The sequence below is a fragment of the Paraburkholderia solisilvae genome (assembly GCF_902859875.1).
Lineage (GTDB): Bacteria > Pseudomonadota > Gammaproteobacteria > Burkholderiales > Burkholderiaceae > Paraburkholderia > Paraburkholderia solisilvae.
In genome coordinates, this window is record NZ_CADIKF010000004.1 from 1 (window position 1) to 57,671 (window position 57,671).

A 57,671-nucleotide genomic window follows, 5' to 3' on the forward strand; every position below is an offset into this window, starting at 1 on the left:
CGCCGGTGCGCCCGCAGCCAGCGGCGCGAGCGACAGGCGCAGGCCGACCAGCGCGTGCACCGCATCGCGCAGACGGATTTCCGTCGAAAACGTCGGGCGCGGCGCAGGTGGCGCAGCGCTGACGCCCGGCTGCGCGATGCGCGCGAGCGCCGCGTCGATCGCTTCGATCAGCCCGCGCGGCACCGGCTGGCGTCGGCGCCGCGCGACGCATAGCTCGTAATAGGTGCGCACGTTCGTCAGCACGCGGTCGATCTGTGCGCTCATGTCGGCGGCGACGCCGTCGCGGTAATGCCGCAAGTCGAGCGAGTTCGAGGCGACGCGCAGGTCGCGAAAGGTTTCGACCGACGGGTGATGATGCGGGCCCGAGGTCGCGAGACGCGGCAGGATTTGCATCAGCCGGTCGAGCATGCGCGAAAAGAACGTGCGCTCATCGGAGATCGGCTGCAGCGACGCGGAACGCGCGACATCGGCCCACGTTGCGCGAATCAGCCGCTGCGCGAAGTACTCGGCGCCGAACGGGCGCGTGACGCGCGTCCACACGAACGCGAACACGAGACCCGCCAGCACCGCGGAGCTCGTGTTCATGTAATCGAGAAAATTCGCGTCGTACGAATTCGCGAGACTGAGGAATGTCGCGGTGAAGAGCGCGATCACCGACGCGACAAGGCTGTAGCGCTGATCCGCGATCAGCGTGCCGATGCAGAGGAAAGGCAACGCGAAGACCACCACCAGCGTTTCGAAGTTGTGCACTTCGGGCAACACGACGAACAGGTAGAGGCCCGACGCGATGACCGCGACGAACCCCGACAGGAAGAACCGGAAGATCGCCGGTGCGGGTTCGTCGAGACCCGCGAAGAAGCAGCACGCGACGGTCGCGATAAACACCGCGTTCGCGCCGTCGTGCCATCCGGATGCGATCCACAGGCTGCACGAGACGATCACGAAACACATCGTCGATACCGACGAAAACAGCATGAAGCCGTGGTCGACATACACTTCCCCGGCATTCACCCGCCAATGGTGATAGCGCGGGCGCCAGCTGCCCTCCTGTGCGTCGATCAGCACGCGCAGCACGCGGCAGTCCTCCCAGATGTCGATCGCCTGCAGCACGCGCCACAGCGCATTCGAGAGCAGCGCGCCGTCCCACGGCGCAAGCCCGCGCGGCGCATTGACCCGCAGCACGGCGATGCGCGCGCGCAAGCTGGTCGCTTCAGGGTCGCCGTGGGCCGCTGCGCCTCGCTCGCGGCGCAGCGGCGCGTCGATCCACTTGCAGATGTCCGCGATCAGCGGTTCGAACTGCGGCACATGCGCGATCGCCGCCGAGCGTCTGAATGCCGCGAGCGGATCGTTCAGCGCCGCGAGCACCGGCAGGAACAACTGCATGCGTTCGCGCAACGAGTAGGCGCGCGCGACGACGTCGGGGCTCGTGTGATCGTAAGTGAGTTGCGAGAGCTGCACGTCGAGCGCCTTGACGACAGCCGCGAGCCGTTGCTGACGCGGCAGTTGCACGACATCGCCGCTGCGCGCGGCGAGCGCTTCGCGCGCGAACTGCGCGGCGTCCTGGAACCACGCGTCGGTGCGGTGAATCAGCGTCGGCCCGAGCCGGCTCGGAAACGCGATCGAGCCGACCACGCTCGCGCAGATGATGCCGAGCAGGATTTCCTCGGTACGCGCGATCGCGACGTTGAAGATCGTCGTCGGCTCGGTGACCGTCGGCAGCGCGATGAGCGGCAGCGTATAGCCCGCGAGCAGGAATACGTACGAACGCGCGGTGCGATCGGACAGCCCCAGGTAGAGCATCGCGCCGACCCACAGCGCGACCATCACGCTGAACAGATAAGGCGACTCGACGAAAGGCGGTACGAGCAGCACGGCCATCGCCGCGGCGATCGCCGTGCCGATCGCGCGATACAGCGCCTTCGAACGCGTTGCGCCGACAAACGGGTTCGACACGATGTACACCGACGCCATCGCCCACGACGGACGCTCCAGCGGCACGGCCAGCGCGATATAGAGCGCGAGCATCGCGGCCACGAAGGTCTTGGCCGAAAACAGCCAGTCGCGCACGGACGGGTTCATGAGGTCGGCGAGTCGTTTTTGGTTGTCAGGTCGCCGTCAGGTGTCGAGCCCGACGGGTCACGCAAGTCTGTCCTGTCCCGAATCACCGTGCTTCCCGACGCGCACTGCAATTTCAAATTCGCACGGTTTCTGTTTTAAGTGATGCGTCGATTGCGAACGCCTTTCAGTGCGCGGAACATCCGGCCACGCGACCTTCGGCGCGGCACTGCGCGACGGCTGCGGGTTGCCGTCCGGCTCGGTGCGTCTCCGTCCGGCTCCGTGCGAATTCGTCAATGGCAGTTTATCGGGCGCGGAATCAACAATAAACGCGCAATAAATGCGCGCAATAAAAAACGGCACGCGCTGGCGTGCCGTTCTTCGCTCCATGCGCGAGGCGCCGATGGCGCCCGTCAATGCGCTCAGACTACCACCGTCTGCGCCTCGCCCGCCTCGCTTTGCCGTACCGTGCCGATCTGCCACACCTGTTCGCCCGCCGCGGACAGCAGACCGATGGCCTGCGGCGCGTCCTGCGCCGCGACGATCACCGCCATGCCGATCCCGCAGTTGAACACGCGATGCATCTCGGCATCCGCGACCCCGCCGTGCTTCTGCAGCCACGCGAAGAGCGGCGGCAGCGGCCATGCGCGATGATCGAGTTCCGCGGTCAAGCCCTCTTTCAGCACGCGCGGAATGTTCTCGACCAGCCCGCCGCCGGTGATGTGCGCCATGCCCTTCACCGCGATCTTTTCCATCAGCGCGAGCAGCGGCTTCACATAGATACGGGTGGGCGCCATCAGCGCCTGCGCGAGTGGACGGCCGTCGAAGTCGGCGTCGAGGTCCGGCTGCGCGCGCTCGATGATCTTGCGCACCAGCGAGTAGCCGTTCGAATGGATGCCGCTCGAGGCGAGGCCGAGCACGACGTCGCCCGGGGCGATCGTGCTGCCGTCGATGATCTTGCTCTTTTCGACCGCGCCGACCGCGAAGCCCGCGAGATCGTATTCACCGTCCGGATACATGCCGGGCATTTCGGCGGTTTCGCCGCCGATCAGCGCGCAGCCCGCCAGTTCGCAGCCGTATGCGATGCCTTTGACAACCGTTGCGGCCGTGCCGACTTCAAGTTTGCCGCACGCGAAATAGTCGAGGAAAAAAAGCGGCTCCGCGCCCTGCACGAGGATGTCGTTGACGCTCATCGCGACGAGATCCTGGCCGACGGTGTCGTGCGCGTTCAGGTGGAACGCGAGCTTCAGCTTCGTGCCGACGCCGTCCGTACCCGACACGAGCACCGGCTCGCGATACTTCTTCGGCACCTCGAAGAGCGCACCGAATCCGCCGATGCCGGCCAGCACGCCATCTCGCAGCGTCTTTTTGGCAAAGGGCTTGATCGCATCGACGAGCGCGTCGCCCGCTTCGATGTCCACGCCGGCGTCACGATACGACAAACCTTGAGCGTCAGGAGCGGATTTCGGTTGATTCATAAGGAAAGCGCGAGAAGGTCGGTAAAATGCGATTTTACCTGATGCCGGCTTGCGCACTGGAATTCGCCCCAGGCATCGGCAGGGAAACTCCGTGGGGGGCCGGCGCACAACGCGGCGCCGCAAGAACGCCGCGAACGACGAGGAAAAGTTTATCTTGCAGCAGAACGCTCCGATTTTTACGCCCTACCAGCGCCGCGCGATGATCTGGTTCGCCATTGCGCTCGCGGTCGGCATTCTCTTGTGGCTGTTGAGCCCGGTGCTCACGCCGTTTCTGCTCGGCGCGATCCTCGCTTACATTCTTCATCCCGGCGTCGCGTGGCTGACGCGCCGGCGCGTGCCGAAAACCCTCGCCGCGCTGCTGATGATGCTGTTCTTCACGTTGATGATCACCGGCCTCGTACTGCTCGTGCTGGTCGTCGTGCAGAAGGAAGTGCCGCAGTTGCGCCAGCAGGTGCCGGTGATGTTCTCGCATCTGCATGCGTGGCTGCAGCCGAAGCTCGACGTGCTCGGCCTTGCCGAATCGCTCGACTTCGCAAGCATTCGCGATCTGGTCACGAACCAGCTCGAGGGCAGCGCGCAAACGGTCGTCATCTATGCGTGGACCTCGATCCGCACGAGCAGCAACCTGATGCTCGACCTGATCGGCAATCTGGTGATGGTGCCGCTCGTGCTGTTCTACCTGCTGTACGACTGGAACGCGATGGTCCGCCGCATCAAGCACTTCATTCCGCGCCGCTGGCTCGTGAAAACCATTCAGCTGGCAAGCGACATGGACCAGATGCTGTCGCAGTACCTGCGCGGCCAGTTGCTCGTGATGGGCGTGCTCGCGGTTTACTACTCGATCGCGCTGTGGGCCGCGGGCTTCGAGATCGCGCTGCCGGTGGGCATCTTCACCGGGCTCGCGGTCTTTATTCCGTATATCGGTTTTGCGACCGGCCTCGTGCTCGCGCTCGTCGCCGCGCTGTTGCAGTTCGGCAGCTGGTATGGCGTCGGTGCGGTGGCGGTGGTCTATGGCGTCGGTCAGATTCTCGAAAGCTTCATTCTGACGCCGCGCCTCGTCGGCGAACGCATCGGCCTGCATCCGCTCGCGGTCATCTTCGCGCTGCTCGCGTTCGGCCAGCTGTTCGGCTTCTTCGGCGTGCTGCTCGCGCTGCCGGTGAGCGCGGTTCTGTCCGTCGCGTGGCGCGAATTGCGGCAAAGCTATCTGTCGAGCACGCTTTACAGGAACTGATGCGCGTTTCCGATGCGCGCAAGATGGCGCGCATCGTCATATACACGGCGGGCCGCGATTGATCGGCCAGCCTCTCAATTTCAACTATCGTGCTGCGTCAACTCACGCTCGATCTCGGCACGCCGCCGCCTTCGACCTTCGACAACTTCTTCTCCGGCGCGAATGCCGAGCTGGTGACACGCCTGCGCGGGCTCGATGCCGCGCTCGCGGCCGGCCCCGTCGCGGACCGCACGTTCTACGTGTGGGGCGAGGCCGGCAGCGGCCGCACGCACCTGTTGCAGGCGCTCGCGCACGAAGCGGCGCCCGGCCACGTGCGCTACGCGGGGCCGCATAGCGGCCTCGACGCATTCGCATTCGACCCGCGCGTCACGCTCTATGCGATCGACGATTGCGACGCGCTGTCCGCCGCGCAGCAGATCGCGCTCTTCAATCTGTTCAACGAAGTGCGCGCGCATCCGGCGAGCGCGCTCGTCGCGACCGGCAACGCCGCGCCGCTCGGGCTCGCGGTGCGTGAAGACCTGCGCACGCGGCTCGGCTGGGGTCTCGTGTTCCATCTCGCGCCGCTTGCCGACGAAGGCAAGGCGGCGGCGCTCAAGCAGGCCGCGCACGAGCGCGGCATCGCGCTCGCCGACGACGTGCCCGCCTATCTGCTCACCCACTTTCGCCGCGACATGCCGAGCCTGATGGCGCTGCTCGACGCGCTCGACCGCTTCTCGCTCGAGCAGAAGCGTGCGGTGACGCTGCCGCTGTTGCGCGCGATGCTCGCGTCGCCCGGCACGATGCCCGCGCCGCCGTCCGGTGGAAACAACGGCGATGGCGGCGCGGACGCCCCGCTTGAGCGATCCGATCAGGCCGCTTCAAGTAAAATAGGCCCCCATGACTAATCTTGCACTTTTCGATCTCGATCACACGCTCATTCCGACCGACAGCGACCATGAATGGGGCCGCTTCATGGTGAAACTCGGCATTGTCGATGCTGAAAACTTCACGCGTGAAAACGACCGCTTCTATGCCGACTACAAGGCGGGCAAGCTCGACATTCACGCATACCTGGTGGCCATGCTGACGCCGCTCGCAAGGTACTCGCGCGAGCAGTTGAACGCGTGGCACGACCAGTACATGCACGAAGTGATCAAGCCAGCCATCGTGCCGGCCGCGATGGAGCTGGTGCGCGAGCATCGCGAGGCGGGCGACCTGTGCTGCATGGTCACCGCGACCAACGAGTTCATCACCGCGCCGATCGCCGAGGTGTTCGGCATCGACAAGCTGATCGCATGCGAAGTCGAAACCGTCGACGGCCATCCGGCATCGGCGTTCACCGGCCGGCCCACCGGCACGCCGAGCTACCGCGAAGGCAAGATCGTGCGCACCGAAGCCTGGCTCGCTTCGCTCGGCAAGACGTGGTCGGATTTTGAGCGCAGCTACTTCTACAGCGATTCGCATAACGACATTCCGCTACTCGAGAAAGTCACCGACCCGATCGCGACCAACCCGGACGACACGCTGCGCGCGTACGCGCAGACGCACGGCTGGCGAATCCTCGAACTATTCCAGACCACGTGATCAAAAAACTCATTCGCAAGCTGTTCGGGCAGGAGCGGGAGGCCGACGACGACCTCGCCGCGCACGCGCAGGACGACACCGCACCGGCCGCACGCGAGAAAGAAGCGCCGCGCGGCACGCCCGGCGCCGCTCCGTCCTCCGCCACCCGCTCGCGCCGCAAGCCCGCGCGCGCCGCTGCGCAAGGCGCGCCTGAACCCGACGTGCCGGTCATCATCCCGTCCGACATCCACGGCATCGACGCTTCGCTTATTTCGCGCAATGCGATTCGCGTGACCGAAGGCCTGCAGCAAGCGGGCTTTCGCGCTTTCATCGTCGGCGGTGCGGTGCGCGACCTGCTGCTCGGCATCGCGCCGAAAGACTTCGATGTCGCGACCGACGCCACGCCCGATCAGGTGCAGCGGCTGTTTCGCCGCGCGCGCATCATCGGCCGGCGCTTTCAGATCGTGCATGTGCAGTTCGGTCAGGAAATCATCGAAACCTCGACGTTTCGCGCGTTGGTGGATCCGCCGCCAGCCGGCGCCGCGGCAGCCGACTCCGCGCCGGCAGGCGCCGCGCCCGCCGATGGCGCGCCGCCGCGGCGGCTCAAGCGCGACGAACTCGATCGCCGCACGCACGCGGTCGATGCAAGCGGACGCGTGCTGCGCGACAATGTCTGGGGTGAGCAGCATGAAGACGCGACGCGGCGTGACTTCACGATCAACGCGATGTATTACGACCCCGCGACGCAAACCGTGCTCGATTACCACAACGGCATGGCCGACGTGCGCGCGCGTTTGCTGCGGATGATCGGAGACCCTGCCACGCGTTATCGCGAAGACCCGGTGCGGATGCTGCGCGTCGTGCGCTTCGCGGCAAAGCTCGGCTTCGAAATCGACGAGGCCACGCGCGCGCCGGTCACCGCGCTCGCGGACCTGGTCAACAACGTGCCGGCGGCGCGTCTGTTCGACGAGATGCTGAAGCTGCTGCTGTCGGGCCATGCGCTCGCGTGCCTGCAGCGGTTGCGCCAGGAAGGGCTGCATCATGGCCTGCTGCCGCTGCTCGATGTCGTGCTCGAACAGCCGCACGGCGAACGCTTCATCACGCTTGCGCTGAACAAGACCGATGCGCGCGTGGTGGCCGGCAAGCCGGTGTCGCCGGGCTTCCTGTTCGCGACGCTGCTGTGGCATGACGTGCAGCAGCGCTGGCAGCAATACGAAGCGAAGGGTGAATTTCCGGTGCCCGCGCTGCATCGCGCGATGGATGACGTGCTCGACATGCAGACCGAAAAGCTCGCCATCCACAAGCGCTTTTCGGCCGATATGCGCGAGATCTGGGGGCTGCAGCTGCGGCTCGAGCGTCGTTCCGGCCGCAGCGCGCTGAAGCTGATCGAACACCAAAGATTTAGAGCGGGGTATGATTTCCTCCTGCTGCGTTGCGAATCCGGTGAACTGGACGAATCGGTCGCGGCGTGGTGGACAGAATTCATAAACGGAGACACTACCGCGCGTGAGACATTGCTCACGCAAGGCGGGAAGGACCGGACGCCCAAAAAACGACGGCGGCGCGGTGGCGCCAGAAACCGCAAGACGGGCGACGGAGTGGAGGGCGGCACGCCCGCAGGAAACCGCGAAGTCAAGGATGCGAGCCCGAACGGCACATCCGAAGACTGACAAGGTTCCGGCGGAAGCCGTCGAACGTATGTCGTAGGAAGTGATGCCATGACGGTTGCCTATCTGGGCCTCGGCGCGAATCTCGGGGATGCGCGCCAGACCCTGAAAGACGCGGTGGTGTGCCTCGCACAGCAGCACGCGATCACCGTGCTCGCGAAGTCCAGCCTGTATCGCACTGCCCCCATCGACGCGGGCGGCGATGATTTTTTCAACCTCGTCGTGAAGCTCGAGACGGCGTTGCCGGTACGGCATCTGCTCGCGCTTTGCCACAAGATCGAACATCACTTCGGGCGTGAGCGGCCGTTTCGCAATGCGCCGCGCACGCTCGACATCGATATCCTGCTGTTCGGCGAGCATTGCATCGACGAACCGGACCTGACCGTCCCGCATCCGCGGCTCACCGGGCGCGCGTTCGCGCTCGCGCCGCTCGTCGAAATCGAGCCGTCGCTGATCATTCCGCAGCACGGCCGCGCGCAGGATTTTCTCGACGCGGTCGCGTCGCAGCGTATCGAGAAAATGAAGGCGGCATGCGTGTGTCCGGTGCTCAGCGCACTGAGCGGCAACCCGGGCGGGAGCCAAAGCGGCGAAAAAGACGCCGGCGCGAGCGGTAAGCCCGCCGGCAAGGGCGGCTGTTCATGACCCTGTCGTCGCTGATGCCGCTCACCGTGACCGCGCCGGCCATGCACGCGCCCTATGCGTATCTGGCCATCGAAGGGCCGATCGGCGTCGGCAAGACCTCGCTTGCGACACGGCTCGCCGAGCGCTGGTCGATGCAGATGCTGTTCGAACGCCCGCAAGACAATCCGTTTCTCGAGCGCTTCTATCGCGACACCGCGCGCTATGCGTTATCGACGCAGTTGAGCTTTGCGCTGCAACGCACGCAGCAGGTGCAGGACATCGCCGCGCTGCACGCAGCCGGCACGCCGCTCATCACCGATTTCATCACGCAGAAGAACGACATCTTCGCGCGCCTCACGCTGAAGGACGACGAGTGGCAGCTGTATCGCGCGCTTGCGACGCGGCTCGAAGCGAATGGCCCCGCGCCGGATCTCGTCGTGTACCTGCAGGCAAGCCCCGAAGTGCTGTTCTCGCGCATCCAGAAACGCGCGGTGCCGATGGAACTGCAAATTTCGGATGCCTATCTGCGTGCGCTGTGCGACGCGTATAACCAGTTCTTCTATCACTACGACCGCACACCGGTGCTGACGGTCAACGCCGAGCATCTGAACCCGCTCGACTCCGATGCCGATCTCGCGTTACTCGCCGAACGCATCGGGACGATGCGCGGCCGCAAGGAATTCTTCGTCAAGGGCACCTCGCTGTAGCGCGCGACGGCCTTTGCCTGTGTCTTGCCCCTTTCAACGGATTGCCCATGACCTACTTGCAGGAAACGAGCCGTAGCGCGATCACGGTCCCGAAACTCCAGGCGATGCGCGAAGCCGGCGAAAAGATTGCGATGCTGACCTGCTACGACGCGAGCTTCGCATCGCTGCTCGATCGCGCGGGCGTCGATTCGCTGCTGATCGGCGATTCGCTCGGCAATGTGCTGCAGGGCCAGACGACCACGCTGCCTGTCGCACTCGAGGATATCGCGTACCACACCGCGTGCGTCGCGCGTGCCCGGCCGTCCGCGCTGATCGTGTCGGACCTGCCGTTCGGCACCTATGGCACGCCCGCCGACGCCTTTGCGAGCGCGGTCAAGCTGATGCGCGCCGGCGCGCAGATGGTGAAGCTCGAAGGCGGTGAATGGGCCGCGGAGACGGTGAAGTTTCTGGTCGATCGCGCGGTGCCGGTGTGCGCGCATGTCGGACTCACGCCGCAGTCGGTGCATGCGTTCGGCGGCTTCAAGGTGCAGGGCAAGACCGAAGCGGGCGCGAGCCAGCTGCTGCGCGATTCGCGTGCGCTGCAGGACGCCGGCGCGCAGCTGATCGTCATGGAGGCGATTCCATCGCGGCTCGCCGCCGAAGTGACGAAGCAGTTGAAGATTCCGACGATCGGTATCGGCGCGGGCATCGACTGCTCGGGACAAGTGCTCGTGCTGCATGACATGCTTGGCATCTTCCCCGGCAAGCGGCCGCGCTTCGTGAAGGATTTCATGCAGGGTCAGTCGAGCATCCTCGCCGCGGTGGAAGCCTATGTGCGCGAGGTGAAGGACCGGTCGTTCCCGGCCGCCGAGCACACGTTCTGAGCGTGACATTGGTCTTGGGCGAGCGGCGCTGCGCTTGCCCGGTCACTTCCAATCGCTTTCGCAGATTAGGACCGCTCCCATTTCCGCTGAAAATCCGGTCGTTTAACTTCGTTCTCTTTTTGTCGCGGCCTCGCCGCGAGCCGCGAGGAGACGACTGTGAGCCCCTTCTGCCTGATCGACGTCGCGAGCATTCGCGATCACGACACCGCGCCGCATGACGCACACGATGCGGTGTGGCACGCGCGCTTTGCCGCGTGGATTGTGCGCGTCATGCATGTGCGCCTGCATTGACGGCGTGCCGCGCGGCGCGTGAGCAAACGGGTTCGGCGCGTGGGTTCCGGCTGTGGGGCTTCCGGCTGTGCGATTTCAGCCGCGGGGTTTCAGCCGTGATTTTGCTGGCCTCGGACTCAGCCGATGATGTGCGCCGGCATCGCGCCGCGCAGCGCATTGCAGATCAGTAGCGCGTCCGCGTTGAGCACGTCGTCGCGTGTCAGGATGCGCTCGGCGGCGGCCATGTCCGCGTCGTCGAGCAGCACCGCGCGCATCACGCCGGGCAGCACGCCGCACGCGAGCGACGGTGTCCACCACTGGCCGTCGAGTTTGACGAAGACGTTGGTCCGGCCGCCTTCAGTCAATTCGCCGCGCTCGTTGAAAAAGAGCGTGTCGAATGCATCCCTCGCTTCCGCTTCGCGCCAGCCGCGGTCGTATTCGGCGCGGCGCGTGGTCTTGTGATGCAGCAACGGGTCGTGCGACTGCACGCTCGCAAAGCCATGGTCAGGTCCGAGCAGCACGCCGATGCTTTCGTCGGCCAGCGGCACGAGCGGCGCCATCGTCAGTTCTGTCGCGCCGGCCTTGTCGAGCACGAGCCGCATCCGATGCGGCTGGCCGGCCTGCAGCGCCGCGCATTGGCTGGCAAGGCGCGCGCGGAGATCGACGTCATCGAACCGGAAGCCAAGCCAGGCGGCGCTCGCAGCTAGACGCGCAAGATGTCGGTCGAGATGCCGCACGCCCGCTTCGCGGGTCGCGAACATCGTCTCGAACAGCTGGAAGCCCGGATCGGCTTCAGTCAGGAAACGTGCTTTCAATTGACACTCCGCATATTCGTCGGCTGCGACGCTATCGAGCACGATACCCGCACCGATACCTAACGTGCCACGGTGGGTCTCGGTGAGCATGGGCGCGTTGGATCGTGGATCGGATCGCGGGGGTAATGGGTTGGGGGCCGCGGGGTGGGGTGTCGGGGCGTGGGGTGTTGGGGCGTTGGACGCCGAAGCGTTAGGCGTCGGAGCGTCGGGCGTTGAAGTGTTGATTGCCGACGCGTTGGGAGTCGCAGCGTTGGGCGTCGACGCGTTGACTGCCGAAGCGTTGGGTGCCGGAGCGACGGGCGTCGACACGTTGATGTCGATTGCTGAAGCGTTGGTTGCCGAAGTATCCGGCGCCGAAGCGCCGGGCGCGCCCACGGGCAGAGCCAACGGCATGGCAGGGTTCGGATCGAGCGTCAGGGTGCGGATCGCGACCGACAGGCAAAAATCGCCGCAACGCTGCGTGCCCGGCGCCATCGGCTGCGCAGGCGCGTCCAGCCAGCCGATCGCGCCGGTGTACAGGCCGCGCGGCGTGCTCTCGAGCACATCGATCAGTTGCATCGTCCGGTGCTTCGGCGCACCCGTGATCGAGCCGCATGGAAAAAGCGCGCGCAGGATATCGGCAAACGACGTGCGCGGCCGCAACAGCGCAGTGACCGTCGACGTCATCTGCCAGACCGACTCATACGGTTCGACCGAAAACAGCGCCGGTACCTTGACCGAACCCGTTTCCGCAACGCGCGACAGATCGTTGCGCAGCAGATCGACGATCATCACATTCTCGGCGCGGTTCTTCAGATCGTGTGCGAGGAAGTCCGCGGCCGCGCGGTCGGCGTCCGCGTCGCGCGAGCGCGGCGCCGTGCCCTTCATCGGCCGGGCGCGCAACGCGCCGCTCTTCTTTTCGATAAAGAGCTCCGGCGAACACGACAACACCCAGCGGCCGTGCGGCAATGCGATCAGCGCGCCGTACTGGACCGTCTGCCGCGCGCGCAGCCGCCGGTACAGCGCGGCCGGCGGCCCGAACACATCGAACGTCAGCCGGTAGGTGTAGTTGACCTGATAAGAGTCGCCAGCACGCAGCGCATCGTGAATCGCGTCAATGGCGCGCTCGAACTCCGGGAAATCGACGCTTGCCCGCGCGCCGCCGATGCCGGCGATGGACGGCTCGACCGCGCCGCTGTCGCGTTGCACGAGCCACGCGTCGACTTCGTCACGCGACAGTTTTGCGCACTGCTCGAACAACAGAAAGCGCAGCGCAGGTATAGCGGCCGCGGCAGCCGACGAGGATTTGACGCGCTGCGCCGTTTTGGCAAGCGCCAGATTGCGGCCGAACTCGTAGTCCGCCAGCACGACCGCGTGGAGGCCGCGCCGCGCATCGTCGGCGACGGCCTCGCATACGGCATCGAGCTGCGTGCCGTCACTACACACGCGCTCATGACGAAAGCCCGTGAACAACCGGCTCGAACGGCGAGCAGCGGTCGAGTTGCAGTCGTCGAGCAACGCGAATACGGCACGTGGGTCATCAACCGCCATGGGCACCGCCGACATCAAGTTGCACTAGTTCGAAATTTAATCGAAAAAGCTCTTGACCCGGTCAAACCAGCTCTTGCTTTGCGGGCTATGACGCGCGCCGCCTTCGACCAGCGACTTCTCGAACTGCTGCAACAGATCCCGTTGCCCGTCGGTGAGCTTGACCGGCGTCTCGACCTGAACGTGTACGTAGAGATCGCCGGCAATGCTCGAGCGCAGCCCCTTGATGCCCTTGCCACGCAGCCGGAACGTCTTGCCCGACTGCGTGCCTTCCGGCACCGTGAAGCTCGCGCGGCCGGCGAGTGTCGGCACTTCGATCTCTCCGCCCAAGGCGGCCGTCGTGAACGGAATCGGCATCTGGCAATGCAGGTCGTCGCCGTCGCGCTCGAAGACCGAGTGCGGCTTGATATGAATCTCGACGTACAGATCGCCCGACGGGCCGCCGTTGATGCCCGGCTCACCGTTGCCGGCCGACCGGATGCGCATGCCGTCGTCGATCCCGGCCGGAATCTTCACTTCGAGTGTCTTGGTTTCCTTGGTCTTGCCGGCGCCGTGGCAGTTCGTGCAAGGTTCAGGAATATAGGTGCCGCTGCCGTGGCACTTCGGACAGGTCTGCTGAATACTGAAGAAACCCTGCGACATCCGCACGGTACCCGCACCGCCGCAGGTCGGGCAGGTTTCGGGCTTCGTGCCGGGCTTTGCGCCCGAGCCGTGGCAGACCTCGCACGACACCCAGCTCGGCACGCGGATTTGCGTGTCGTAGCCGTGCGCGGCCTGTTCGAGCGTGATTTCCATGCTGTAGCGCAGGTCCGCGCCGCGGTACACCTGCGGACCCGGCCGCCCGCCGCGCGCAGCGCCCCCGGCCGCCTGGCCGAAGATGTCGCCGAAAATATCGCCGAACGCGTCGGCAAAACCGCCGAAGCCCTGAGCGCCCGCCGCCCCCATGTTCGGATCCACGCCCGCGTGACCGTACTGGTCGTACGCGGCACGCTTTTGCGAATCCGACAGCATTTCATACGCTTCTTTGACTTCCTTGAAATGCTCTTCCGCATCCTTGTTGCCCGGATTGCGGTCGGGGTGAAACTTCATCGCGAGCTTGCGATAAGACTTCTTGATCTCGTCGTCGCTCGCATTCTTCGCGACGCCCAGAACCTCGTAGTAATCCCGTTTCGCCATATCGGTTCAACGCCATCCGCGCACTGCCACGCGGCGGCTCCTCATGAATGCTGGAGTCTAGCGACTCGTCCGGCGCTGGCCTTGCGCGGCTATCTGCCCGCGCAACGCCATGCCCGCCTTAAAACAAATGTGCCCGGAGAGCCGTGAAGGCTCACCAGGCGCGTTTTCCGTGCGGCTTCCGACAAGGTCGACCGCAGGGTCTTGCAGCCGGACCACGCGCACCGGCGTGCGCGCGGCCTTGGTCAAACAGCACCGCGGCTTAGTCCTTCTTCACTTCCTTGAAGTCCGCGTCGACCACGTCGTCGGCCTTCTCGTTCGCCGCTGCATGGTCGGCGCCCGCGGCACCCGCCGCCGCGCCGGCCGCACCCTGCGCGGCCTGCATGTCGGCGTACATCTTCTCGCCGAGCTTCTGCGACGCGGTCGCAACCGTCTCGATCTTCGCTTCGATCGCCGCCTTGTCAGCGGAGCCGCTCTTCAGCGTGTCTTCGAGATCCTTCAACGCCGTTTCGATCTTTTCCTTCTCACCGGCGTCCAGCTTGTCGCCGTACTCGGTGAGCGCCTTCTTCGTGCTGTGCACCAGCGCGTCGCCCTGGTTGCGGGCATCGGCCAGCTCACGCAGCTTGTGATCTTCTTCGGCGTTCGCTTCCGCGTCCTTCACCATCTTCTCGATCTCGGCTTCGGACAAGCCCGAGTTCGCCTTGATCGTGATCCGGTTTTCCTTGCCGGTCGCCTTGTCCTTCGCGCCGACGTGCAGGATGCCGTTCGCGTCGATATCGAAGCTCACTTCGATTTGCGGCACGCCGCGCGGAGCCGGCGGAATGCCTTCGAGGTTGAACTCGCCCAGCAGCTTGTTGCCCGCCGCCATTTCGCGTTCGCCCTGGAACACCTTGATCGTCACTGCCGACTGGCTGTCATCGGCCGTCGAATACACTTGCGCGTGCTTGGTCGGGATCGTGGTGTTCTTGTTGATCATCTTCGTCATCACGCCGCCGAGCGTCTCGATACCGAGCGACAGCGGGGTCACGTCGAGCAGCAACACGTCCTTGCGGTCGCCCGAGAGCACCTGGCCCTGGATCGCGGCGCCGACGGCCACCGCTTCGTCCGGGTTCACGTCGCGACGCGGTTCCTTGCCGAAGAACTCCTTCACCTTGTCCTGGACCTTCGGCATACGCGTCTGGCCGCCGACGAGAATCACGTCGTCGATTTCACCGACCTTCACGCCCGCGTCCTTGATCGCGGTACGGCACGGCTCCATCGTGCGCTCGATGAGTTCTTCAACCAGCGCTTCGAGCTTCGCACGCGTGATCTTCAGGTTCAGGTGCTTCGGACCCGACGCATCCGCCGTGATGTACGGCAGGTTGATTTCGGTCTGCTGCGACGACGACAGTTCGATCTTGGCCTTTTCAGCCGCTTCCTTCAGGCGCTGTAGCGCGAGCACGTCTTTCGACAGGTCGACGCCCTGCTCCTTCCTGAACTCGCCGATGATGTAGTCGATGATGCGCTGGTCGAAGTCCTCACCGCCGAGGAACGTATCGCCGTTCGTCGACAGCACTTCGAACTGCATTTCGCCGTCCACATCCGCGATCTCGATGATCGAGATATCGAACGTGCCGCCGCCCAGGTCGAACACCGCAATCTTGCGGTCGCCCTTTTCAGCCTTGTCCAGACCGAACGCGAGCGCGGCCGCGGTCGGCTCGTTGATGATCCGCTTCACTTCGAGACCGGCGATGCGGCCTGCGTCCTTGGTCGCCTGGCGCTGGCTGTCGTTGAAGTACGCCGGAACGGTGATCACCGCCTCGGTAACCGGCTCGCCGAGGTAATCCTCAGCGGTCTTCTTCATCTTGCGCAGCACTTCCGCAGAGATTTGCGGCGGCGCGAGCTTCTGGCCGTGCGCTTCCACCCATGCATCGCCGTTCTCGGCCTTGACGATCTTGTACGGCATCAGGCCGATGTCTTTCTGGACTTCTTTCTCTTCGAAACGACGACCGATCAGGCGCTTCACCGCGAACAACGTGTTCTTCGGGTTGGTAACCGATTGGCGTTTGGCAGGCGCGCCGACGAGCACTTCGTTGTCGTCCATGTACGCGATGATCGACGGCGTGGTGCGCGCGCCTTCCGAGTTTTCGATCACTTTGACCTGATTGCCTTCCATCAGCGCCACACACGAGTTCGTGGTGCCGAGGTCGATACCGATAATCTTGCCCATTTTTACTAATCTCCTGACTTTGATCGCTGCGGAAAACGCCGCTCATCTGTCGGTCGCCCCGCCCCTCAATTCATACCTGCACACAAAATGAGTGCGCCGGTAGCGTTTTCAAGACCTTGAACACGATGCGGTCTTTAATTTTTTTCAATCGCTGGCGCCGTCGGGACGGCCCGGATCGCGTCTCCGGCAGCGCCCTGGGTGAAACCCGCAGCCGGGTCGGCGCCGTGCGCGGCCGCGCGGATTTTCTCGCGTGCCGCCGCCACCGCAGCCTCGAACTGAGCGAGCCCGTGCCAGCCGGTCGCGCGGCCAAGGCGCTTGCCGCGATGGAAGAAAAACCACGTCGGCACGCCGTGCAGCACGAAGCGACGGCCAAGCTCGCGGTGCTCATAGACGTTGCTGTGAAACCATTTCAGGCCGAGCGCGCGGATCGCATCGGGTTTCGCGAGCATCGCCTTCTTCGCGATCTCGCAGTTGAAACAGTCGACACCCCAGAAAAACACGACCGCCAGTTCGTCGCCCGCCGACTGCAAGCCGGCGTCGAACGAATCAGCGCTCAGCTCCTGCATATCGAAAGCGGCAAAGGCGGATGCGTCAACAGGGATGCTGGCCATAAAGCTCGAATACGAAAAACCTGAATTGCATGGAACGCCGGACGGCAGAGCGCCGTCGGCCTGGGCGTCGCTTACTTCGGCTGCGCAACCGTGACCAGCGCCGGCCGCAGCACCCGGTCGTTGATCACGTAGCCCTTTTGCAGCACGCTGACGACGGTGTTCGCCTCCTGCTCGGCCGGCACCATCGAAATCGCCTGATGGCGATGCGGATCGAACTTCTCGCCGATCGGATTCAGCGCAACCACGCGCCCCTTCTCGAGCGCGCCGGCCAACTGGCGCAACGTCAGCTCGACGCCCTCGCGAACCTTCGCAAGGTCATCCGACGAGTGCGCGACAGCGGCTTCCAGACTGTCGACCACCGGCAGCAAGTACTCGGCGAAATTCTCGATCGCGAATTTGTGCGCCTTCGCGACGTCTTCCTGCGCACGGCGGCGCACGTTTTCGGTTTCGGCCTTTGCGCGCAGGAAGCTCTCCTGCAACTCGGCGACCTTCGCCTGAGCTTCGGCGAGTGCGGCGTCAGCGCTCGACGGCGCGTTCGCGGCCGACGCATCGGCTGCGCCTGCTGCCTGCTGCGCCGCATCGGCGGCCTGGCGCGCGGCGGCGTCGGTAGGCGAGGGATTCTGGCTCGTCGGGTTCTCTTGCGTGTTTTCCATGTCGCTGAAAGTCGATAATGAATAAAAACCACCAAGCGGCCGGTGCGGTGCCCGATGCTTCCGGCATCGCCGACCGATTTGACCGGACGGTTCAACCACACACCGCTCGTTGTAAATTCACAACGCGCCAACCGCTCAACAGCGCTGCAGATAAGGGCACGGCCTCCAGCTTTCAAGCGGCAGGCCAACTCTTATTGCACCGCAACGGGGCAAAAAACGATGTAGGAAACTCGCCGTTACAATCATTTCTTGCCCGCCATCATATTGAGATTGAGCGCGATTCGCGAGTGGCCTAAACTCGTTGGGAACGTCGGAAAAGACATGTTTACCCTAATCTGACGTATCGCTTACCACCGTGAACCGCCCGTTTCCATTGCGCATCTCCAAGGGGAGTACCGTGAAACTGACCTTCGCTATCTCGGTGGTCGCCTTGGTGCTCATTGCGGGAACCACGACCATCTGCATGTCCGGTGCAGTCAACGATCACACCACCGAGTATGGCGGTGTGCACGCAACCATGGAACAGCTGTTCAATCCCCACCTGAAAGTTTGTCGATAATGCGCCGGTCGCGTTTCGTCGGGCGGCCATGCAGCGAGGCCGTCGGCTCCCGGAAGTGCTTGCGCCGATCCAGCTCAGCCTGCCGCTTCACCCCGCCCTCGTCCGTTTCCGCGTAAAGCGTCTGTGCGACCGCAGCCGGCCCTCGCACATCGCACACCCCCAACACCCGCACTTGCCAGACGACGCGTTCGATCTCGATTTCGACGAGGTCGCCGACACGCACGTCCTTCGAGGGCTTGACGGACGCGCCGCCGATACGCACACGCCCTTTGTCGACTGCGTCTGCCGCCAGCGACCGCGTCTTGAAAAAGCGTGCGGCCCATAGCCATTTGTCGATGCGCAACCGTGCGCCCGGTTCGGTCGAAATCCTGTAGTTCATCTGTCAGTCATTCAAGCGCCTGGAACGCCGCCCCAATACAGCGATACACGAAATGGGTTAGCGGATAACCGGCGCAGATACCATGCCCGCCGCCGCTGGCGAGCCGATGTGGCGTCCGTGAGCGGTCGAGAGCAGCGCCGCTGCCGCGCTCGTAACACCGCGCGCTCATGACGCGGCCACAGCCGGCTGCGGCACGCTCTTCTGAACCGGCCAACCCTGCAGATGCTGCGCGACGATTTCGCCCAGCGCGGCGATCCAGGCGGGCGATGCATTCAGGCAGGCGATCGCATGAAACTCCTTGCCGCCCGCGTGGATGAATTCGTCGCGGACTTCCATGCCGATTTCCTCGATTGTCTCAAGGCAATCGGCGGTGAAGCCGGGACAAAATACATCGACGCGCCGCACGCCCGCGGCACCCAGTTCCTTCACCGTAGGCGCGGTATAGGGCTGAAGCCATTCGGCCTTGCCAAAGCGCGACTGAAATGTAACGCGACACTCCACCGCCGTCAGCCCGAGCGCATGCATCAGCAGCGCGGCGGTTTGCTGGCATTGCTCATGGTACGGATCGCCGAGGTCCAGCGTACGTTTGGGCACGCCGTGAAAACTCAGCATGAGCTTGTCCCCGGCGGCAAAATCCGGACGGCCGTGCAGATGCCAATAGTGATTTACCTGCGCCGCAAGCGCGGCGATATACGCAGGGTGATCCGCATACTGTCGCACCGTACGGATTTCGGGCTGATTGCGCATTCGCTTGAGCGCGCCGAACGCGGCGTCGAACGCGGTAGCGGTAGTCGATGACGAATACTGCGGGTACATCGGCATCAGCAACACCCGCTCCGCCCCCGCGAGTTTCAACTGATTCAGCATCGCCGGGATGTCAGGCGTGCCGTAGCGCATCGCGTAGTCGACAATCACCGCGTATTCGTTCGCGTGCAGCAGTTGCCGCAGACCTTCCACCTGCTTTTCCGTATAGACCCTGAGCGGCGACCCTTCGGGCATCCACACCGCCGCATACTTCTTCGCTGACGCCGGACTGCGAAACGGCAGGACTGCCGTGCGCAGGATGATCTGCCACAGCAACGCCGGAATTTCGACCACGCGCGGATCGGACAGGAACTGCGCGAGATAGCGCCGCACCGCACCCGGCGTAGGGGCATCGGGCGTGCCGAGATTGATCAGCAAAACCGCGACGCGGTGCGCGACTGCAGGCTGCGAAGGCCGCTCGAGATCAAAATGCATAGGTTACGGGCTACATCAAAAGGACGAACGTCCAACGGATAAACGACAAAAGTCGCGAAGGACGTCAATCGTCCAGGTGAAGGCCATTATAGCGGCGCGGTTGGTGGCCGAAAGCTGGCCATTCGGCAGATTGGCAAGCAACGCGCGGTAACGCATGATGAAGGCCGGTTTGCGCACCAGCATGCAGCTGGGCATAGCAGCAAAGACAGCGTACCGGTTCACACAAACCGGCCGCCAAACCCGGTTACTGCTGGCTGAGCGTCAACGAAAGAAGGCGCGCGGTGATGTCGACAATCGGAATCACGCGGTTGTAGGCCATGCGTGTCGGCCCGATCACGCCGAGCGTACCGACAATCTTGCCGTTCACCTCGTACGGTGCAGTCACGACGCTCATTTCCTCGATCGGTACGAGATTCGACTCGCCGCCAATGAAAATCTGCACGCCTTGCGCGTGGCTCGACACGTCGAGCAACTGAAGGAGGCTGGTCTTTTGATCGAACACATCGAAAAGCTTGCGCAACCGCGCCATGTCCGACGACAGGTCGGCCACTTCGAGCAGCTTGCGTTCGCCCGAAATCAGCACGGTTTCGCCGGTATCGGTTTCATCGGTGCTCGCCGTCACCGCGGCGTGCATCAGCGTCGTCATGTCGCCGCGCAGCTGGTCGATTTCTTCGCGCAGCCGGCGCCGCACTTCGTCGAACGACAGCCCCGCGAAATGTGCATTGATGTAGTTCGACGCTTCGGTGAGTTCGCCCAGCGTAAAGTCGCGCTGCGTCGCCATCATGCGGTTCTGCACGTCGCCTTCGGGCGTGACGATGATGAGCAGAATGCGCTTGTCGGACAGGCGCATGAATTCGATCTGTTTGAAAACGTGGCTGCGGCGCGGCGTCGACACCACACCCGCGAACTGCGACAGGTTGGACAGCACGCTCGCCGCCGCCGCGACGATCTTTTGCGGCTCGCCCGCCTGCAGCGTGTCGGCCTGCAACGTCTTTTTGACAGCCCGCGTGACCGCGTCTTCGTCGGCGACCGATTCGACGGTCAACATCGTATCGACAAAAAGCCGGTACCCGCGCGGCGTCGGTATGCGCCCAGCCGATGTATGCGGACTGATCACCAGACCGAGATCCTCGAGGTCGGACATGACGTTGCGGATGGTCGCCGGGCTCAGTTCGAGCCCGGAGAACCGCGACAACGTACGCGATCCGACCGGCTGACCTTCGGCGATATACCGCTCGATCAGCGTTTTGAGGAGGGTTTGTGCGCGAGGATCTAACATGACGGAAAAGTTTAGCTCAATGACGACGCTGCCGCGAGCTTTAACCGCACCGGCGAAGCCCGCCCGCCGACCCTTCGCGCCGCCCGATGCGAAGCACAGCGCCGCTGCGAAGCGCGCCGGTCGTCTCGCGCGCGGCGCGGCACCCGACGCGCTCGCGCAGCCGCCCGCGAGCCCGGCCGCCAGCCGCTGTCATCAGCGCTTCACCATTCTAGCGATAATCGGCGACACGCCGGACGCCGTCGCCCGCTCGCGACGACGCCCGCCGGCGCGCGGTGCCGCGCGCGGCGGCGGTTCTTTTCGGCACGCAGCTATGGTGTAATGCCGGCATGCAAGCAACCAGCCTCTTCAAAACCGTTGCGCTCGTCGGGCGCACCCAGACGCCCGGCATCGGCGAGCCGCTGATGCAACTCGCCTCGTGCATCGCGAGGCGCGGGTTCGAGGTCGTGTTCGAAACGCAGATTGCCGCGGAGATTGGCGCAACCGGCTATCCGGCGCTGCGGCCCGCCGAAATCGGCGCGCGCGCCGACGTCGCGGTCGTGCTCGGCGGCGACGGCACGATGCTCGGCATCGGCCGCCAGCTCGCGCCATACAAGACGCCGCTTATCGGCATCAACCATGGCCGGCTGGGCTTCATCACCGACATCCCGATTTCGGACATGCAGAACATCGTCCCGCAAATGCTCAGCGGCAGCTTCGAGCGCGAGGACCGCATGCTGCTCGAGGCGCGCATCATGCGCGCGGGCGAGCCGATCTACCAGGCGCTCGCATTCAACGACGTGGTGGTGAACCGCAGCGGCGTATCGGGCATGGCGGAACTGCGTGTGTCGGTGGATGGCCGCTTCATGTACAACCAGCGCTCGGACGGCCTGATCGTCGCGACGCCCACCGGCTCGACCGCTTATGCGCTGTCGTCGAACGGGCCCATCCTGCATCCGCAACTCGAGGGCATCGTGCTCGTGCCGATTGCGCCGCACGCGCTATCGAACCGGCCGATCGTGCTGCCGGACCAGTCGAACGTCGGCATCCAGATCGTGTCCGGGCGCGACGTCAACGTGAACTTCGACATGCAGTCGTTCACGTCGCTGGAACTGAACGACACGATCGAGGTGCGCCGCTCGCGCCATATGGTGCCGTTCCTGCATCCGGTCGGATATAGCTACTACGCGACGCTGCGCAAGAAGTTGCACTGGAATGAATATCCGTCGCATGACAGCGACGAAGACGAAGACTGATCCGATCGAACGCACTGGAGCGCCGTCCGATCGAACCGACCGGACCGCCCACCGCCCAGACCATCGCACGCCCGTCCACTGAACCGAACCGCACGCCGCCGGACACCACCGACCAGCCGACCTCATGCTTCGTCACCTCTCGATTCGCGATTTCGTCATCGTCGCCGCACTCGACCTCGAATTCGACAGCGGCTTTTCGGTTTTCTCCGGTGAAACCGGCGCCGGCAAGTCCATCCTGATCGACGCGCTGGCGCTCGCGCTCGGCGCACGCGCCGATGCGAGCGTCGTGCGCACCGGCGAAACGCGCGCCGACATCACCGCGGAATTCGATACGCATGCGCTAGTCGACCAATGGCTCGACGCGCAGGCGCTCGCGTCGTCGCAAGCCGAAGACGGCGATGCGCACGACGGCACGGTGCTGCTGCGTCGCGTAATCGATACGAACGGCCGCTCGCGGGCATTCATCAACGGCACCGTCGCGACGCTTGCGCAGTTGCGCGAAGTCGGCGAAATGCTGGTCGACATTCACGGCCAGCATGCGCATCAACTGTTGATGCGCCCGGACGCGCAGCGCGAGCTGTTCGATACGCATGCGGGACTCACCGACGTCGCCGCCGCCGTGTCGCGCGCGTGGCGCGGCTGGCGTGACGCGGCACAAGCGGTCGAGCATGCGCAGACGCGCGACCGCGAGTTGCAACTCGAGCGCGAACGGCTGGCGTGGCAGCTTGCCGAACTCGACAAGCTCGCGCCGCAGCCGGGCGAATGGGAAGAGGTGAATAGCGAGCACCGCCGTCTGTCGCATTCGGCCAATCTGATTGATGGCGTGCAAGGCGCGCTTGGCGCGCTGTCCGAATCGGACGACGCGATGATCGCGCATCTCGGCACGATCATCTCGAAACTGCGCGACCTCGCGGAAATCGACTCCGCGCTGAACGATGCGCTGGCCGCCCTCGAACCCGCCGAAATCCAGTTGCAGGAAGCGGCCTACTCGCTGTCGCACTATGCGCAGCGCCTCGAACTCGATCCCGATCGCCTCGCCGAAGTCGAGAAAAGGCTCGACGCGCTGCACTCGGCCGCGCGTAAATTCCGGTTGCGGCCGGAGGCCCTGCCCGAAGAACATCAGGCGCGCCGCGCGCAACTGGACGCGCTCGACGCCGCAGCCGACCTCGACAGCCTGCGTGCCGCCGAGAGCAAGGCGAAGGATGCTTACCTGGCCGAGGCCAGAAAGCTGTCGAAAGCGCGCACGAAAGCGGCCAAGGCGCTCGGCGCGGCGGTGACCACCGGCATGCAGGAACTCTCGATGGCCGGCGGCAGCTTCGACGTGGCGCTGGTCGCGTTGCCGGAAGGCGGCGCACATGGGCTCGAGCAGATCGAGTTTCGCGTCGCCGGTCACGCGGGCGTGCCGTTGCGGCCGCTTGCGAAAGTCGCGTCGGGCGGCGAACTCGCGCGCATCAGCCTCGCGCTCGCGGTAATCGCCAGCACCGCGAGTCCAACCCCGACGCTGATCTTCGACGAGGTCGACACCGGCATTGGCGGCGGCGTCGCGGAAGTCGTCGGGCGCCTGTTGCATCAACTCGGCCGCGACCGGCAGGTCTTGTGCGTCACGCACTTGCCGCAAGTCGCGGCGCGCGGCGATCATCACTTCCAGGTCGCGAAGAGCACGAACGGCAAGAGCGGCACGGTCAGCACCGTGACGCCGCTCGACAGGACGAGCCGGATCGAGGAAGTCGCGCGGATGCTGGGCGGTCTCGAGATCACCGCGACCACGCGCAAGCACGCGAAGGAAATGCTGACTGCATGACACGAACGAAGCCGCCCGCGCGAATGCCGGCGGCTTCATCAGCTACCCGCGAGGCGATCGCTCTATCAATTCATCAATCGCCTGTCGGCTGCGCTACCCGAACACCCGTTTCCAGAGCCGCAACACCGCGTCACGCTCCGCCACAATCGCTTCCGGTTCGACGCGCGCCTTCTCCATCCCGTCGAGGCGCAACTTGTGCTGCAGCTTGCGATACCGCCGGTAGGCCGCGCCGACCGTCTCCGCTTCGTCGCCGCTCATCATGCCGAAACGCGACACCTCGCGCAGCAGCGCAATATTGCCGGTGTTGCGAATCAACTCCGGATCGCGCGCCGCATGCAGCAGCACCCAATACTGAACGGTGAACTCGATATCGACCATGCCGCCGCGGTCGTGCTTCAGATCGAAAAGCGGCGTGCGATTCGGGTGACCGGTCTCGACCCGCTCGCGCATCTCGACGATTTCCTTCGCAAGCGGCGCGGCGTCGCGCGGCATCGTCAACACCTGCTCGCGGATCGCCTCGAACTGCGCGCCGATCTGCGTATCGCCGGCGCAGTACCGCGCGCGCGTCAGCGCCTGATGCTCCCAGACCCACGCGGTATTCGCCGCATCCCCTTCGCGCAGCTGATAACGGCGAAACGCGTCGAGATCCGTGACGAGCAGCCCGGATTCGCCGTTCGGCCGCAGGCGCAAATCGATATCGAACAGCGTGCCCGCGCCGGTCGACGTGGTAAACCACGAGATCAGGCGGCGCGTGAATGTCGCATACACATCAGGCGCGACGTCGGCCGGATCGTCGTACAAAAAGATCAGATCGAGGTCCGACGCATAGCCGAGTTCCTTCCCGCCCAGCTTGCCGTACGCGATGATCGCAAAGCGCGGCACGTCGCGGTGGCGCTTTGCGAGCTGATTCCAGACCGCTTCGATGGTCACGTCGAGCACCGCATCGGCCAGTTCGGACAAGCGATCGCTGACGTGCTCGACACTCAGCTTGCCCGCCAGATCGATCAGCAGAATCCGGAACACCTCGGCCTGGTGCGCATGACGCAGCAGGTCCATCTGCTGCTCGACGCCGTCGGCCGCGGCAAGCCGCAGGCGCAGCGTGCGCTTGAACTCGGGCCAGTCGAACGGGCTTGCCATGGCTTCGTCGTCGAGCAGCTCGTCGAGCAACTGCGGATGCCGGATCAGATACCCGGCCGCCCAGCGCGACGCGCCGAGCACCGCCAGCACGCGGCGCAGCGCATGCGGATATTCGGTCAATAGCGCCAGATACGCGCCGCGCCGGCTCACCGCTTCGAGCAGATCGAACAGGCGTGCGACCGTATCGCCGCGCCGCTCTGGCGGCTCGAGCGTGCGCGCGGCTTCGAGCGTACGCTGCGCGACGATGTCAAAACGTTGCCGGCTGCGCTCGGGCAACCCCAAATAACGCGCCGACTGCCACACCGCGCGCAGCCGGTCCAGCAATCCGGCGGGCTCGGCAATACCGAGTTCGACGAGCCGCGCGGCGAGCGCGTCGCCGGCGCTATCGTCCGCAAGTGCGCTGCTCCACACCCATGCGGCCGCGCCGTCTTCAGGCGCCGCGCAGCCGCCGTCGCCATTCACCTTGTCGGCGAAAATCTGGTCGAACTGCTGCTCGACGCGCTCACGATGCCAATCGAGCGTCGTCATCAACGCGCCGTAGCTGGCAAAGCCCATCGACTGCGCGAGGCTCGCGCGCTCGTCCTCGTCGACCGGCATCGCGTGCGTCTGCGCGTCGTTGCGGTATTGCAGCCGGTGCTCGAGTTGACGCAGAAAACGGTACGCATCGGTGAGCGCCGTGCATACCGGCGCGGCGATCAGGCCGCGCGCCGCCGCATGTCGCAGAACGGCCAGCGTCGGGCGGATCCGGAAACCGGCGTCCTGACCGCCGCGGATCAGCTGGAACACCTGCGCGCTGAACTCGATTTCGCGAATGCCGCCGCGCCCGAGCTTGATATCGTCGGCCTTGTCCGGACGCATCGACGCACGGCGCTGCGCCTCCTGACGAATCTGCAGATGCAGCGCGCGAATCGCGCCGATCACGCCGAAGTCCAGATAGCGGCGATAGATGAACGGCTGAACGATCGCCGCGAGCAGCTTCGCGAGGCGCCGCGCCGCGGGGCTGCCGTGCTCCGACACGAGCCGCCCTTTGATCCACGCATAGCGCTCCCACTCGCGCCCCTGCACATAGAAATACTCTTCGAGCATGCCGAGGCTGCATACGAGCGGTCCCGAATCGCCATTCGGGCGCAGCCGCATGTCGACGCGAAACACATAGCCGTCGCTGGTCGCTTCGGCGAGCGCGCCGATCAGCCGTTTGCCGAGCCGCGTGAAGTACTCCTGGGTGGCAATCGCCGCGCGCTGGCCGCCAGCCGTTTCGCCATCGTCTTCGTAGACAAAGATCAGATCGATATCCGACGAGACGTTCAGCTCACGCCCGCCGAGCTTGCCCATGCCCACCACGCCAAGCGTGAGCCGCTCGCCGTCCGGGCCGCGCGGTTCGCCATACAGCGTGTCGAATTCCGCGGACAGCACGGCCAGCGCGCGCTGGATCGTCGCTTCCGCAAGATCGGTCATCGCGCCGGTGACTTCCGCAACATCCGCGAGGCCGGCGAGGTCGCGCTCCATCGTGGCGCAAAACACCTCCGTGCGCAGTTGCCGCAGCGCCTGTTTCAGTGCGTCGTCGGTGAGCGACGCATCCGCGCTTGCGCACAACGCGGCACACAATTCATCGAGGCGCGCATCGATCCGCTCGCGCGTGACGGGCGCCGATGCAAGCAAGGCGACCCGCTCCGCAAGCCCGGGGCGAGCCGCAAACGCGCGAGACGCGTAGTGCGAATAGCTGGAACTCAACAACGTCATATCGGTCATGGGAAAACGGGCTCGCTCGTTGCTACGCTCATTTCTAGGATTTGGCACAGGGGCTCGCCGGTGAACCAGTCCGTGCACACACCTGCGCAACGCGTTGCAAAAGTCCGGCAGCCTCACCGCCAGGCCGCGCCGGCACAGGGTTTGCCGGAAGTACGAGCCGGCGACTCGTTGTGATACATTTCATCGTTAGACCGCAAAACTACCATACGCCCAACTTGCCTCAGCATGTCCGAGCGAAACCTACCCGCCGACCGGCATGACGCAGGGCGCGTCCGGCAAGACAGCGGAGGCGACCATGTAGTGCTGCGGCATACGTTGCACGTGGTATTGGGCGTCGCGCTGGTCGCGTACTTCCTCACGTTGTTGCTCGTGCTCGGTCTGCGCTATGTGGTGCTGCCGCAGATCGAATCTTTCCGGCCGCGCATCGAAGCGGCGATTTCCGAGAAAATCCACGCGCAGCTGTCGATCGGTCGGCTCACGCCGCACTGGATCAGCTTCCAGCCCGGCGTCGAAGTCACCGATCTGACCATCCGCGATCGCGACGGCCACGTCGCGCTATCCCTGCCGCATGCGACCGCGACCGTGTCGTGGAGCTCGCTGTGGAAACTGAAGCCGATCCTCTCGAGCCTCGTCGTCGATCAGCCCGATCTGCTCGTCGAGCGCAACGGCGACGGCACGCTATCGGTTGCCGGCGTGCAGCTGCCGTCCGGCCACAGCGGCAACGACACGTTCTCGACGTGGCTTTTGCGTCAGCAGGCCATGGTGCTGCGCGGCGGCACGCTGCGCTGGCGTGACGCGACGCACGACGTGCCGGAAATTGCACTGCAGAACATCCGGCTCGCGATCCTGAACGATGGCGACGAGCACCGCTTCGCGCTGCAGGCGCCCGCGGACGGCAAGGTCCTGATGGGCCCGCTCGATTTTCGCGCGCATTTCAGAAATGCACGCAGCGGCGCGATGGGCAAGCCGATCAACTGGAGCGGCAGCGCTTACGTATCGACGGGGCCGGTCGATCTGCCGATGCTCGCGCGCTACATCGACTTCCCGATCGCCACCTACGCCGGCCGCATCGACAACGCGATCTGGGTCGAGTTCGCGCAAGGGCGGATCCTGTCGGCCACCGGCGAACTGTCCGGCAGCGACATCGCGCTGCGCGTCAGGCCCGCGCAGCCGAAGCTCGATCTGCCGGTCGCGCGCTTTTCGTGGACCTTCGCGCACGAAGCCGACGAGTACACGTTGCAATTGCACAATCTGCGCGCGGAACTCGGCCAGCCGCCGCTGCCGGACGGCACCCCCGTCACGCGCACGCTCGCGCTGTCCACGCTGAACAGCCGCTTTCGCAAACAGAGCGTGCAGCACGGACAACTCTTCAGCGTGTCGGGCGATCGCGTCGATCTCGGCATCCTCGCGGAATTCAGCCGTGCGCTGCCGCTGCCGCGCCGGTTGCTGAACAATTTCGTGCGGTTCAATCCGCGCGGCATCGTGTCGAACTACACGATCGAAGTCGAGCGTGAAAAGCCGGAGTCAGGACAGGCGGCAGTCGAACGCGAAGAGGCCAGCGCCGGGCCGATCGCGCGCTACACATTCAAGGCCGATCTGCAAGGCATCAGCGTCGCCGCCCAGGAACCGCCGCCGGGACTGACCGCGCGCGGCCACCCGCGCGCGGGCATTCCGGGCGTCGAGAATCTGTGGGGCAAGATCGACGCGAATGAAAGGCAAGGCTCGATCACGCTCGATACGACGCATGCGGCCATCACGCTGCCGGGCGTCTTCGACGACCCGCGCCTCACCTTCGACCGGCTGCAGGGCAAAGGTAGCTGGACGGTCGCACCGGCCATCGCGCCCGGCAACAAGCACAAGGCGTTCAAGGTGGACATCGCGGAGCTCACGGTCGCCAACGACGACACCGTCGCACGCGCCAGCGCCAGTTACTCGAACGCCGGGCAGGGACGCGGCTCGCTCGATCTGAACGCGAAATTCGAGCACGCAAAGGTATCGCGCATCGTCCGCTATCTGCCGACCAGCATCAGCGAGAAGCTGCGCCTCTATCTCGGGCACGGCCTGCAGGCCGGCGTATCGCGCGGCGCGACGATCGAGATACATGGCAACCTCGACAAATTCCCGTACTCGCGCGACCCGAACGCCGGCGTGTTCCGGATCGTCGCGCCGTTCACCGGTGGCCGCTTCGATCCGACGCCGTATCCGCCGCGCACGATGAAGAACGGCACGCCGAACATCTGGCCCGGCTTCGACGGCATCGACGGCGTGTTCCGGCTGAAAGAAAACCTGCTGCGCTTCGACGTCGATCACGCGCATTACAAGCAGGTGGCGATCAACAAGGTCACCGGCAAGATCGACGATCTCGGCAACCGCGCATCGAGCCTCGTCATCACCGGCAACGGGCACGGGCCGCTCGCGGATATGCTCGACTATGTCGACGACAGCTCGCTTGGCATCATGTCGAAGCACATCACGCAAAAGGTGCAGGCGGACGGTCCCGCCGCGCTCGCGTTGAAGCTGACCGTGCCGCGCGCGCCACTCGACCCGCGCGCGCCGCGGCCGCGCATCAGCGTGGCCGGCTCGATCACGTTCGAGCACAACCGCCTCGCGATGGAAAAAGTGCCGCCGCTGTCGCAACTCACCGGCAAGGTGCATTTCACCGAGCACACCGCGCAGCTCGACAACCTGGCGGGGCGCTTTTTCGGCGGCGATATCCATGCGAACGGCGGACTCCAGCAAAACGGCGCCTACGCGCTCGACGTGAACGGACATGTCGCGGTCGAAGCGGCACGCGAGCTCGATCTGCACGGTCTCGCGCCGCAGGTGCTGAGCCATATCCAGGGTGGCGCGCCGTACGACCTCAGCGTGCGCGGCGCGAAGGGCCGCCTGCCCGACATCGCCGCGCATTCGGATCTGAGCGGCCTCGGCCTCGACTTTCCCGCGCCGTTCAACAAGCCGGTCGGCACGCCGATGCCGCTCAGCGTGACGTTCAAACCTCCCGCGAACGGAGATAGCAGCGGCCTGCAGCGCGCGGACCTGAGCTTCGGCCCGATCGCCGCGACCTATCTGCTGCGCGGCGAACCGCACACGATGCCGAAGGTCGTGCGCGGCGCAATCGGCGTGAACCGGCCCGCGGACCTGCCCGCCGAAGGCGTGACCGCCGCGGTCGATCTCGACACGCTCGATGCGGACGCGTGGCGCGCGCTGTTCCTGCAGATGCGCAACGCGAACCAGGGCGTCGCGCCCGTTCCGCCGAGCGAGACCGTCGCGCAGTTCGTGCCGAACCGCTTCGCGCTGCACATCGGTACGCTCACACTGCTCAAGCGCCACTGGGAAGGCGTCGTCGTCGGTGCATCGCACGACGACCGGAAATGGCAGGCGAACATCGCATCGAACCAGGTGTCGGGTCACGTGTCCTGGCTGCCGGGCCCGACCCGCGATTCGCCCGGCACGCTGCAGGCGCGCCTCGCGCGGCTCGTGATTCCGTCGGCAACCGAAAACGATCTGCTCGGATCGGCAATGCAGCAGCCCGCGCAGAACATGCCGACGATCGACCTCGTCGTCAACGAAGTGATCGTGCGCGGGCGCGATCTCGGGCGGCTCGAGGTCGACGCGCACAACTTCGAGGAAGACGGCGAGCCGGTCTGGCAGCTCGACAAGCTCGCCCTCAGCAACCCGGCCGCGACGCTCACCGCGACAGCGAACTGGCGCACGCTGCGCGAATTCGGCGCGGTGACCGACGAAAACGCGCCGCGCCGCACCGTGGTCGATTTCAAGCTCGACGTGAAGAATGCCGGTGCGCTGCTCGAGCGCGCCGGCATGGCGCGCACGCTGAAAGACGGCGAAGGCACGCTGTCGGGGAATGTTGCGTGGCGCGGCGGCCCCGCCCGGATCGACTACCCGACGCTCAACGGCAACCTGTCGGTCGACCTGCGCCACGGCCAGATTCTGAAGGTCGATCCGGGCGTCGCGAAGCTGCTCGGCGTACTGAGCCTGCAAAGCCTTGCGCGCTTCGCGACGATGAACTTTCGCGACGTGATCGGCGAAGGATTGCCGTTCACCAGCGTGACCGGCACCGGCGAAATCCACGACGGCATCGGCCGCACCGACAACTTCAAACTGGTCACCGCGCCGGCGCGCGCGGAAATGAACGGCAGCATCGACCTTGCGCACGAAACGCAGGATCTGAACGTGCGCGTGATCCCGACGGTCAGCGCGGGCGCGGGCGTGGTGGCCGCGACGATCATCAACCCGTTTCTGGGTCTCGCGGCGCTGGTCGGCGACATCGCGCTGTCGCAGTCGCTCGAGCACGCGTTCGTGCTCGACTACGCGATCACCGGTTCATGGGCGAAACCGCACGTCGAGCGGGTCCACGGCGATCGCGGTAAGATGGGCGAAGTACCCGCGGCGGACGCGGCTGTGCTCCGATGAAGGAGCAGGAGGCGCCGCACAACGGGGTGCCGCAGCGATGCCGTGTTGGCCATGCCGGCGCATTTGCTCCGCAACATGCCCGGCTGGCTCGCGGCTCGCGCGTTTTCGCCGGCATCCCGCCGCCCGACACCGCTTGCGTCGCGCAGTCTGCGCCATGACCGGCCAACGTGCGCGGCACGCGACTTGCGCCGTCCTGAAGGAAGTCTTTCGACACACTCATGAGCGACCAACACGCGCCATCTTCACCTGCCGGATCGGCACCACCCGCAGCCATCTACCGCGTTGCGGCGCTGCAAATGGTCAGTTCGCCGGAACGCGAGCGCAACCTTGCCGATGCGGAAAACCTGATCGCGCAAGCCGCCGCCGACGGCGCGCAACTCGTGCTGCTGCCCGAGTATTTCTGCTTCATGGGCTTCAAGGACACCGACAAGCTCACTGTGCGCGAGCCCTACCGCGACGGCCCGATCCAGCGCTTTCTATCGGACGCCGCGCGTCGGCATCGCGTGTGGGTAATCGGCGGCACACTGCCGCTCACCGCACCGGAACCGTCGCGCGTGCTGAATACGACACTCGTGTTCGACCCGGAAGGCCGCGAAGCCGCCCGCTACGACAAGATCCACCTGTTCAATTTTGAAAAAGGTGACGAATCGTTCGACGAAGCGCGCACGATCCGTCCCGGCGACGCGGTACGCACGTTCGAGGCGCCGTTCGGGCGGGTCGGCCTGTCGGTCTGCTACGATCTGCGCTTTCCGGAGCTGTACCGGCGCCTCGGCGACTGCGCGCTGATCGTCGTGCCGTCCGCGTTTACGTATACGACCGGCCGCGCGCATTGGGAAATGCTGCTGCGCGCGCGAGCGGTCGAAAACCAGTGCTACGTGCTCGCCGCCGCGCAAGGCGGCAAGCACGAGAACGGCCGCCGTACGTGGGGACATAGCATGCTGATCGACCCGTGGGGCGACATTCTCGATGTCCGCGAAGAAGGTGCGGGCGTTGTCGCCGGCACGATCGAGCGTGCCCGCATCGACGAAGTGCGGCAAAGCCTGCCGGCCTGGCGCCATCGGGTGCTGGGCTAGCGCTGCCATGTCGTCGCGCTCGCGTACGCAATCGCATGCATTGCCGAACACTGCCACATTGAAAGCGCATCGGCCGTCACCCATATGGTTAAGCCAATGCACGCCGTCCGAACCCTTGAATCGAGCTGAGCCTACTTCGCATGAACATCATCGAACCCAGCATCCGTAATCTCGCGACCGCCAAGGACGTACTCCTCACGCCCTACGGCCTCGACGAAGCCCTGCTGACCCGCACGCTCGCCGAGATCTTCACGCATCGCGTCGACTACGCGGATCTCTATTTCCAGGCCACGCGCAGCGAAGCGTGGAGTCTCGAAGAAGGCATCGTCAAATCCGGCAGCTTCAGCATCGACCAGGGCGTCGGTGTGCGCGCCGTGTCCGGCGAGCGCACCGCGTTCGCGTACTCGGACGACCTGTCGCCCGACGCGATCCGCCAGGCGGCGATCGCCACGCGCGCGATCGCGAAGGCCGGCGGCGGCAAGCAGAAGATCAAGGCGGCGGCATCGCTCACCGGCGTCGCAGGCCGCGATCTGTACCTGCCGTCGGATCCGCTGCATTCGCTCGACGCGACCGCGAAAGTAAAGCTGCTCGAACGCGTCGAACAGATGGCGCGCAGCCGCGACCCGCGTATCACCCAGGTGATGGCCGGGCTCGCCGGCGAATACGACGTCGTGCTCGTGGCGCGCAGCGACGGTGCGCTCGCCGCGGATATCCGGCCGCTCGTGCGCGTGTCGGTGACGGTGATCGCCGAGCAGAACGGGCGCCGTGAAATCGGCACCGGCGGCGGCGGCGGCCGTTTCGACTATGGCTATTTCACCGACGCCGTGCTGTCGCGCTATGTCGACGACGCGGTGCACGCTGCGCTCGTGAACCTCGACGCGCGGCCCGCTCCGGCCGGCGCGATGACCGTCGTGCTCGGGCCCGGCTGGCCGGGCGTGCTGCTGCACGAGGCGATCGGTCACGGGCTCGAAGGCGACTTCAACCGCAAGGGCTCGTCCGCGTTCGCCGGCCGCATCGGCGAGCAGGTCGCGGCGAAGGGCGTGACCGTCGTCGACGACGGCACGCTGCCGAATCGCCGCGGGTCGCTGAATATCGACGACGAAGGCAATGCGACGCAGTGCACGACGCTGATCGAAGACGGCATCCTGAAGGGCTACATCCAGGACACGCTGAACGCGCGCCTGATGAAGATGCCGGTGACCGGCAACGCGCGCCGCGAATCGTATGCCGCGCTGCCGATGCCGCGCATGACCAACACGTACATGCTGAACGGCGACAAGGATCCGCAGGAAATCATCGCCTCGGTGAAGAACGGTCTCTATGCGGTGAACTTCGGCGGCGGGCAGGTCGACATCACGAACGGCAAGTTTGTGTTCTCGGCGTCCGAGGCCTACATGATCGAGAACGGCAAGATCAGCTACCCGGTGAAGGGCGCGACGCTGATCGGCAGCGGGCCTGAGTCGCTGAAATACGTCAGCATGATCGGCAACGACATGTCGCTGGATACCGGCGTCGGCGTGTGCGGCAAGGAAGGCCAGAGCGTGCCGGTGGGCGTCGGCCAGCCGACGCTGCGCATCGACAGGATGACGGTAGGCGGGACAGTCTGATCGCGGTCAGAACGCACGCTTTCCGCAATTTTCGCGCGAAGCGTGCGGATTTCCCGCATTTTTACCGGCTGCGGCTTGTCAATTGAGCTTGCCCGCGGTATAAAGCCACTCAACCTTTTTTTGCACCACTCACTTCAACTTTCGCTCGTCATGTCCGCCAGGTTTTATTTTTATTTCTTTTGGCATCTCAGACCGCTGGCGGATCGAGAGGGGTGTTAGCGCATAAAAGGCAAACCCGAAATTCCCGAAAAACCGTCAGCGAGTCTGACGGTTTTTTTTTGCTTCCCGATTCACAACCGGTAGTCCACAACCGGCTCCGTATATACGCAACGAACCGACACGCTACGAACCGCATCTGGAGAACAACATGCCCCCGCACAATACCGACGACGTCCGCATTCGCGAGCTCAAGGAACTCACTCCGCCGGCCCACCTGATCCGCGAATTCCCGTGCAGTGAAAAAGAATCGGACCTGATCTTCAACGCACGGCAGGCGCTGCATCGGATTCTGCACGGCATGGACGATCGCCTGATCGTGATCATCGGTCCGTGCTCGATCCACGATCCGAAAGCCGCGCTCGAGTACGCGGGACGTCTGATCGAACAGCGCCGGCGCCTCGCGGGCGAACTCGAAATCGTGATGCGTGTGTACTTCGAGAAGCCGCGCACGACGGTCGGCTGGAAGGGGCTCATCAACGACCCGTATCTCGACGACAGCTTCAAGATCAACGACGGCCTGCGCACCGCGCGCGAACTGCTGCTGCACATCAACGAACTCGGCCTGCCGGCGGGCACCGAATATCTCGACATGATCAGCCCGCAATACATCGCGGATCTGATTTCGTGGGGCGCCATCGGCGCACGCACGACCGAATCGCAAGTGCATCGCGAACTGGCGTCGGGACTGTCGTGTCCGGTCGGCTTCAAGAACGGCACGGACGGCAACGTGAAGATCGCAGTCGACGCGATCAAGGCGGCATCGCAGCCGCACCATTTCCTGTCGGTGACCAAGGGCGGCCATTCGGCGATCGTCTCGACGGCGGGCAACGAAGACTGCCACATCATTCTGCGCGGCGGCAAAACGCCGAACTACGATGCGGACAGCGTCAACATCGCGTGCGCGGACATCGGCAAGGCGGGGCTCGCCGCGCGTCTGATGATCGATGCGAGCCACGCGAACGCCTCGAAGAAACACGAGAACCAGATTCCGGTGTGCACGGATATCGGCCGGCAGATTGCGGGCGGCGATGAGCGGATTGTCGGCGTGATGGTCGAATCGCATCTGGTAGCAGGCCGCCAGGATCTGCAGGAAGGCTGCACATTGACCTACGGTCAGAGCATCACCGATCCGTGTATCGGTTGGGACGATAGCGTGGCGGTGCTCGAAGGACTCGCAGAATCGGTCAGACAGCGACGCATCGCACGCGGCAGTGGAAACTGAATAATGCGATAAGCCAGCTTCAACGCATGCAAAAACCCGGCCTCATGTGCCGGGTTTTTTATTGTTAGCCATCCGGACGAATAGTCATTCATGTGCAACGTCTGTACCGTTGACGTTGTTCGCAGGCACGCCGAAAAAAGCTTGACTTGCGAAAAACAACCGGTATAAAATTTTGTACAGAAGGAAGCCTATGAGTCAGGAAAAAGAGATTCGCTGGGTTGGCTCCAGCTATGACGATCTTCTGGCGTTTCCAGACGAACCGCGTCGGCGAGCCGGCTTTCAGCTAGCCAAAGTGCAAGCGGGCCTCGATCCGGACCACTGGAAACCCTTCGATGGTGTCGGGGCAGGCACGCGCGAAATTCGCATCAACGAAGCTCAGGGTGTGTTCCGCGTGATGTATGTCGCGAAATTCGTCGAAGCCATTTATGTGTTGCATTGCTTCCAGAAGCAAACGCAGGCAACGAGTGGGCAAGACAAGGAAATCGCCGAAGCACGTTATCGTGCGGTGGCAAATCTTAGGAAGGCAGAGCAATGATGATCGATACCAAAATTCGTCACGTCACGAAGCCGGGTGCGAACCTGTTCCTCGAACTTGGCTTCTCCGCGGAAGAATCGAAGCGCCTGCACGCTGCATCACAAAAGCAGATCAATGACACGCGCCTGCTGAAGGAGCAGCTGATGACCGAGCTGTCGAGCTGGATCGAACAGCATCATCTGAAGCAGGCGGAAGCCGCTGAAATCCTGATGGTGTCGCGGCCGCGGGTGTCCGACGTCGTCAACAAGAAAACGGCCAAGTTTACGATCGATACACTTGTCGAAATGATGAGCCGCATCGGCAAACCGGTCAGGCTGGCTATTGGCTGAGAGGTCGAGAAGTCGAGAGGTTGCGCGCGAACCGTCGCGCAGGCGCGCGTCGTACAGGTTTGCCAATGCGCGCCCTGCGCGCCTTCTCGTTTACAAATTGGTGCTTCATCTGCCTTTTGTCGTGCGGTCGTGCTGCCATAGCACATCGTTGCCGCCATTCATTCTGTTCAGCACGCGCGCAAGCACGAATAGCAGATCCGACAAACGGTTGATATAACCACGTAAAGCCCCGCTCACGTCATGCTCCGCGCCGAGCGCCACGATCGCACGCTCCGCGCGGCGGCACACTGTCCGGCATACGTGCGCATGCGAGGCCGCTCGGGAACCGGCGGGCAAGATGAATTCCTGCAACGGCGGCAGCGTCGCGTTGTACTCAGCCAGCCAGCCATCGAGCCGGCGCAAATACACGTCCGTGATCATCGTGTGACCGGGCAGGCTCAGTTCACCGCCCACGTCGAACAGGTCATGTTGAATGGCCGTCAGCGCGGCACGCACATCGTCGGGGAGGCTTTCGCAAAGCAACAGGCCGATATGGGAATTCAGCTCATCAACTTCGCCGATCGCCACGATACGCATATCGTCCTTGCGCACGCGGCCGCCGTCGCCAAGACCCGTCGTGCCATCGTCGCCGGTTCGGGTCGCAATCCTGCTCAGCCGGTTACCCATGTGTCGCCTCTGTATCGTCAGTCGTCGCGCCAGTCATCCACGCGGTATTCATTCGAGCATCAAGTCGACCCGCCGGCAGCATGCTCACCGATCCATCGGTAAAAGCCATTATAGGTTCCGCGGCCTTTGCCCATCGATGTCCGGTGTTGGCCGCCGGGCGTTCGGCGTAAAATGGACCGAGCCCGCTACAACAAAATATGCCTTTCAGGAGATCAGCGTGAACCATCCCGCGCCGCCCGCTTCCGTGCGCCGCCCGTTCCCCGCCGAACTGCTCAGCGCGCTGAAGGCCACGTTTGGCGAGCGCGTGTCGACCGCCGAAGCAGTCCGCGCGAATCACGGCCGCGACGAATCGCCGTTCGATCCGCAGTTGCCGGACGCGGTCGTCTTCGCGAGCAACACCGGGGACGTGCAGGCCGCCATCAAACTATGCGGTCAGCACAATGTTCCGGTCATTCCTTACGGGAATGGATCGTCGCTCGAAGGCCATCTGCTGGCGGTGCAAGGCGGCGTGTCGATCGATCTTTCCGCAATGAATCGCGTGCTGTCGATCAACGCGGAAGACCTGACCGTTACCGTCGAACCCGGCATCTCGCGCAAGCAGCTCAATGAAGCATTGCGCGACACGGGTCTGTTCTTTCCGATCGACCCTGGCGCCGATGCCAGCATCGGCGGCATGACCGCCACACGCGCGTCGGGCACGAACGCGGTGCGCTACGGCACGATGCGCGAGAACGTGCTCGGCCTCGCCGCAGTGCTCGCGGACGGCCGCGTGATCCGCACCGGTACGCGCGCCCGCAAGTCGGCGGCCGGCTACGATCTGACGCGCCTCTTCGTCGGGTCCGAAGGCACGCTTGGCGTCGTCACCGAAATCACGTTGCGGCTGTATCCGCAACCGGAAGCGGTGTCGGCCGCGGTATGCGCGTTTCCTTCGATGGAAAGCGCGGTGCGCGCGGTCATCGAGACGATCCAGACCGGCGTACCGGTCGCACGCGCCGAGTTTGTCGATGCGCTCGCGATCCGCGCGATCAACCGTCATTCGCACCTGACGCTGCGCGAAGCGCCGACGTTGTTTTTCGAGTTTCATGGCACGCAAAGCGGCGTGAAAGAGCAGGCGGAATTCGTGCAGGAAATCGCCGCGCAAAACGCGGGTGAAGGCTTCGAATGGGCGACGCGCCCCGAAGACCGCAGCCGTCTGTGGAATGCAAGGCACAACGCGTATTTCGCGATGCTGCAATTGAAACCGGGCTGCCGTGCGGTCACGACTGACGTCTGCGTACCGATTTCCCGGCTCGCCGAATGCGTGGTCGAAACGGAGCAGGATCTGAAAACGTCGTCGCTGCCGTGTCCGATCGTCGGACACGTCGGCGATGGCAACTTCCATGTCGCGATGCTGATCGATCCGCAGCGGCCCGAAGAGTTCGCCGAAGCCGAACGCCTGAACCAGCGCATCGTGCGACGCGCGTTGCGCATGGCGGGCACATGCACCGGCGAACATGGCATAGGCCTGCACAAGATCGATTTTCTGGCGGAAGAAGCGGGTCCGGTCGCGATCGACACGATGCGTGCGATCAAGCACGCGCTCGATCCACGCAACCTGATGAACCCGGGCAAGATTTTTTCGTGGGCCGCATAGCATGAATTGAACGGCCGACGAACATCACGCACGCTCACCCCGACGAACGAACGCAGCGTGCCCGGCCCTGCGCCCCCCGCAAAAGAAACACGAGGAGACAAACCATGAACGCGCCCGCCGAACTGTCGGCTGAAGTGCTCGCGCAACGGCAGCGCGAGGTCGTGCAAGCGTTGATGGCGGTACTGCCGACTCACTGCCTGCTGTATCGCGAAGAGGACACGGTCGCCTACGAGTGCGATGGTCTTGCTGCGTACCGCCGTCTGCCGCTCGCCGTCGTATTGCCCGAGACCGAATCGCAGGTGCAGCGCATCGTGCAGATCTGCCATCGGCTCGACGTGCCGATCGTGCCTCGCGGCGCGGGCACGAGCCTGTCCGGCGGCGCGATGCCGATCCGGCATGGCGTGGTGGTATCGCTCGCGCGGTTTCGCAAGATCATCGAGGTCGATCCGTACGCGCGAACCGCGACCGTGCAACCCGGCGTACGCAATCTGTCGATTTCCGAAGCCGCGGCGCCGTACGGACTCTACTATGCCCCCGACCCATCGTCGCAGATCGCATGCACGATCGGCGGCAACGTCGCCGAGAATTCCGGCGGCGTGCATTGCCTGAAATACGGCCTCACCGTGCACAACGTGATGCGCGTACGCGCGATCACGATGGAAGGCGAAGTAGTCGAGTTCGGCTCGCTGAGCCCCGATGCGCCCGGTCTCGATCTGCTTGCGGTGCTGGTCGGCAGCGAAGGCATGTTCGCGATTGTCACCGAGGTCACCGTCAAGCTCATTCCGAAGCCGCAGACTGCGCAGGTCATCATGGCGAGCTTCGATGACGTCGTGAAAGGCGGCGACGCGGTCGCGGGACTGATCGCCGCCGGCATCATTCCGGCCGGCCTCGAGATGATGGACAAGCCGGCCACGCGCGCGGTCGAGGAATTCGTCGGCGCGGGCTACGACCTCGACGCGGCGGCCATCCTGCTGTGCGAATCCGACGGCACGCCGGAGGAAGTCAGCGAGGAAATCGTCAGAATGACCGCGGTGCTGCGCGAGCATGGCGCGACGCGCATTCAGATCTCGCGCTCGGAAAGCGAGCGGCTGCGCTTCTGGTCCGGGCGCAAGAACGCGTTTCCCGCAGCGGGCCGCATTTCGCCCGACTACTACTGCATGGACGGCACCGTGCCGCGCCGCAGCATCGGCCCGCTGCTCGCGCGCATCGAAGCGATGGAGAAGAAATACAACCTGCGCTGCATCAACGTGTTCCATGCGGGCGACGGCAACATGCATCCGCTGATTCTCTTCAACGGCAACGACCTCGACGAATGGCATCGTGCCGAAGCGTTCGGCGCCGACATCCTCGAGACATGCGTCGAACTGGGCGGGACGGTGACGGGTGAGCACGGCGTGGGCATCGAGAAAATCAATTCGATGTGCGTGCAATTTTCACCCGAGGAACGCGACACGTTTCATGCGGTCAAGCGCGCCTTCGACCCGCCCGGCCTGCTGAACCCCGACAAGGGCATACCGACGCGCGCACGCTGCGCCGAGTACGGCAAAATGCATATTCGCGGCGGTCTGTTGCCGCACCCCGAATTGCCGCGCTTCTGATCCGTCCGTTCGGGCAAGCCCTTAGCCGACGCTTAAGGTCAGCCGTTTGAGCTGACGTTATGTGCCGCCGCGCATCGTACGGCTCGCGTTACGAAACGGCGTGATGCAGCGAGGCCGAAGGCCGAACACCGCCGGTGCACGTCGCGCGCAAGCGCCGCGCCCGCCCTGCACGGTATTTCCCCGCCGTATCCGTTGCGGTATCCCGCTTGCTGTATCTCCTTTGCTATATCTCTCATTGCGCACGCGAATGTCTCATTGCCTGCGCTCGCCAGAGTCCTGACGCAGCACCGTACGGACTCGACCGTGGCTGCCCGTACGGGTCCGCTCCGGGTTGCCAGCCCGCCGCCGCCCGGTACAATCGAAACCACTACAACGAAACACGACGCCATGGAAGAGGACGACATCGTCGCCGAATGGTCCGAGCGCATCCGTTCGGCCACCGCCGAAAGATACCCATTGCGGATTCGCGGCGGCGGCACGAAAGACTGGTACGGCCAGTCGCTACAGGGGGAAGTCCTCGATACGCGCGCTCACCGCGGCATCATCGCCTACGATCCGGCGGAACTGGTGATTACCGCGCGCTGCGGCACCCCGCTTGCTGAAATTGAAGCGACGCTTGCTGAACATGACCAGATGCTCGCGTTCGAGCCGCCGCATTTCGGCCCGCAAGCAACGTTCGGCGGCTGTATCGCCGCGGGCATCGCGGGACCGCGCCGCCAGTCGGCCGGCGCGCCGCGCGACTTCGTGCTCGGCACGGTCGTATTGAACGGCCATGGCCAGTTGCTGAAATTCGGCGGACAGGTCGTGAAGAACGTCGCGGGCTACGACGTGTCGCGTCTGATGGCAGGCTCGCTCGGCACGCTGGCATTGATCCTCGAACTGTCGGTCAAGGTGCTGCCGCGTCCGAAGGCGGAAATCACGCTGAAATTCGATATGAACGGCACGGACGCGGTCCGCAAGCTCAACGAATGGGGCGGCCGGCCGCTGCCGGTGTCGGCGAGCGCATGGCGCAACGGCACGCTCGTGCTGCGTCTGGGCGGCGCGGAAGCCGCGGTGAAGTCGGCACGCGCATCGCTCGGCGGCGAAGTGGTCGACGCGGTCGAGGCGGAACGATTCTGGGCCGGCTTGCGCGAGCAGACCGACCCGTTTTTCGCGGCGATCGCACCGAAGGCCGCGCTGTGGCGGCTTGCCCTGCCGACCATCACCGAGCCGCTGCAGTTGCCCGGCGCGCAGATGATGGAATGGGGCGGCGCGCAGCGCTGGTGGATCACCGACGCCGATGCGCAAACCGTGCGCATCAGCGCCAAACAGGCCGGCGGCCACGCAACCATCTTCCGCACCGGCCACGGATACGATCGCAGCGCAGGGGTGTTCACGCCGCTGCCCGCGCCCTTGATGAAGATCCATCGCGGCCTGAAGGCCGCGTTCGATCCGGCTCGCATCTTCAACCGCGGCCGGCTGTACCCCGACTTCTGAGCGCGCGATGCAAACCAACCTCGCGGACTTCATTCGCAACACGCCGGACGGCGCCGAGGCCGACGCGATCCTGCGCAAATGCGTGCATTGCGGTTTCTGCACGGCGACCTGTCCGACCTATCAACTGCTCGGCGACGAACTCGACGGACCGCGCGGCCGCATCTATCTGATCAAGCAGATGGTCGAAGGCACGCCGGTCACGCGCAGCACGCAAATGCATCTGGATCGCTGCCTCACGTGCCGTAATTGCGAATCGACTTGCCCGTCGGGCGTGCAATACGGCCGCCTCGTCGAAATCGGCCGCAAGCTGACCGAAGAAAAAGTGGCGCGCCCGTTCGGTCAGCGCGTGCTGCGCCGTGTGCTTGCGAGCTTCGTGCCGAACGAAGCGCTCTTCACGCCGGCCATGCGCCTAGGCCAGCACGTGCGCCCGCTGCTGCCGAAGAAGCTGCGCGACAAGGTGCCGGCGCGCCAGCGCCAGCTCGAATGGCCGACGACGAAGCACACGCGCAAGATGCTGATGCTCGCCGGCTGCGTGCAGCCATCGATGATGCCGAACGTGAACACGGCCACCGCGCGCGTGCTCGATGCGCTCGGCATCGAGACGATCGTCGCGCCCGATGCCGGATGCTGCGGCGCGATCCGTCTGCACCTGGGCTACCACGACGACGCACTCGACGACATCCGCGCGAACATCGATGCGTGGTGGCCGCATGTCGAGGAAGGCGTCGAAGCGATCGTGATGAATGCGTCGGGCTGCGGCGCCACGGTGAAGGAATACGCGCATCTGCTGCGGGACGACCCGGCCTACGCGGACAAAGCGCGCCGCATCGTCGACCTGACGCGCGATATCGCCGAAATCCTGCCCGAGTTCAAAGAACCGCTGACCGCCCTCACCCGCCGGCGCGCGGTGCACACGGTCGCATTCCATCCGCCGTGCACGCTGCAGCACGGGCAGCAGATTCGCGGCAAGGTCGAGCATCTGCTCGGCGAACTCGGCATCGACGTACGCCTGCCCGCCGACAGTCACCTGTGCTGCGGCTCGGCCGGCACCTACTCGTTGACGCAGCCGACGCTGTCGTACGCGTTGCGCAATCAGAAACTCGAGCGGCTGCATGCGCAGGAACCGCAGATCATCGTCTCGGCGAACGTGGGTTGCATCGCGCATCTGCAAAGCGGCACGTCGATGCCGGTGGTCCACTGGATCGAGCTCGTCGAGCACATGCTGGCCGGCTGACCTGATCATGGGCCGGCGCCGGACGCGCACGCGAACCGGCGCGCCGATGGTCTGATCAGCAGTGGCATGCCAACAGCATCCGTATAATTGGGCGTCGCCGACCCATGCAGACGCCGTCATGCCCGACCTGATCCACAACCTCGAAGCGGTGCGCCAGCGCATCGCGCTCGCCGCGCAAGTCGCGGGCCGCGACCCGCGCGCCGTCACCCTGCTCGCCGTTTCGAAGACCTTTCCGGCCGAAGACGTCCGCGCCGCGCACGCCGCGGGGCAACACGCGTTCGGCGAAAACTACTTGCAGGAAGCGCTGACGAAACTCGATGCGCTCGCGGATCTGCGCGGCTCGATCGAATGGCATTTCATCGGGCCGCTGCAGTCGAACAAGACGCGTCCGGTTGCCGAGCGTTTCGACTGGGTGCATTCGGTCGACCGCCTGAAAATCGCACAGCGGCTCGCCGAGCAACGACCGGCCGGATTGCCGCCGCTCAATGTGTGCGTGCAGGTCAACGTGAGCGGCGAAGCATCGAAATCCGGCGTGGCGCCGGGCGAAGCAGCGCAGGTTGCGCGTGCGGTCGCCGCCCTGCCGACACTGCGCTTGCGCGGCCTGATGGCGATTCCGGAACCCATCGGCAGCATCGAAGCACAGCGCGCGCCGCATCGCGTATTGCGCGAACTGTTCGAGCAGTTGCGCGCCGACGGCCTCGCGCTCGACACGCTATCGATGGGCATGTCCGGCGATCTCGAAGCAGCCGTGCTCGAAGGCGCGACGATGGTGCGCATCGGCACCGCGATCTTCGGCGCGCGTGAGTATTCCAACTGACCTTTCCAGACCCATCATGAAAATTGCGTTTATCGGTGGCGGCAATATGGCCGCGGCGCTGATCGGCGGCCTGATCAAGCGCGGCGTCGCCGCAGCGGACCTCTATGCGATCGACCCGAACGAGGACGCGCGCACGCGCAACCGGCAGCAATTCGGCATCGCGACCGGCGCCGCGGCCGACGCGGCGCTCGCCTCGTTCGATGCGATCGTGCTGGCAGTCAAGCCGCAAGTCGCCAAAGACGTCGCCGCCGCGCTCAGCGCCCATCTTTCGGCACGCCAGCTGGTGATCAGCATCGTCGCGGGCATCCGCGCAGCCGATTTGTCGCGCTGGCTGAACGGCCACGCGCGCATCGTCCGCACGATGCCGAATACGCCCGCGCTGATCGGCATGGGCGTCGCGGGCCTCGTGGCGCTGGCTGGCGTCGACGACGCGGGTCGAGCGCTCGCGTCGCAAGTGCTCGGCGCGGTCGGCCAGACCGTCTGGTTCGACGACGAAGCGAAGATCGACGCGGTCACCGCGATCTCCGGCAGCGGTCCGGCCTACGTGTTCTACTTTATCGAGGCGCTGCAGGAGGCCGCTCGCCAGCTCGGCATGGACGACGCGCAAAGCCGTGCGCTCGCGGTTGCGACGTTCACGGGCGCCGCGCAGCTGGCCGCGCAGTCCGACGAAGCGCCGTCGGTGCTGCGCGAGCGCGTGACGTCCAAAGGCGGCACGACCGCTGCCGCGCTCGCCGCGTTCGACGCGCACCATGTGAAGGACGCGATCGTGCGCGGCGCACTCGCCGCGGATGCGCGCGCGAAGGAGATGGGCGAGGAATTCGGCAAGCAGTGAAGCTGGTCGTGAGACAGGCTGTGAGACAAGCTTTGAAGCGCACCGCCGGCAGGCGGAGCCGGCATCACATCCGAAGCTGACACAGTCCGCGCCGCAGCGGGCGGTGCGTGCGATCGATCCGATCAGAGATTCTGCGCCGCGTAGTGCGCGGCGATGCCCGCGAAGAGCATGCCGCCGAGCCAGTTGTTATGGCGAAACGCGGCAAAGCACGCCATCCGCTCGCGGCCGCGGATCAATACGTAGTGGTAAACGGCGCAGCCCACCGCCGCCGCGAGGCCAAGCCAGTAAAGCACCCCATAGCCGAGCACGAAGCCGATGCCGGCATAGATGCCGAGCGTCACGGCATAGCACAGCATGATCGCCAGCACGTCGAAGCGGCCAAACGTCAGCGCGGACGTGCGGATACCGATCTTGATGTCGTCGTCGCGATCGACCATCGCGTATTCGGTATCGTACGCAACCGACCAGAACACATTCGCGATGAGCATCACCCATGCAAGCGCCGGCACGCGATCCTGAATCGCCGCGAATGCCATCGGAATGCCGAAGCCGAATGCGATGCCGAGATACGCCTGCGGAATCGCGAAGAAGCGCTTCGTGAACGGATAGGTGCCGGCCACGAAGAGCGCGAACACGGACAGTTCCTTGGTCAGCGTATTGAGCGGCCAGATCAGCAGGAACGCAAGCAGCGCGAGCGCCGCGGCGAGCGCGACCGCTTCCCATGCCTCGATCTTGCCGGACGTCAGCGGCCGGTTCTCGGTACGCTTGACATGGCGGTCGAAATCGCGGTCCGCGTAATCGTTGATCGCGCAACCGGCCGAACGCATCAGGATCGTACCGAGCGCGAAAATCAGCAGCAAAGACAGCGACGGCCGGCCGGCCGACGCGATCCACAACGCGTTGAGCGTAGGCCATAGCAGCAGCAGGCTGCCGATCGGCTTGTCGAGGCGGACAAGGCGCAAATAGAGCGGGAGTCGGGCGAACATGGGCAAGGCGTCTGGAACGATCCCGTCATTTTAGTGCAGCGTGCGGACGCGGGACCTGGCGCGCGGCGCGAGTGCGTCGCGGCGGCGGCCATCGGTCTCCGTGCCGCGCCGTGTCATGTTCGTGCCGTGTCGTGCGGTGTATCGTGCCATATCGTTCGATAAGCACCGCCGAAATACGAAAAAGCCCGACAGGACTCACACCTGTCGGGCTTCCAGCCTTGTGCAAAGGTTCGAATACTCGCTCAGGCCAGCATCGAGCGCAGCATCCACGCGGTCTTTTCGTGCGTCTGCATGCGTTGCGTGAGCAGGTCGGCGGTCGGCTCGTCGTGAGCGGCTTCCGTGACCGGGAAGATTTCGCGCGCGGTGCGCACCACCGCTTCCTGGCCCTCGACCAGCTGGCGAATCATGTCTTCGGCCGACGGCACACCGTCCGCTTCGGCAATCGATGACAGCTTCGCGAAGTCCTTGTAGCTGCCCGGCGCGAACACGCCCAGCGCACGGATACGCTCGGCGATCGAATCGACGGCCATGGCCAGCTCCGTGTACTGCGTTTCGAACATCAGGTGCAGCGTGTTGAACATCGGACCCGTCACGTTCCAGTGGAAATTGTGGGTCTTCAGATACAGCGTGTAGGTATCGGCGAGCAACCGCGCCAGACCGTCCGCGATCTTCTTGCGATCCTTGTCGCTGATACCGATGTTGACGTGCGTAACGGCTTCATTTTTTTTGGCCATGATGACTCCTTTCAAGAGTGATTCGTACCGGTCTCTGCCCCGGACTGCGTGTTCGCAATCCTTGAACGCTCGAACGAGCGACAGTTTAGCGTAGAACGCCGAACCTACGCGCGTGAGCGGGCGTGCTTTCCGGTCATCAGTGCCTTGCATGCATGGCGCGCTACGGCGCTTTCCGCTCAGCCGCCGAAAAGATGCGCGAGCCCGTGCGCGACGATCACCGCATAGCCGCTGCTGACCACCGCAAGCCCGAGCATCCTGCGTGCAAACACCACGTTCGACAAACGCTGCGCCCGCTGCGCGTGAGCGCCGCCACCGATACTCATCAATACCATCTGGACCATGATCGTGCTCCTTGCACTTCGGGACGGCGGCGCATCGCTGCACGACGCCGTCCCACTACGTTGCGGGGATTACTTCGTGTTCCCCTTCGTTGCGGCGAGCTTTCCGATCGCCGCGCTCACGCCGTCCGCGTACGCCGGATCGATACGGCGGAAGTGCTCGATCTGATGCGCGACGATGTCGTTCGGCACGCCGTCGATATGACGCGCGATGTTGTCGAACAGACGCTCGCGCTGCGCCGCGTCGAACAGCCGGAAAAGCGCCGCCGGCTGGCTGTAGTAGTCGCCGTCTTCGCGGTGCTCGTAGCGGTCGACCGCACCGGCGGCGAGCGGCGGCTCACCCGCGTTCGGATCCTGCGCGAATTCGCCGAAGCGGTTCGGTTCGTAATTCGCGGTACGGCCGAGATTGCCGTCGGTGCGCATCGCACCGTCACGATGGAACGAACGTTGTACCGGCACGCGCGACGCATTCACCGGAATCTGGTGATGGTTGATGCCGAGCCGGTAGCGCTGCGTGTCGCCGTACGAGAACAGCCGCCCTTGCAGCAAACGGTCCGGCGAGAAGCCGATGCCCGGCACCACGTTGGCCGGCGTGAACGCCGACTGCTCGACGTCCGCGAAATAGTTGTCCGCGTTGCGATTGAGTTCGATCGTGCCGACGTCGATCAGCGGATAGTCCTTGTACGGCCACACTTTCGTGATGTCGAACGGGTTGTAGCGATAGTTCGCCGCATCCGCTTCCGGCATCACCTGGATGCAGAAACGCCACTTCGGAAAATTGCCGTTGTCGATATTCTCGACCAGGTCGCGCTGCGCGCTCTCACGGTCTTGCGCGATCACCTGCGCCGCTTGCGCATCGGTGTAGTTGGCGATGCCCTGCATCGACTTGAAGTGGAACTTCACCCAGAAACGTTCGTTGTTCGCGTTGATGAACGAGTACGTATGCGAGCCGAAACCGTGCATCTGCCGGTAGTTCTGCGGAATGCCGCGGTCGCTCATCAGGATCGTCACCTGATGCAGCGATTCCGGATGACGCGACCAGAAGTCCCACGCCGCGACGTTGCTGCGCATGTTCGTGTACGGATCGCGCTTTTGCGTATGGATAAAGTCCGGAAACTTGAGCGGATCGCGAATGAAGAACACGGGCGTGTTGTTGCCGACCACATCCCAGTTGCCCTCATCGGTATAGAACTTGATCGAAAAGCCGCGCACGTCGCGCTCGGCATCCGCCGCGCCCCGCTCGCCCGCCACCGTCGAAAAGCGCATGAAGAGCGGCGTTTCCTTGCCGACTTGCGCGAAGACCTTCGCCTTCGTATAGCGCGAGATGTCGTGGTTAACCTTCAGCGTGCCGAACGCGCCTGAGCCCTTCGCGTGAACGCGGCGCTCGGGAATCACTTCGCGATCGAAATGCGCGAGCTTCTCGATCAGCCATACGTCCTGCAACGCGACCGGACCGCGCGAGCCGGCGGTCATCGAGTTCTGGTTGTCGGCGACCGGTGCGCCGGCAGCATTGGTGAGGGTCTTTTCGGTCATGGTTCTGCTCCTTCGTTTGTCTGGATTGAATCGTTCGTTCTGGGTGAAGGCCGGTATCGGGCGTTACGCCGACAGCGCGCGATCGACGAGCAGCGACAGGGCCACCGTGCGCAGCGTCAGCGCGGGCGCTGCGTTCACCACCGCGGCCGGCGCGGACCGCTGGAACGACTCAGGAGCAGAGTGAAGATGGGGCGACGACGCGTGCTGCATGGGTAACCTCCGGTTTCTGGTTTGTGGGGCTCGGTGAACCATGAGAGGCACTATAGCAAAACTATCGATTCGTATATTTTAATTAAATTTATCTATTCAATAGCGCTCGCCAGCATCGCATCGCTCGTGTAGGATTAAATCCTACTACCTGACCGGAGACGCAATCATGCGTTCCACGCAGCAATTCAGTATCACCTTGCCGAACGAACTGGCCGACCTCGTCCGCTCCAAGGTCGCAAGCGGTGAGTACGCAACGGATAGCGAGGTCGTGCGCGACGGTCTGCGCACGTTGGCCACGCGCGACCGTGTGATCGAAATGTGGCTGAGTAATCAGGTAGCGCCCGCTTACGACGCGCTGAAAGCCGATCCGTCGCGCACGGTCACCGCCGGCGACGTCCGTGCGGCGCTCGCCGCGAAACGAAAACTCAGGGAATAAGCCAGATGACGACATCCGCAGTTCAGTTCGCTCCGGAAGCGATACAGCAGCTCGTCGATCTCGAGCGATACATTGCGGAAGTCTCATCACGGCCCGCGGCCGAGCGGTATGTGGATGGAATCGTCGCGTATTGCGAAAGCCTGCAGACGTTTCCACAACGCGGCCAACAGCGGGACGACATCCGGCAGGGGCTACGGCTCACGAACTATCGCGGGCGGACCACGATCGCGTTTGTCGTCGAAGGCAACCAGCCGATCATTATTGGTGTGTACTACGGTGGTCAGAATATCGAAACGGCGTTGGCCGCGGTGACCCACGACCCGTTCCTGTCATTCGAATTCACGCATCGCGACGCGCGCTGATAAAACAGCAGCGCCCGTCATGAAACGGGCGCGTCACCTCAGTTCACCGCCGCCGGCAAATCGAGCTTCCTCACGCCGGGCAGATCGCACGCGGCAACCGCGTCGCAAATCGCGTCGATCGCGGGCATCCGCGTAAAGCTCTTGCGCCACGCGAGCACCACGCGGCGATCCGGCACCGGTTCGTCGAAGGCGACATAACTGAGCAGTCCGGAATCGACGCCGCCGGCATGCGGTTTGACCTCGTGCACCGACATCCGCGGCAGCACGGTAATACCGACACCGCTCGCCACCATATGGCGAATGGTCTCGAGCGACGAACCCTCAAAGGTCTTCTGGATACCGTCCGCATTCTGCGAAAAGCGCATCAACTCAGGGCACACACCCAGCACGTGATCGCGGAAGCAATGGCCGCTGCCGAGCAGCAGCATGGTTTCCTGCTTCAGGTCGTTCGCATCGATCTTCTCGCGCAATTCCCACGCGTGGCCCGACGGCAGCGCGACGACGAACGGTTCGTCGTACAACGGACGCAGCATCAGACCGGTCTCCGGAAACGGCAGCGCCATGATCGCCACGTCGATTTCGCCCTGTTTGAGCAGCTCGATCAGCTTCAGCGTGTAGTTTTCCTGCAGCATCAGCGGCATCTGCGGAACGCGCTTGATCATCTGCTTGACGAGCGTCGGCAGCAGATACGGCCCGATCGTGTAGATCACGCCAAGGCGCAGCGGCCCGACCAGCGGATCCTTCCCCTGTTTCGCGATTTCCTTGATCGCCAGCGTCTGCTCGAGCACCCGCTGCGCCTGTGTGACGATCTGCTCGCCGATCGGCGTCACGCTGACCTCGCTGGTGCCACGCTCGAAGATCTGCACATTCAGTTCGTCTTCGAGCTTCTTGATCGCGACGGACAACGTCGGCTGGCTGACGAAACACGCCTCCGCCGCGCGGCCGAAATGCCGCTCGCGTGCGACCGCGACGATATATTTCAGTTCTGTGAGCGTCATTGAGGGACCAATCAGTGCAATGGAATCAATAGGTTTCAGTTATACACCTATGGGGCCAATTCGCCAACCACCAGGCATGCTGCGGCAGCACCCAGACCGTGGCCGGCCCTGCACTCACGTCTTCATTCATGCCTTCAGATAGTGCTCGCGTGCGCCTAGCCAGCGAGCCAGATGTTGCGTGACGACGTTCGGGTGTTCGGCAAGCAGTTGCGCCGCGGCTTCGCGCGCCGGCTCGATCAGCCAGCCGTCCTGCTGCAGGTCCGCGAAGCGCAGCATCGCCGCGCCGGACTGGCGCGCACCGAGAAACTCGCCGGGGCCGCGAATCTCGAGGTCGCGGCGCGCGATCTCGAAGCCGTCGGTGGTTTCGCGCATGGTCTGCAAGCGGGCGCGCCCGGCGATCGACAAGGGCCCCGAGTACAACAGCACGCACACCGACGCGACGCTGCCGCGGCCGACGCGTCCGCGCAGCTGATGCAGCTGCGCGAGCCCGAAGCGCTCCGCGTGTTCGATCACCATCAACGAAGCGTTCGGCACGTCGACGCCCACTTCGATCACCGTCGTCGCGACCAGCAGCTGGACCTCGTTGCGCGTGAACGCATCCATCACCGCCGCTTTCTCCGCGGGCGCAAGACGCCCGTGCACCAGCCCGACCTTCAGTTCCGGCAGCGCGGCGACGAGCGTTTCATACGTTTCAACCGCGGTCTGCAATTGCAGCGTCTCGCTCTCTTCAATGAGCGGACACACCCAGTACACCTGGCGCCCGGTCAGCGCGGCTTCGCGCACGCGGCCGATCACCTCGTCGCGACGCCCATCCGCGACGAGTTTCGTCAGGATCGGCGTGCGGCCCGGCGGCAATTCGTCGATCGTCGACACGTCGAGGTCCGCGTAATAGGTCATCGCGAGCGTGCGCGGGATCGGTGTCGCCGACATCATCAGTTGATGCGGCTGGAACGCGCGCGCGCCGTCGGCGGCGTTCTGCGCTTTCGCGCGCAGCGCGAGCCGCTGCTCGACGCCGAAACGGTGCTGCTCGTCGACGATCACGAGGCCGAGTCGCGCGAATTCAACGGTGTCCTGGATGATCGCGTGCGTGCCGATCACGAGCCTGGCGGTGCCGAGCGCCGCCGCTTCGAGCGCCGCGCGTTTCTCTCTGGTTTTGAGGCTGCCCGCGAGCCACGCGACCGTCACGCCAAGCGGTTCGAGCCAGCCGCGCAGCTTGCGTGCGTGCTGCTCGGCGAGAATTTCGGTCGGCGCCATCAGCGCGGCCTGGTAGCCGGCGTCGATCGCCTGCGCGGCGGCGAGCGCGGCGACGATCGTCTTGCCGCTGCCGACGTCGCCTTGCAGCAACCGCTGCATCGGGTGCGGCTGCGTGAGGTCGTGCGCGATTTCGTCGCCGACGCGCCGCTGCGCGCCGGTCAGCGAGAACGGCAACGCCGCGAGCAGACGCGCGACGAGCGAGCCGGCCTCGCCGGCGGCGCGGCGCGGCATGGCCGGCGCCGAGCGCGTGCGACGCTCTTCGTGCGCGCGCTTGAGCGACATCTGCTGCGCCAGCAGTTCTTCGAACTTGATGCGCGACCACGCCGGATGCGTGCCGTCGATCAGCGCGGTTTCGTCCGCGTCCGCATGCGGATGATGCAGCGTGCGCACCGCCTGCATCAGCGGCGGCAGCTCGAGCGGCTGCAGATACGCGCGCGCGATCGGCTCCGGCAGCAATTCCGGCAACGACGTGCGCGCGAGCGCATTGTCGATCGCCTTGCGCAGATACGCCTGCGTAACGCCCGCCGTGCTCGGATAGACGGGCGTCAGCGCCTGCGGCAGCGGCGTGTCCTCGTCGACGACGCGCACCGCCGGGTGGACCATCTCCATGCCGAAGAACCCGCCGCGCACATCGCCGCGCACGCGCAGCCGCACGCCGTGCGCCATCTGCTTGACCTGCGAGCCGTAGAAATTCAGAAAGCGCAGCACGAGTTCGTCGCCTGCGTCGTCGCGCAGCTTCACCAGCAGTTGACGGCGCGGCCGGTAGGCGATCTCGTTGTCGAACACCACGCCTTCGGTTTGCGCAATGCCACCGGGCAGCAGTTCACCGATCGGCGTGAGCGAGGTTTCGTCTTCGTAGCGCATCGGCAGATGCAGCACGAGGTCGATATCGCGGGTGAGGCCGAGCTTCGCGAGCCGGTCGGCGGTGCGAGTGACAGAAGGCTTGGCCGCCGGTTGCTCAGCGCCATCGTCAGCCGGCTTCGCAGTGCGCTTCGTGCGCGACTTCCGCGCGGGCTTCTTTGCGGCATCGGGCGCTTGCACTGCTTCGGGCGCTTGCGCCACATCGTGCCCGGGCGTCCCCGCGGCGGCGTCCTGGCTCACCGGCGCCGGTTTGCCGCGCGCGGCGCGGCGCGGCGGTACGGCGCCCGCTTCATCGGGCTCAACGGGCGGACGGCGTTCGGACAAGGGCATGAGTCGCTTCGCAAGTACAATATCGGCTTTCCAGGTTTTCGCGACCGCCCGGCGCAGCAGGGGCGCGATGGGCGCAAACGCGGCGGCAATGCCCCGCAATCATAGCCGCTCGGCGTACGGCGCCGGCCCGTTTCGTTCACCGCGCATCGTGTTGCATCGCGATGTGCCGCCTCGGCGCGGTACGCGCACAGCGCCGTTGTCCCCGTCCCTGCATGCGTTGTCGCATCGGCGCGCACCCTTTTTATAGCCGTTTCCGTATCCAGTCCGTCCGCATGTTCACCCTTTCCGATTTCGATTTCGCGCTACCGCCTGAACTGATCGCGCAAGTCGCGTTGCCCGAGCGCAGCGCGAGCCGCCTGCTCGAAGTGGACAACCGGACGCAACCCGCGACGCTCGTCGACCGCCGCTTTGCGGAATTGCCGGACTGCGTCGCGCCCGGCGATCTGCTTGTCTTTAATGACACCAAAGTGCTGAAAGCGCGCTTTCCCGGCCGCAAGGCGAGCGGCGGCAAGGTCGAGGTGCTGATCGAGCGCCTGACCGGCGAGCGCACCGCGCTCGCGCAAATCCGTGCGAGCAAGAGCCCGGGCGCGGGCACCGTGCTGCACCTGGCGGACGCGTTCGATGTGACGGTCGGCGAGCGTGTCGAACCGTTTTACACACTGCATTTCCCCGCCGACTGCCTCACGTTGATCGAACAATACGGCCGTCTGCCGCTGCCGCCGTACATCGAGCACGACCCGGATGCGACCGACGAAACGCGCTACCAGACCGTCTACGCGCAGCATCCGGGCGCGGTGGCCGCGCCGACCGCCGGCCTGCACTTCGACGATGCACTGATCAAGCGGCTCGACGCGCGCGGCGTCGAGCGCGCGACGTTGACGCTGCATGTCGGCGCGGGCACCTTCCAGCCGGTGCGTGTGGAGAACATCGCGGAGCACAAGATGCACAGCGAGTGGTATCAGTTGCCGCAGTCGCTGGTCGACAGGATCGAGGCGACGCGTGCGCGCGGCGGCCGCGTGATCGCGGTCGGCACGACCTCGATGCGCGCGCTCGAAGCAGCCGCACGCGACGCGGAAAACGCCGGCCGGCCGCTCGCGGCGACCCGCGCGGTAACGGATATCTTCATCACGCCGGGCTATCGCTTCCGCGTCGTCGACCGGCTCGTGACGAACTTCCACTTGCCGAAGTCGACGCTGCTGATGCTGGTGTCCGCCTTCGCCGGCGTCGACACGATTCGCGCCGCGTACCAGCATGCGATCGACGAGCGGTACCGGTTCTTCAGCTATGGCGATGCGATGCTGCTGACACGCAGCGCCGCGGCATGACAGACGAACCTTCGCGTTCGACCGATGATATCCAGCACATTCAAGCGGTCGCCGGAGATCCTCCGGTGGGCCGCAACCGGGTCTCACCGCGGGTTGACCCGGTGTCACTTTTCGAGCGCCGGACTGTTTTCCGGTAGCACAGGAGCTTTTCAATGACCGATGGTCACCATCATCACCCTTCGAGCGACCCCACGCCGCCCACCGGCGGCCTCGCCTTCGACCTGCTGAAAACCGACGGCCTCGCGCGCCGTGGCCGCCTGACGCTGAACCACGGCGTCGTCGAAACGCCGATCTTCATGCCGGTGGGCACCTACGGCACGGTGAAGGCGATCCAGCCGCGCGAACTCGAAGAAATCCACGCGCAGATCATTCTCGGCAACACGTTTCACCTGTGGCTGCGTCCTGGGCTCGACACGATCGCCGCGCACGGCGGTCTGCATCGCTTCATGGGCTGGCAGCGGCCGATCCTGACTGACTCCGGCGGCTTCCAGGTGTTCTCGCTCGGCGAGCTGCGCAAGATCACCGAAGACGGCGTGACGTTCGCGTCGCCAATCAACGGCGACAAGCTGTTCCTGTCGCCGGAAGTGTCGATGCAGATCCAGAAGGTGCTGAATTCGGACATCGTGATGCAGTTCGACGAATGCACGCCCTACGCGACCAACGGCGTGCCGACCACGCGCGACGAGGCCGCCGCATCGATGCGCATGTCGATGCGCTGGGCACGGCGCTCGCTCGACGAATTCGCGCGGCTCGCCAACCCGAACGCGCTGTTCGGCATCGTCCAGGGCGGCATGTTCGAAGACCTGCGCGACGAATCGCTCGCGGGCCTCGCCGAGATGGATTTTCATGGCTTCGCGATTGGCGGGCTGTCGGTCGGCGAGCCGAAAGAAGACATGATGCGCGTGCTCGAACACGTCGCGCCGAAACTGCCCGCGCACAAGCCGCATTACCTGATGGGCGTCGGCACGCCGGAAGACCTGGTGGCCGGCGTCGCCGCGGGCGTCGACATGTTCGACTGCGTGATGCCGACGCGCAATGCGCGCAACGGCTGGCTCTTCACGCGCTTTGGCGACATCAAGATCCGCAACGCGACGCACAAGAACTCGCTGCGCCCGCTCGACGAACAATGCGGCTGCTATACGTGCCGCCACTTCACGCGCGGCTACCTGCATCACCTGCACCGCGTCGGCGAAATTCTCGGCGCGCAGTTGAACACGATTCACAACCTGCACTATTACCTCGAACTGATGCAGGAAATGCGCGACGCGATCGATGCCGGCAACTTCGGCGCGTTTCGCAAGCTGTTCCACGAGAATCGCGCGCGTGGCGTCGATTAGAAATCGCGGCGCGCGACACATTACAATTCACTTTCGCAACGGCGTGCCGGCGGGTGTGTCAAACCGGCGTCCTGGACGACGTCGACAATAGGCGCCCGACTTTCAAACTGCATCAGGCCGCGCGCATCGCCCGCTTTTGCAGGCGCTTTCCGCAATACGCACGCGGCGTTATTTTGCGGAGCCGGGCGACCTCGTCGCGATGCCAACTCAGCGCGCCGTCGCGTAGAGGGCCGGTGGTAGAATGACCGGCTGATTTTTTCTGATTGATATAAACGGAGAGACCAACGTGTCGCTTTTTTCCAGCGCGTTCGCGCAAGGCAGTGCCACCGGGGGCGCCGAATCGAGCCTGATGAGCTTCCTGCCGCTCATTCTGATGTTCGCTGTGCTCTACTTCATCATGATCCGCCCGCAAATGAAGCGTCAGAAGGAGCATCGCAACATGCTCTCGGCGATGGCGAAAGGCGATGAAGTCGTGACGAACGGCGGTATCGTCGGCAAGATCACCAAGGTCGGCGAAGCGTACGTGGGCGTCGAAATCTCGGAAGGCACGGAAATCACCGTGCAGAAGGCGTCGGTCACGACCATTCTTCCGAAGGGCACGATCAAGTCGCTGTAACGCGTGTGCATCAGGAGCAAGACCCGCATGGCCGCGCCGTCAAGCCGTTCGACGAAACCGCTTTGATTGAATCCGGCGCGGCTCCTTGGCAGATTCGGCAGATACGGCAGTTTCGGGCTCGCAGGCAGTGGGGCGTAGTGAGAGACGAAAACACCTGACCGGCTCTCCCGCTGCCCCACTCGATAGCCGAAGGCCTCGCTTCACCGGGCACGCTCTCAGACCTCGCTTCCAGCCAACCTTCCGTTGGACCATCCCATGAATCGTTACCCCCTCTGGAAATACGCCGTGATGCTGGTGGCGCTCGTCATCGGCTTCCTGTACACGCTGCCCAACTTCTTCGGCGAAGCGCCGGCGGTGCAGGTATCGAGCGGCAAGGCAACGGTCAAGCTCGATTCGACCACGCTGTCGCAGGTCGAAGCGGCGCTGGCGGCGAGCCAGATCAAGCCCGACGACGTCACGTTCGACAATTCGCAGACGAACGCGAACATCCGCGTTCGCGTACCGGATACCGACACGCAGCTGCGCGTGAAGGACCTGCTGCAAAAGTCGCTGAACAGCGACCCGTCAGACCCGTCATACGTCGTCGCACTGAACCTGCAAAGCGCATCGCCGCACTGGCTGACCGCGCTGCACGCGCTGCCGATGTACCTCGGCCTGGATCTGCGCGGCGGCGTGCACTTCCTGCTGCAGGTCGACATGGCGGGCGCGCTGAACAAGAAGCTCGATTCGGATGCGTCGGACGCGCGCACGCTGTTGCGCGACAACCGCATTCGCGACGGCGGCGTGAACCGCGTCGACCAGTCGGTGGTGGCCAGCTTCGCGGACCAGAACGTCGCCGAAGCGGCACGCAAGCAGCTGAGCTCGGGCGTGAGCGAATTGCAGTGGGTCACGCAGCCGGCCGCAAGCGGCGGCTGGCAGGTGGTCGGCACGTTCACGCCGGCCGTGCAGAAGACCGTGCAGGACGCCGCGCTCAAACAGAACATCACGACGCTGCATAACCGCGTCAACGAACTGGGCGTCGCGGAGCCCGTGATCCAGCAGCAAGGCAGCGACCGCATCGTCGTCGAATTGCCGGGCGTGCAGGACACCGCGAAAGCGAAGGACATCATCGGCCGCACCGCGACGCTCGAAGCGCGCCTCGCCGACCCGGTCAATACGCACCCGAATCCGGGCGATCCGGTGCCGCCGGGCGACGAGCTCTTCACGCAGGGCAATCAGGCGCCGGTGCTGCTGCGCAAGCAGGTGATCTTCACCGGCGACCGCATCATCGACGCATCGGCCGGCTTTGACGAGCATCAACGTCCGTCGGTCAATATCCGTCTGGACTCGGCGGGCGGCCGCGCGGTGCGCACGGTGTCGCGCGACAACATCGGCAAGCCGATGGCGATGGTGCTGTTCGAAAAGGGTAAGGGCGAAGTGCTGACGGTCGCGACCATTCAGTCCGAACTCGGCGACCGCTTCCAGATTACCGGCCAGCCGACGCCGCAAGCGGCCACCGATCTCGCGCTGCTGTTGCGCGCCGGCTCGCTCGCCGCACCGATGGACATCATCGAGGAACGCACGATCGGCCCGAGCCTCGGCGCCGATAACATCAAGAAAGGCTTCGATTCGGTCGTGTACGGCTTTATCGCGATCGCCGCGTTCATGATCGCGTACTACATGCTGTTCGGCCTGATCTCGATGATCGGGCTGTCGGTGAACCTGCTGCTGCTGATCGCGATCCTGTCGATGCTGCAGGCCACGCTGACGCTGCCCGGCATCGCGGCTATCGCGCTTGCGCTCGGTATGGCGATCGACGCGAACGTGCTGATCAACGAGCGGGTGCGCGAAGAGCTGCGCAACGGCGCGCCGCCGCAGCTTGCCATTCAGAACGGCTACGCGC

At 64.6% G+C, this 57,671-nt stretch carries 50 protein-coding genes (1 of these 50 running past the window's edge); 30 read left to right on the top strand and 20 right to left on the bottom strand.

What is annotated here, in order from left to right:
• From HV675_RS03820 to purM, 3 genes are all read right to left on the bottom strand, one after another.
• Positions 1 to 2,079 (bottom strand): FUSC family protein (locus tag HV675_RS03820; protein WP_175109433.1); only part of this gene is annotated, 2,079 nt, incomplete at its 3' end.
• 57 nt (positions 2,080 to 2,136) lie between these two features.
• Positions 2,137 to 2,445 carry a hypothetical protein gene (locus HV675_RS03825; RefSeq protein WP_175109434.1) on the bottom strand — a complete coding sequence of 103 codons (309 nt, stop codon included), beginning with the start codon at positions 2,443 to 2,445 and terminating at the stop codon, positions 2,137 to 2,139.
• 32 nt (positions 2,446 to 2,477) lie between these two features.
• Positions 2,478 to 3,533: a phosphoribosylformylglycinamidine cyclo-ligase gene (gene purM, locus HV675_RS03830; RefSeq protein WP_175109435.1), complete on the bottom strand. Its 1,056-nt coding sequence runs from the start codon at positions 3,531 to 3,533 to the stop codon at positions 2,478 to 2,480.
• A gap of 154 nt (positions 3,534 to 3,687) precedes the next feature.
• Here purM and HV675_RS03835 point away from each other — a divergent pair, with 154 nt between their 5' ends.
• The 8 genes from HV675_RS03835 to HV675_RS32735 all read left to right on the top strand — a co-directional run bounded on the left by HV675_RS03835 (position 3,688) and on the right by HV675_RS32735 (position 10,455).
• Entirely contained in the window at positions 3,688 to 4,764 is a 1,077-nt protein-coding gene (locus HV675_RS03835) for an AI-2E family transporter (RefSeq protein ID WP_175109436.1), read from the top strand.
• 89 nt (positions 4,765 to 4,853) lie between these two features.
• Entirely contained in the window at positions 4,854 to 5,648 is a 795-nt protein-coding gene (hda, locus tag HV675_RS03840) for a DnaA regulatory inactivator Hda (protein ID WP_175109437.1), read from the top strand.
• Positions 5,641 to 6,327 carry a histidinol-phosphatase gene (locus HV675_RS03845; protein WP_175109438.1) on the top strand — a complete coding sequence of 229 codons (687 nt, stop codon included), beginning with the start codon at positions 5,641 to 5,643 and terminating at the stop codon, positions 6,325 to 6,327. The genes hda and HV675_RS03845 overlap by 8 nt, the downstream gene beginning before the upstream one ends.
• Positions 6,324 to 7,976: a polynucleotide adenylyltransferase PcnB gene (gene pcnB / locus HV675_RS03850; protein ID WP_175109439.1), complete on the top strand. Its 1,653-nt coding sequence runs from the start codon at positions 6,324 to 6,326 to the stop codon at positions 7,974 to 7,976. The genes HV675_RS03845 and pcnB overlap by 4 nt, the downstream gene beginning before the upstream one ends.
• A 48-nt stretch (positions 7,977 to 8,024) precedes the next feature.
• A complete protein-coding gene (gene folK, locus HV675_RS03855; RefSeq protein ID WP_175109440.1) occupies positions 8,025 to 8,615 on the top strand; it encodes a 2-amino-4-hydroxy-6-hydroxymethyldihydropteridine diphosphokinase in 591 nt (196 codons plus the stop codon).
• Positions 8,612 to 9,301 carry a deoxynucleoside kinase gene (locus tag HV675_RS03860; RefSeq protein ID WP_175109441.1) on the top strand — a complete coding sequence of 230 codons (690 nt, stop codon included), beginning with the start codon at positions 8,612 to 8,614 and terminating at the stop codon, positions 9,299 to 9,301. The genes folK and HV675_RS03860 overlap by 4 nt, the downstream gene beginning before the upstream one ends.
• A 47-nt stretch (positions 9,302 to 9,348) precedes the next feature.
• Positions 9,349 to 10,164 carry a 3-methyl-2-oxobutanoate hydroxymethyltransferase gene (gene panB / locus HV675_RS03865; RefSeq protein ID WP_175109442.1) on the top strand — a complete coding sequence of 272 codons (816 nt, stop codon included), beginning with the start codon at positions 9,349 to 9,351 and terminating at the stop codon, positions 10,162 to 10,164.
• Positions 10,165 to 10,320: 156 nt separating this feature from the next.
• Positions 10,321 to 10,455, top strand: a complete 135-nt coding sequence (locus tag HV675_RS32735; RefSeq protein ID WP_281364008.1) for a hypothetical protein — start codon at positions 10,321 to 10,323, stop codon at positions 10,453 to 10,455.
• A 116-nt stretch (positions 10,456 to 10,571) separates the two neighbouring features.
• Here the strand turns inward: HV675_RS32735 and HV675_RS03870 are convergent, their stop codons facing one another.
• From HV675_RS03870 to grpE, 5 genes are all read right to left on the bottom strand, one after another.
• Complete coding sequence (locus HV675_RS03870) at positions 10,572 to 12,779, bottom strand: chorismate-binding protein (RefSeq protein ID WP_175109443.1); 2,208 nt, start codon at positions 12,777 to 12,779, stop codon at positions 10,572 to 10,574.
• Between the two features lie 36 nt (positions 12,780 to 12,815).
• Positions 12,816 to 13,952, bottom strand: a complete 1,137-nt coding sequence (gene dnaJ / locus HV675_RS03875; RefSeq protein ID WP_175109444.1) for a molecular chaperone DnaJ — start codon at positions 13,950 to 13,952, stop codon at positions 12,816 to 12,818.
• 259 nt (positions 13,953 to 14,211) lie between these two features.
• Entirely contained in the window at positions 14,212 to 16,158 is a 1,947-nt protein-coding gene (dnaK, locus tag HV675_RS03880; protein ID WP_175109445.1) for a molecular chaperone DnaK, read from the bottom strand.
• Positions 16,159 to 16,292: 134 nt separating this feature from the next.
• Positions 16,293 to 16,769 (bottom strand): thioredoxin family protein, encoded by a 477-nt coding sequence (locus HV675_RS03885; protein WP_175109446.1) that lies wholly within the window; start codon positions 16,767 to 16,769, stop codon positions 16,293 to 16,295.
• A 71-nt stretch (positions 16,770 to 16,840) separates the two neighbouring features.
• On the bottom strand, positions 16,841 to 17,422 hold the full coding sequence (grpE, locus tag HV675_RS03890; RefSeq protein WP_175109447.1) for a nucleotide exchange factor GrpE: 582 nt from the start codon (positions 17,420 to 17,422) through the stop codon (positions 16,841 to 16,843).
• Between the two features lie 17 nt (positions 17,423 to 17,439).
• On the opposite strand from grpE, the gene HV675_RS03895 reads away from it, so the two are divergent.
• Positions 17,440 to 17,718 carry a hypothetical protein gene (locus tag HV675_RS03895; protein WP_175109448.1) on the top strand — a complete coding sequence of 93 codons (279 nt, stop codon included), beginning with the start codon at positions 17,440 to 17,442 and terminating at the stop codon, positions 17,716 to 17,718.
• Positions 17,719 to 17,819: 101 nt separating this feature from the next.
• Positions 17,820 to 17,981, top strand: coding sequence for a hypothetical protein (locus HV675_RS03900; protein WP_012431795.1), 162 nt, complete (start codon positions 17,820 to 17,822; stop codon positions 17,979 to 17,981).
• Here HV675_RS03900 and HV675_RS03905 read toward each other — a convergent pair.
• The 3 genes from HV675_RS03905 to hrcA all read right to left on the bottom strand — a co-directional run bounded on the left by HV675_RS03905 (position 17,953) and on the right by hrcA (position 20,878).
• Positions 17,953 to 18,360: an RNA-binding S4 domain-containing protein gene (locus HV675_RS03905; RefSeq protein ID WP_175109449.1), complete on the bottom strand. Its 408-nt coding sequence runs from the start codon at positions 18,358 to 18,360 to the stop codon at positions 17,953 to 17,955. The two genes, HV675_RS03900 and HV675_RS03905, sit on opposite strands and share 29 nt — an antisense overlap.
• A 165-nt stretch (positions 18,361 to 18,525) precedes the next feature.
• On the bottom strand, positions 18,526 to 19,599 hold the full coding sequence (gene hemH, locus HV675_RS03910; RefSeq protein ID WP_175109450.1) for a ferrochelatase: 1,074 nt from the start codon (positions 19,597 to 19,599) through the stop codon (positions 18,526 to 18,528).
• A 244-nt stretch (positions 19,600 to 19,843) separates the two neighbouring features.
• A complete protein-coding gene (hrcA, locus tag HV675_RS03915; RefSeq protein WP_175109451.1) occupies positions 19,844 to 20,878 on the bottom strand; it encodes a heat-inducible transcriptional repressor HrcA in 1,035 nt (344 codons plus the stop codon).
• A 326-nt stretch (positions 20,879 to 21,204) separates the two neighbouring features.
• Between hrcA and HV675_RS03920 the strand changes: the two genes are divergently transcribed.
• Together HV675_RS03920 and recN are read left to right on the top strand one after the other, a co-directional pair.
• Positions 21,205 to 22,110, top strand: a complete 906-nt coding sequence (locus HV675_RS03920) for an NAD kinase (protein WP_175109452.1) — start codon at positions 21,205 to 21,207, stop codon at positions 22,108 to 22,110.
• A 124-nt stretch (positions 22,111 to 22,234) separates the two neighbouring features.
• Complete coding sequence (gene recN / locus HV675_RS03925; RefSeq protein WP_175109453.1) at positions 22,235 to 23,911, top strand: DNA repair protein RecN; 1,677 nt, start codon at positions 22,235 to 22,237, stop codon at positions 23,909 to 23,911.
• A gap of 93 nt (positions 23,912 to 24,004) precedes the next feature.
• On the opposite strand, the gene glnE is transcribed toward recN, so the two are convergent.
• Complete coding sequence (gene glnE, locus HV675_RS03930) at positions 24,005 to 26,797, bottom strand: bifunctional [glutamate--ammonia ligase]-adenylyl-L-tyrosine phosphorylase/[glutamate--ammonia-ligase] adenylyltransferase (protein WP_175109454.1); 2,793 nt, start codon at positions 26,795 to 26,797, stop codon at positions 24,005 to 24,007.
• A 225-nt stretch (positions 26,798 to 27,022) separates the two neighbouring features.
• Between glnE and HV675_RS03935 the strand changes: the two genes are divergently transcribed.
• The 6 genes from HV675_RS03935 to HV675_RS03960 all read left to right on the top strand — a co-directional run bounded on the left by HV675_RS03935 (position 27,023) and on the right by HV675_RS03960 (position 36,213).
• Positions 27,023 to 31,228 (top strand): YhdP family phospholipid transporter, encoded by a 4,206-nt coding sequence (locus HV675_RS03935; protein WP_175109455.1) that lies wholly within the window; start codon positions 27,023 to 27,025, stop codon positions 31,226 to 31,228.
• A 218-nt stretch (positions 31,229 to 31,446) separates the two neighbouring features.
• The gene (locus HV675_RS03940) at positions 31,447 to 32,301 is read left to right on the top strand and encodes a carbon-nitrogen hydrolase family protein (RefSeq protein WP_175109456.1); all 855 of its coding nucleotides are present in this window, start codon (positions 31,447 to 31,449) and stop codon (positions 32,299 to 32,301) included.
• 140 nt (positions 32,302 to 32,441) lie between these two features.
• Positions 32,442 to 33,908 carry a metalloprotease TldD gene (tldD, locus tag HV675_RS03945; protein WP_175109457.1) on the top strand — a complete coding sequence of 489 codons (1,467 nt, stop codon included), beginning with the start codon at positions 32,442 to 32,444 and terminating at the stop codon, positions 33,906 to 33,908.
• Positions 33,909 to 34,275: 367 nt separating this feature from the next.
• The gene (gene aroG / locus HV675_RS03950; protein WP_175109458.1) at positions 34,276 to 35,349 is read left to right on the top strand and encodes a 3-deoxy-7-phosphoheptulonate synthase AroG; all 1,074 of its coding nucleotides are present in this window, start codon (positions 34,276 to 34,278) and stop codon (positions 35,347 to 35,349) included.
• Between the two features lie 190 nt (positions 35,350 to 35,539).
• Positions 35,540 to 35,884 carry a type II toxin-antitoxin system RelE/ParE family toxin gene (locus tag HV675_RS03955; RefSeq protein ID WP_175109459.1) on the top strand — a complete coding sequence of 115 codons (345 nt, stop codon included), beginning with the start codon at positions 35,540 to 35,542 and terminating at the stop codon, positions 35,882 to 35,884.
• On the top strand, positions 35,881 to 36,213 hold the full coding sequence (locus tag HV675_RS03960; RefSeq protein WP_175109460.1) for a helix-turn-helix domain-containing protein: 333 nt from the start codon (positions 35,881 to 35,883) through the stop codon (positions 36,211 to 36,213). Before HV675_RS03955 ends, HV675_RS03960 begins: the two co-directional genes overlap by 4 nt.
• Positions 36,214 to 36,318: 105 nt before the next feature.
• Here HV675_RS03960 and HV675_RS03965 read toward each other — a convergent pair whose 3' ends face one another.
• Positions 36,319 to 36,879: a cob(I)yrinic acid a,c-diamide adenosyltransferase gene (locus tag HV675_RS03965; protein ID WP_175109461.1), complete on the bottom strand. Its 561-nt coding sequence runs from the start codon at positions 36,877 to 36,879 to the stop codon at positions 36,319 to 36,321.
• A 217-nt stretch (positions 36,880 to 37,096) separates the two neighbouring features.
• On the opposite strand from HV675_RS03965, the gene HV675_RS03970 reads away from it, so the two are divergent.
• The 6 genes from HV675_RS03970 to proC all read left to right on the top strand — a co-directional run bounded on the left by HV675_RS03970 (position 37,097) and on the right by proC (position 44,469).
• Positions 37,097 to 38,512 carry an FAD-binding oxidoreductase gene (locus tag HV675_RS03970; protein WP_175109462.1) on the top strand — a complete coding sequence of 472 codons (1,416 nt, stop codon included), beginning with the start codon at positions 37,097 to 37,099 and terminating at the stop codon, positions 38,510 to 38,512.
• A gap of 104 nt (positions 38,513 to 38,616) precedes the next feature.
• Positions 38,617 to 40,110: an FAD-linked oxidase C-terminal domain-containing protein gene (locus HV675_RS03975; RefSeq protein WP_175109463.1), complete on the top strand. Its 1,494-nt coding sequence runs from the start codon at positions 38,617 to 38,619 to the stop codon at positions 40,108 to 40,110.
• 387 nt (positions 40,111 to 40,497) lie between these two features.
• Positions 40,498 to 41,586 (top strand): glycolate oxidase subunit GlcE, encoded by a 1,089-nt coding sequence (glcE, locus tag HV675_RS03980; RefSeq protein WP_175109464.1) that lies wholly within the window; start codon positions 40,498 to 40,500, stop codon positions 41,584 to 41,586.
• Between the two features lie 7 nt (positions 41,587 to 41,593).
• The gene (glcF, locus tag HV675_RS03985) at positions 41,594 to 42,820 is read left to right on the top strand and encodes a glycolate oxidase subunit GlcF (protein WP_175109465.1); all 1,227 of its coding nucleotides are present in this window, start codon (positions 41,594 to 41,596) and stop codon (positions 42,818 to 42,820) included.
• A 118-nt stretch (positions 42,821 to 42,938) separates the two neighbouring features.
• Positions 42,939 to 43,637 carry a YggS family pyridoxal phosphate-dependent enzyme gene (locus tag HV675_RS03990; protein ID WP_175109466.1) on the top strand — a complete coding sequence of 233 codons (699 nt, stop codon included), beginning with the start codon at positions 42,939 to 42,941 and terminating at the stop codon, positions 43,635 to 43,637.
• Between the two features lie 16 nt (positions 43,638 to 43,653).
• Positions 43,654 to 44,469 (top strand): pyrroline-5-carboxylate reductase, encoded by an 816-nt coding sequence (gene proC, locus HV675_RS03995; protein ID WP_175109467.1) that lies wholly within the window; start codon positions 43,654 to 43,656, stop codon positions 44,467 to 44,469.
• 122 nt (positions 44,470 to 44,591) lie between these two features.
• Here proC and ubiA read toward each other — a convergent pair whose 3' ends face one another.
• From ubiA to HV675_RS04020, 5 genes are all read right to left on the bottom strand, one after another.
• Positions 44,592 to 45,455, bottom strand: a complete 864-nt coding sequence (gene ubiA / locus HV675_RS04000; protein WP_175109468.1) for a 4-hydroxybenzoate octaprenyltransferase — start codon at positions 45,453 to 45,455, stop codon at positions 44,592 to 44,594.
• Positions 45,456 to 45,697: 242 nt separating this feature from the next.
• Positions 45,698 to 46,189, bottom strand: a complete 492-nt coding sequence (locus HV675_RS04005; protein ID WP_175109469.1) for a Dps family protein — start codon at positions 46,187 to 46,189, stop codon at positions 45,698 to 45,700.
• A 176-nt stretch (positions 46,190 to 46,365) separates the two neighbouring features.
• Complete coding sequence (locus HV675_RS04010) at positions 46,366 to 46,530, bottom strand: hypothetical protein (protein ID WP_175109470.1); 165 nt, start codon at positions 46,528 to 46,530, stop codon at positions 46,366 to 46,368.
• Positions 46,531 to 46,599: 69 nt separating this feature from the next.
• The gene (locus HV675_RS04015; protein WP_175109471.1) at positions 46,600 to 48,060 is read right to left on the bottom strand and encodes a catalase; all 1,461 of its coding nucleotides are present in this window, start codon (positions 48,058 to 48,060) and stop codon (positions 46,600 to 46,602) included.
• Positions 48,061 to 48,123: 63 nt separating this feature from the next.
• Positions 48,124 to 48,270, bottom strand: a complete 147-nt coding sequence (locus HV675_RS04020; protein ID WP_175109472.1) for a hypothetical protein — start codon at positions 48,268 to 48,270, stop codon at positions 48,124 to 48,126.
• A 166-nt stretch (positions 48,271 to 48,436) separates the two neighbouring features.
• Between HV675_RS04020 and HV675_RS04025 the strand changes: the two genes are divergently transcribed.
• A complete protein-coding gene (locus tag HV675_RS04025) occupies positions 48,437 to 48,706 on the top strand; it encodes a ribbon-helix-helix domain-containing protein (RefSeq protein ID WP_175109473.1) in 270 nt (89 codons plus the stop codon).
• A 5-nt stretch (positions 48,707 to 48,711) separates the two neighbouring features.
• The gene (locus HV675_RS04030) at positions 48,712 to 49,068 is read left to right on the top strand and encodes a type II toxin-antitoxin system RelE/ParE family toxin (protein WP_175109474.1); all 357 of its coding nucleotides are present in this window, start codon (positions 48,712 to 48,714) and stop codon (positions 49,066 to 49,068) included.
• A 38-nt stretch (positions 49,069 to 49,106) separates the two neighbouring features.
• Here HV675_RS04030 and HV675_RS04035 read toward each other — a convergent pair whose 3' ends face one another.
• Positions 49,107 to 50,066, bottom strand: coding sequence for a LysR substrate-binding domain-containing protein (locus HV675_RS04035; protein WP_175109475.1), 960 nt, complete (start codon positions 50,064 to 50,066; stop codon positions 49,107 to 49,109).
• Between the two features lie 126 nt (positions 50,067 to 50,192).
• A complete protein-coding gene (gene recG / locus HV675_RS04040) occupies positions 50,193 to 52,511 on the bottom strand; it encodes an ATP-dependent DNA helicase RecG (RefSeq protein ID WP_175109476.1) in 2,319 nt (772 codons plus the stop codon).
• A gap of 272 nt (positions 52,512 to 52,783) precedes the next feature.
• Here recG and queA point away from each other — a divergent pair, with 272 nt between their 5' ends.
• The 4 genes from queA to secD all read left to right on the top strand — a co-directional run.
• A complete protein-coding gene (queA, locus tag HV675_RS04045) occupies positions 52,784 to 53,836 on the top strand; it encodes a tRNA preQ1(34) S-adenosylmethionine ribosyltransferase-isomerase QueA (protein WP_175109477.1) in 1,053 nt (350 codons plus the stop codon).
• 152 nt (positions 53,837 to 53,988) lie between these two features.
• Positions 53,989 to 55,173, top strand: coding sequence for a tRNA guanosine(34) transglycosylase Tgt (tgt, locus tag HV675_RS04050; RefSeq protein WP_175109478.1), 1,185 nt, complete (start codon positions 53,989 to 53,991; stop codon positions 55,171 to 55,173).
• A gap of 286 nt (positions 55,174 to 55,459) precedes the next feature.
• Complete coding sequence (yajC, locus tag HV675_RS04055; protein WP_175109479.1) at positions 55,460 to 55,789, top strand: preprotein translocase subunit YajC; 330 nt, start codon at positions 55,460 to 55,462, stop codon at positions 55,787 to 55,789.
• Positions 55,790 to 56,044: 255 nt separating this feature from the next.
• On the top strand, positions 56,045 to 57,671 hold the 5' portion of the coding sequence (secD, locus tag HV675_RS04060; protein WP_175109480.1) for a protein translocase subunit SecD. 437 nt of this gene lie beyond the right edge of the window; the window shows 1,627 of its 2,064 coding nt (coding positions 1-1,627); the start codon lies at positions 56,045 to 56,047; its stop codon lies beyond the right edge, outside the window.

Bases quoted from the DNA above. Each gene is read 5' to 3' on its own strand.
- HV675_RS03825 (WP_175109434.1), bottom strand. From the start codon at position 2,445: ATGGAGCGAAGAACGGCACGCCAGCGCGTGCCGTTTTTTATTGCGCGC.
- purM (WP_175109435.1), bottom strand. From the start codon at position 3,533: ATGAATCAACCGAAATCCGCTCCTGACGCTCAAGGTTTGTCGTATCGT.
- HV675_RS03845 (WP_175109438.1), top strand. From the start codon at position 5,641: ATGACTAATCTTGCACTTTTCGATCTCGATCACACGCTCATTCCGACC.
- folK (WP_175109440.1), top strand. From the start codon at position 8,025: ATGACGGTTGCCTATCTGGGCCTCGGCGCGAATCTCGGGGATGCGCGC.
- HV675_RS03860 (WP_175109441.1), top strand. From the start codon at position 8,612: ATGACCCTGTCGTCGCTGATGCCGCTCACCGTGACCGCGCCGGCCATG.
- panB (WP_175109442.1), top strand. From the start codon at position 9,349: ATGACCTACTTGCAGGAAACGAGCCGTAGCGCGATCACGGTCCCGAAA.
- HV675_RS03870 (WP_175109443.1), bottom strand. From the start codon at position 12,779: ATGGCGGTTGATGACCCACGTGCCGTATTCGCGTTGCTCGACGACTGC.
- dnaJ (WP_175109444.1), bottom strand. From the start codon at position 13,952: ATGGCGAAACGGGATTACTACGAGGTTCTGGGCGTCGCGAAGAATGCG.
- dnaK (WP_175109445.1), bottom strand. From the start codon at position 16,158: ATGGGCAAGATTATCGGTATCGACCTCGGCACCACGAACTCGTGTGTG.
- HV675_RS03885 (WP_175109446.1), bottom strand. From the start codon at position 16,769: ATGGCCAGCATCCCTGTTGACGCATCCGCCTTTGCCGCTTTCGATATG.
- grpE (WP_175109447.1), bottom strand. From the start codon at position 17,422: ATGGAAAACACGCAAGAGAACCCGACGAGCCAGAATCCCTCGCCTACC.
- HV675_RS03895 (WP_175109448.1), top strand. From the start codon at position 17,440: ATGAATAAAAACCACCAAGCGGCCGGTGCGGTGCCCGATGCTTCCGGC.
- HV675_RS03905 (WP_175109449.1), bottom strand. From the start codon at position 18,360: ATGAACTACAGGATTTCGACCGAACCGGGCGCACGGTTGCGCATCGAC.
- hemH (WP_175109450.1), bottom strand. From the start codon at position 19,599: ATGCATTTTGATCTCGAGCGGCCTTCGCAGCCTGCAGTCGCGCACCGC.
- hrcA (WP_175109451.1), bottom strand. From the start codon at position 20,878: ATGTTAGATCCTCGCGCACAAACCCTCCTCAAAACGCTGATCGAGCGG.
- HV675_RS03920 (WP_175109452.1), top strand. From the start codon at position 21,205: ATGCAAGCAACCAGCCTCTTCAAAACCGTTGCGCTCGTCGGGCGCACC.
- recN (WP_175109453.1), top strand. From the start codon at position 22,235: ATGCTTCGTCACCTCTCGATTCGCGATTTCGTCATCGTCGCCGCACTC.
- glnE (WP_175109454.1), bottom strand. From the start codon at position 26,797: ATGACCGATATGACGTTGTTGAGTTCCAGCTATTCGCACTACGCGTCT.
- HV675_RS03935 (WP_175109455.1), top strand. From the start codon at position 27,023: ATGTCCGAGCGAAACCTACCCGCCGACCGGCATGACGCAGGGCGCGTC.
- HV675_RS03940 (WP_175109456.1), top strand. From the start codon at position 31,447: ATGAGCGACCAACACGCGCCATCTTCACCTGCCGGATCGGCACCACCC.
- tldD (WP_175109457.1), top strand. From the start codon at position 32,442: ATGAACATCATCGAACCCAGCATCCGTAATCTCGCGACCGCCAAGGAC.
- aroG (WP_175109458.1), top strand. From the start codon at position 34,276: ATGCCCCCGCACAATACCGACGACGTCCGCATTCGCGAGCTCAAGGAA.
- HV675_RS03955 (WP_175109459.1), top strand. From the start codon at position 35,540: ATGAGTCAGGAAAAAGAGATTCGCTGGGTTGGCTCCAGCTATGACGAT.
- HV675_RS03960 (WP_175109460.1), top strand. From the start codon at position 35,881: ATGATGATCGATACCAAAATTCGTCACGTCACGAAGCCGGGTGCGAAC.
- HV675_RS03965 (WP_175109461.1), bottom strand. From the start codon at position 36,879: ATGGGTAACCGGCTGAGCAGGATTGCGACCCGAACCGGCGACGATGGC.
- HV675_RS03975 (WP_175109463.1), top strand. From the start codon at position 38,617: ATGAACGCGCCCGCCGAACTGTCGGCTGAAGTGCTCGCGCAACGGCAG.
- glcE (WP_175109464.1), top strand. From the start codon at position 40,498: ATGGAAGAGGACGACATCGTCGCCGAATGGTCCGAGCGCATCCGTTCG.
- glcF (WP_175109465.1), top strand. From the start codon at position 41,594: ATGCAAACCAACCTCGCGGACTTCATTCGCAACACGCCGGACGGCGCC.
- HV675_RS03990 (WP_175109466.1), top strand. From the start codon at position 42,939: ATGCCCGACCTGATCCACAACCTCGAAGCGGTGCGCCAGCGCATCGCG.
- proC (WP_175109467.1), top strand. From the start codon at position 43,654: ATGAAAATTGCGTTTATCGGTGGCGGCAATATGGCCGCGGCGCTGATC.
- ubiA (WP_175109468.1), bottom strand. From the start codon at position 45,455: ATGTTCGCCCGACTCCCGCTCTATTTGCGCCTTGTCCGCCTCGACAAG.
- HV675_RS04005 (WP_175109469.1), bottom strand. From the start codon at position 46,189: ATGGCCAAAAAAAATGAAGCCGTTACGCACGTCAACATCGGTATCAGC.
- HV675_RS04010 (WP_175109470.1), bottom strand. From the start codon at position 46,530: ATGGTCCAGATGGTATTGATGAGTATCGGTGGCGGCGCTCACGCGCAG.
- HV675_RS04015 (WP_175109471.1), bottom strand. From the start codon at position 48,060: ATGACCGAAAAGACCCTCACCAATGCTGCCGGCGCACCGGTCGCCGAC.
- HV675_RS04020 (WP_175109472.1), bottom strand. From the start codon at position 48,270: ATGCAGCACGCGTCGTCGCCCCATCTTCACTCTGCTCCTGAGTCGTTC.
- HV675_RS04025 (WP_175109473.1), top strand. From the start codon at position 48,437: ATGCGTTCCACGCAGCAATTCAGTATCACCTTGCCGAACGAACTGGCC.
- HV675_RS04030 (WP_175109474.1), top strand. From the start codon at position 48,712: ATGACGACATCCGCAGTTCAGTTCGCTCCGGAAGCGATACAGCAGCTC.
- HV675_RS04035 (WP_175109475.1), bottom strand. From the start codon at position 50,066: ATGACGCTCACAGAACTGAAATATATCGTCGCGGTCGCACGCGAGCGG.
- recG (WP_175109476.1), bottom strand. From the start codon at position 52,511: ATGCCCTTGTCCGAACGCCGTCCGCCCGTTGAGCCCGATGAAGCGGGC.
- queA (WP_175109477.1), top strand. From the start codon at position 52,784: ATGTTCACCCTTTCCGATTTCGATTTCGCGCTACCGCCTGAACTGATC.
- tgt (WP_175109478.1), top strand. From the start codon at position 53,989: ATGACCGATGGTCACCATCATCACCCTTCGAGCGACCCCACGCCGCCC.